Raw genomic sequence first — 55917 nt, 5'->3', positions numbered from 1 at the left:
GCTTGTACGGGACGGCTCAGGGCAGGACTTAACCCAGGCTGGATTCGAGTGCGGCCCTGAAACGGGCCCGGGAGTCCGCCGGCATGGTGCGGTAGGCCGCCCACAGCAGCTCGACCTTGCCGAAATCCCGTTTGTCCCCCGCAACCCAGGAGGAGAGCATCCGGAGCTCCATCGTGCCGAGATGGGAAATCTCCGCAATCGTCTGGGCCACGTCGGTCTCCAACCGCGGGGCTCCTACCCGGCAGCGCCGGCACTCGGTGATGAGCTCGACAGCCGTGGTGCCGTCCACGAGCCGTACTTCGCGGCGGGCGATGTCGAGTTGGGACCTTTCGTAGGACTCGGCGTATTCCTCACCCGGCGAGATGCCACAGCTGCGGCAGATGTGGCCGTCCTTGGCCAGGACGTCGCGGCGCCGGGTGCCGGTAAGCCCGGACGTGTCCTTCCCAGGGCCCTTGCGGTCCTCCCAGACAGCTTCGCCGATGGCCACGAGGCGCAGTTCGTTGGCGCCGAGACGGGTGTCTTCGCGCGCAGTGTCGATCCGCCAGCCCCGGCTCCGGAGATCACGCACCCTGCGGTCGATCTGCGCCACGCCCGGGAACACGTCGCGGAGCTGCGCGTACGTGAAGATCCCACCTTCGCCGGCCGCGGTAGCCAGCCAGAGAGCCACTCGCTTCATCGAGCCGAGGTTGGTGTCCTCCCAGGAGGGGAGCGCCATGGCCGTTCCTTTCAGTCGAGTGCGAGGGGAGTCCACGCGGGCTGCAGTGCGCATGGCCGTGGAAGCGGCCCAGTGCATCGGACCACCCACGTGGACAGGTCCAGTTAAGAACGGGGATCAGTGCTGGCGCCAGCCGCCAGCGATCTTTCGCGGATAGTCTGAAGAGGATCGCCTTCTCCCAGCCGGATTGATCGGACACACTCGGGTGGCCAGTACTGTGTGGACACTGAGGAGGGGCTGTGCCACCGCTTGGCCAAGTCGGCGGGAGCTTTGTTGAAGGGAGCACGCCGGAGCAGCAGGAGCTCGCGAAGGCCATGTGCGCGCTCTACGGTCGGCTCAAGCCGCACCCGCATTCGAAGGACGTGCCTCCAGGCACCCCCAACCCAGGCACCATGGCAGCCAATGCGAAACGTCTGACAGTTTCGGAGAGTGCTCTCAGCGGCTACCTGCATGCCCGGAACGTTCCGGTTCTGGGCGTGCTTTTGCGGCTTCACACAGCGGCGCGCGGGGATGCGGGCGGGGATCTGGCGTGGTCGTGGCCTCAGCTGAAGCAACTGCACGAACGGGCATCCCGTCGGCCGTGCGAGCGTTGCAGGGAGGAACAGCACCGGACGTGCGCCCACTGTGGCCACCACGGCCAAAGCTGTGCCGACGGTCAGATCCCTGTGGCCACAGCTCTCGAAAGGCAGCGCGTTCCTGAAGAAGCGCCAGCCGATCAGGCCGTGCAGAGCCGGCTCGCCGAGACGAAGGGGGGCGGCGGGCCTGTTCTGCCGGTCCCCCTCCCCGTGGGGGACCGGCAGAACGTCGCGGCTTCCACCCCGTTTGAAGCCGGCCTTGATGAGGCGATCCGGCACCTCCGGGCAGGACGTGACCGGGATGCCCATCTGGTTCTTGCCGAAGCCGGCGCCAAGCTCCCGGTGCACCGGATTCCGGATGTCGTGATGGCCTGCCAAGGAAAGGGGCTCGTCGTTGCTGCCGACGCACTTCTGCACAGTGCGGCCAGGCGACCGCCGGAGGAGGTCCTGCACATCGTCCGTCTGTTCAACTCCGCGCAGTACTACCAGGAGGCCGACCTCGTTCTGAGGGTTGCTACCGCAGGCTGACCTCAGAACGGTTGGTTGGTAGCCCAGGCTGGTGGTCACCAGTGAGCCTGGCGGGTCCTATCTGCGGCTACCCGGTCAGGCCGACAGGTTGGTGCGCAGGGCGGTCAGCTCCTCGTCGGTGACGCCGTGGGCGCGGAGGTAGGCGGGGAGGGAGGAGTGCCGGGTGTGGATCCAGCCGAGGGCGGAGGCGAGGAGTTCGGCGGTGACGGGGCGGGAGACGCGTTCGGTGCCGGTCTCGTCGACGTAGGGGGTGGGGCCCCGGTCGAGGCCGAGGCCGACGTTGGAGAGCAGGAAGTCGGCGGTGACGTCGGCCTCCGAGGCACCGAGCAGGGACTGCAGGACGGCGATGGTCAGGCCGGTGCGGTCCTTGCCGACGGCGCAGTGCACGAGGGCGGGCAGCGCGCCGGGGGCGGCGAGGCGGCGGACGACGGCGGCGAGGGACGGGCCGGCGGTCCGGGCCATGAAGGGGTAGAGCGCCGCCTGGTCCTCGGGCCAGGGCTGGTCGACGTCCTCGCGGTTGGCGGGCAGGGTCGGCAGGTTGAGGGCCTCGTGGTCGAGGCCGTGCCGCAGGTCGGGCCAGACCTCCAGCTCGACCGGACTGCGCAGGTCGAGGACGGTGCGCAGGCCGAGGGCCTTGAGGCGCCGGGCGCCCTCGTCGGTGAGGGTGTGGAAGGAGCCGGAGCGGTAGAGCACGCCCCGCCGCAGGGCGCCGATCCCGCCCGCGTCACGGAAGTTGCGCACACCGGGGATGTCGATGAAGGCGTCGGTCATGGCCCCACGGTACGGGCGGCGGGCGGGCCGGCGGAAGGAAACCGGAGGGAACCTTTCAGCGCCCGCCGGAGACGTCCAGGAATGCGTTGGTGGTGTACGAGGCGGCGGGGGAGAGCAGGAAGAGGATCGCCTCGGCGACCTCCTCCGCCCGTCCGCCGCGCCGCATCGGCAGTCCGGGGGCGACCCGGTCGACCCGGCCGGGCTCGCCGCCGAGGGCGTGGATGTCGGTGTGGATCAGGCCGGGGCGGACGGCGTTGACCCGGATCCCCTCGGCGGCGACCTCCAGGGCGAGGCCGCGGGTCATCGAGTCGACGGCGCCCTTGGCGGCCGCGTAGTCGACGTACTCGTTGGGCGAGCCGAGCCGCGAGGCGGCCGAGGACACGTTGACGATGGCGCCGCCGCGGCCGCCGTGCCGGGTGGACATCCGGCGGACGGCCTGGGCCGCGCACAGGAACGGGCCGGTGATGTTGGCGGCCCAGATCCGGTTCAGCCGGTCCTCGTCGATGTCCTCCAGCCGGCACTGCTTCTCCAGCGTGCCGGCGTTGTTCACCAGGCCGGTGAGCAGCCCGAGTTCGGCGTCCACGGTGGTGAACAGCCGCTCCACCTCGGCGGTGCGGGTGACGTCGGCCCGGACGGCGAGCGCGGTGCCGCCCTCGGCCCGGACGGCGTCCACCACGGCGGTGGCCGAGGCCTCGTCGGTGCGGTAGTTGACGCAGACCCGGTAGCCGCGCCGGGCGGCGAGCAGGGCGGTGGCGGCGCCGATGCCGCGGCCGGCGCCGGTGACGATCAGGACGCCGTCGTCGGGGATGGTGGTCGACATGGTCGGTACGCTACCCGGCGGGCCGGCCGGGGCGGGCCCCGGCGCGGAAATCGTTCGCCCGGAGCGGCCCGGACCGGCGAGGATGCGGTAGCGGCGCCGCCACCACCCTCACCGCCACCACCCTCACCGCCGGCACCGTCCTGCCAGCCGGCCGGTCGAGAGGAGACCGACGATGCCCGACGCACCCGCACCCGCACCCGCACCCGCCGTCCCCGGTACCGTCCTGCTCTCCGGCGTGGTCGGCTCCACCGCGTACGGCTTCGCCCACGCCGGCTCCGACGTCGACCGGCTCGGCCTGTACGCCGCCCCCACCGAGGAGCTGCACGGTCTGCACCGCCCGGCCGAGTCGCACGTCACCACCGGGCCCGACGTCACCCTGCACGAGGCCGCCAAGTGGTGCCGTCTGGCGCTGTCCTGCAACCCGACCGCCTCCGAGCTCGTCTGGCTGCCGGACGACCTGTACGAGATCCGCACTCCGCTCGGTGCCGAACTGGTCGAGATCCGCTCGAGTTTCCTCAGCGAATCGGCCGTCCGGAAGGCCTATCTCGGTTACGCAGAGCAGCAGTTCCGCAAACTGCTGACCCGCGACACCACCGACCCGGTCACCCGCGGCCGGGCCGCCAAGCACGCCCGGCACCTGGTCCGGCTGGTCGCGCAGGCCGTCCGGCTGCACGAGACCGGCCACAACCTGGTCCGCCTCGCCGACCCCGGACACGTCCGCGACCTCGGCGAACGCATCGCCGACCGCCCCGCCGTCGCCGAGTCCCTGCTCGCCGACGCCGCCGATCGCCTGGCCCGCCCCGGCGTCCTCCCCGCCGCCCCGGACCCGCGCCCCGCCGAATCCTGGCTCCGCCGCGTCCGCGCCGCCCACTACGCTCCGCCCCCCGCCCCCGGCGCGCCCGCGCAATCCGCTGGCGGAGCCCTGCGCCCCACCGGGTAGGATCACGGTGGCCCTCCCCAACCGGGACGAGGGCCACGGGCCACTAGCTCAATTGGCAGAGCTGCGGACTTTTAATCCGTAGGTTCAGGGTTCGAGCCCCTGGTGGCCCACCGAACCGAGGCCAGGTCAGAAACCCTCTGACCTGGCCTTTTGCATGTCCGCGACCGGTGAACGCACTGCGGCACCCCGGCTGGTCGAGTAGCCGGGGTGCCGCGGTGTGGTGCGGGTCGTGGGGCGGGTCAGGCCGCGGCGCGGATCGGGGCGCCGGTCTGGTGGAGGTGGGTGAGGATCTCGCGGTACGAGCGGAAGAGGCCGGTCTCGTAGTAGGCGATCTCCTTCTCGGCGCAGAAGTCGCGGGTGAGGACGGCGGCGCGGCGCAGGGCCGGGGTGGGCATGCTGGGGAAGAGGTGGTGCTCGACCTGGTAGTTGAGGCCGCCCATCAGGGCGTCGATGAAGTAGCCGCCGCGGACGTTGCGGGAGGTGAGGACCTGGCGGCGGAGGAAGTCGAGTCGCATGCCGGGCGTCACCATCAGCATGCCCTTGTGGTTGGGGGCGAAGACGCAGCCCAAGTAGACGCCGAGCAGCGCCTGGTGGACGGCGAGGAAGGCGAAGGCCTTGCCGACCGGGAGGGCGGCGAAGACCAGTCCGAGGTAGGCGGCGAAGTGGGCGACCAGCAGGAAGCCCTCCAGGTACGGGCGCTTCATGATCGGGCTGCGCAGCGCGCGGAAGCTGTTGTAGCTGAGGTTGAGGCCTTCGAGCAGGAGCAGCGGGAAGAAGAGGAACGCCTGGCGGCGGCCGATGAAGCGGGCGATTCCGCTGGCCCTCCTGGCCTGGTCCTGGGACCAGACGACGAGGTCGGGGGAGACGTCCGGGTCCCGCTCCTCGTGGTTGGGGTTGGCGTGGTGGCGGGTGTGCTTGTTCATCCACCAGCCGTAGCTCATGCCCATCAGGAGGTTGGCGACGATGCGGCCGCCGATCTCGCCGGCGCGGCGCCCGGTGAACACCTGGCGGTGCGCCAGGTCATGGGCCATCAGTCCGAGTTGGGCGAAGACGATGGACATCGCGGCGGCCAGGCCGAGTTGGAGCCAGGTGTCGCCGAGGGCGAACATGGCCCACCAGCCGCCGAGGAACGCGGCGAGGACGAGGCCCGCGCGGACGGTGTAGTAGACCGGGCGTCGGTCGAGCAGGGCCTCGGCGCTGATCCGGCCGAGCAGTTGGGCGAAGTCGCTCCCGCCGGTTCCGGGCGGGGCGGTGTCCGGTGGTCCGGCGGGCGGCTGCGGCCGGGTTTTCGCGGTCGGCGTCCCCGCGGTATCGGTGGTCATGGTGCTGAGTCTGGTCTAGCGAACGGGCCTTGAGAAACGGGGGCATCCCCCTGGGGCGGGGTGAGGATAACCCCCGGACCGTCCCGGGCGGCGGCGGACGTGCGGCGCGTGGTGCCGGATGGTGCCGCTGGGGCGGGGAGAGGTGGCGTAGGTCACGTCGTAATCGGCTGGTTTCGGGCGTTCTGTGGCGAGCTTGCGCCGTGGTGGCCGGGGTTGGTGGTGGACCGGAGGTCGGTGACCGCGTCGGGCCTAAATATGATCGGAAGCCACGTTCATCGGTTTGTACCGATGTTCGTATGTGCAACCTGGGAACGGTCCCGACCGTCTCCCTGTGTGCGGTGCGCCAGATCGTCCGGGGCGTCGCTTCCGTCGGTGAAAGGTACGCGCATGTCAGGTCAGTGGGGCGAGGGCCCGGCTCGGGGGGAGAACGCACCCGGCGCGCTCACGACGGGGAGCGATGGGTCCGTGCCGCCGCCGCGTACCGGCGGCCGGGCAGAGGCCCGACGCGCCGCCCAGGGCAAGGGCGCTGGCCGCGCTGGCAAGGACGGCGGCAAGGACGGCGGCAACGACGCTGGCAAGGACGGCGGTCGGGGCGCTGGCAAGGACGGCGGCAGGCCGGAGGCGGCGGCCGGCGGCGGCCGGGCGGCGGCGCGCAACAGCCGCAAGCCCAAGAAGAACGTGAAGAAGATCGTCGCCTGGTCGGCGGCCGGTGTGCTGGTGCTGATCGCGGGCGCCGGCGGGGCGATCTACTTCAAGCTGAACGCCAACATCAAGTCCTTCGACGGCGACGCGATAGCCACCGACCGCCCGCCGGAGGCGCAGGCCGATGCGGACGGCAACAAGCCGGTCAACGTCCTGCTGATCGGTTCGGACAGCCGCGGCGGCAACAACTCGGACCTCGGCGGCGGCGAGGACGGCGGCGCCCGCTCGGACACCACGATCCTGCTGCACGTCTACGCCGACCACAAGCACGCCGTGGGCATCTCGATCCCGCGCAACGCGAAGGTCCCGATCCCGCCCTGCAAGCTGCCCAACGGCAAGTGGACCAAGGGGGCGTCCAGCGACCTGTTCAACGCGGCCTTCTCGGTCGGCGGCAGCGACGGCGGCAACCCGGCCTGCGCCCAGAACACGGTGGAGAAGCTCACCGGGATCCGGGTCGACCACACCATCGTGGTCGACTTCAACGGCTTCTCCGCGATGACCAAGGCCGTGAACGGCGTCGACGTCTGCCTGCCGAAGGCCATCTACGAGGGCGACGTCAACCCCAACCTGCACAAGAAGGGCGACCTCGTCCTGCCGCAGGGCAAGCAGACCGTGCAGGGCCAGCAGGCGCTGGACTACGTGCGCCTGCGGCACGGCATCGGCGACGGCTCCGACATCGGCCGGATGAAGCGCCAGCAGGCCTTCCTCAGCTCGCTCGCGAGCAAGGTCAAGAAGGACGGGCTGAGCCCCACCAACCTGCTGCCGCTGGCCGACGCCGCGACCAAGTCGCTGGTGGTCGACCCGGGGCTGGCCTCCGCGGACAAGCTGCTCTCCTTCGGGCTGTCGCTCAAGAACATCGACATGCACGACCTCAAGTTCGTGACGGCGCCCTGGCGTTACCGCACCCAGGACAAGGACCTCGACCTGGTCCAGCCGGACGCCAACAAGCTCTGGGAGACCCTCAAGGCCGACCAGACCATCGACGGGCAGAACGCCACCGGCCAGCAGCCGGACGCGGCCGCCAGCCCGAGCGCACCGGCCGCGTCGCAGTCGGCCGCGTCCAGCGCGCCCGCCGCGCCGGTCGCGGACGCCGGCAACTCGTCGATCAAGGTGGCGGTCTACAACGGGACGACCGAGAACGGCCTGGCCGGCAAGGCGACCGCGCAGCTGAAGGCCGCCAAGTTCGTCGCCACCACGGCGGGCCAGGCGGCGAGCACCAAGTACAAGACCACCATGATCGAGTACGGCTCAGGGCAGAAGGCGAACGCCGACAAGGTCGCCGCGCTGTTCCCGGGCGCCAGCGTCGAGGCCGGCAACTCGGCGGGCGTGACCCTGATCGTCGGCAAGGACTTCTCGGCGGCCAACGGCGGCGGCGCCACCGGCCCGGCCGCCGGGACGGGCGGCGCGGCCGCGAACGGCACCCCGGCGCCCCCGGCGCCGCTGCCGACCACCGTCACCAACGACGCCCGCTCGGCGGACGACGACATCTGCGCGAACACCACCTACGGCAGCGGCGGCTGACCGCACCCGAGCCGTGGGGGCTGACCGCACCCGAGCCGTGGGGACGGCCCCCGGGCCGGCGCCGTCCAGGGCGCGCGGGCCCGGGGGTCGTGCCATGGTGGCCGGAGAAACCGGGGAGGCGCCCGGCCCGGGCGACCTGAGGGACGGGCGACCTGAGGGACGGGGGCCCGACGCGCGGGACCCCCGCACACCGGACCCGGCCCACGGACAAGGGGGGCGCGCACCGAAAGGCGGACCCCCATGCCCGAGATCGCCCTCCAGTTCGACATCGCCGCACCCCGGGCCGTCGTCCTCGCCGCGCTCAACACGCACGGCGGGCTGACCAGCTGGTGGACCACCGGCGTGGACCGGGAGGGCGACGTCCTGCTGTTCGACTTCCCCGGCGTCCCCGAGCCGTTCCGGCTGCGCCGCGAGCGGGCCGACCTGGACCGGGTGGTGTGGGCCAACGCCGGGGCCTTCCCGCCGCACTGGGCCGGCACCTGGATCAGCTGGGACCTCGCCGACCAGCCCGGCGAGCCCGGCCGCACCCGGCTGCTGTTCCGGCACGGCGGCTGGCAGCCGGGCAGCGAGGACGGCGTCCCGCTGGTCGCCGGCACCTGGGCCGAACTGCTGGTCCGGCTCAAGGACTACGCGCAGAGCGGCAAGGTGCAGCCGTACTTCGTCACGGCCCAGCGGCACGACGCCGCGTGAACGGCCCACGCGGCGGCGTGAGCGGCACGACGCCGCGCGAACGGCCCGCCGGCGGCCGAACGGGCCCCGGGCCCGTCCGATCGCCCGCCAGGGCGCCGTCCGGTGGCGGGATCGCGGCGCCGGGCCGATGGTGGGCGGTGTACCCGCCGTTCGCGCTGACGGCCGGCACCGGCAGCCCGGCACCGGGCGGCCGGGACCCGCCCGCCCCGACGACCACGCCGGCGACCACTGCCTTCGGGAGGCCCAGCAATGCCCGTAGTCACCGCTCCGTACAAGCCCGGCACCCCGTGCTGGATCGACCTGATGGCGAGCGACCAGCAGGCCGCGCTCGACTTCTACCGCGACCTGTTCGGCTGGCAGGGCGAGGTCGGCCCGGCCGAGTTCGGCGGCTACGCCGTGTGCATGCTCAACGACCGACCGGTCGCCGGGATCATGGCGCGGTCCGCGCCCGAGGGCCAGCCGCTGCCGCCCGTCGCCTGGACCACCTACCTGGCCTCGGACGACGCCGACGTGAGCGGGGCCGCCATCGCCGAGCACGGCGGCACGATCCTCTACCCGGCGATGGACGTCGGCGTGATCGGCCGGATGCTGGTCGCCGCCGACCCGACCGGCGCGGTGTTCGGCGTCTGGCAGGCGATGGACTTCATCGGCGCGGGCGTGGTCAACGAGCCCGGCGCACTGGTCTGGAACGAGCTCAACACCGCCGACACCGACGCGGCCGGCCGCTTCTACCTCCCGGCGCTCGGGCTGCGCCCGGCGACCATCCAGGGCATGGAGGGGTACTTCTCGCTCAACGCCGGCGACCGTACGGTGGGCGGCATGCAGCCGATCCCCAAGTACCTGGGGGCGGGCACGCCCTCGCACTGGATGGCCTACTTCTCGGTGGACGACACCGACTCCACCGTGGACGCCCTGGTCAAGGCGGGCGGCTCGGTGATCCAGCCGCCGTTCGACATGCAGTCCGGCCGGATGGCGGTCGTCCAGGACCCGCAGGGTGCGGTGTTCGCGGTGGCGGAGGCCGCCGAGGCGCAGATGCCCGACTCGCCGTAACAGCAGCCGGGCACCCCCGCCGTACCAGCGCCGGGCACCCACGAGCCCACCCGGCCACCCACGAGCACCCGGGCAACCGGAAGCCGCCCTTCCCGCGACGCGCCGCCGGGAAATGGGCGGCTTCCCCGCGTTCCCGGGTAAGACTGCACCCATGCTGGGGCTACCGGACGACATCCGCGCTTTCCTCTTCGACCTCGACGGGGTCCTCACCCAGACCGCCAAAGTGCACGCCGCGGCCTGGAAGGACACCTTCGACTCCTTCCTGCGCGCCGAAGCCGCCCGCACCGGCGGGCAGTTCGTCCCCTTCGACGCCGTCACCGACTACGACACCTACGTGGACGGCCGCCCGAGACTGGACGGCACCCGGGCGTTCCTGCACAGCCGGGGCGTCGACCTGCCCGAGGGCACCGACGCCGATCCGCCCAACACCCCTACCGTGCACGGGATCAGCCGGGCCAAGAACGACACCGTCCTGCGGCTGATCCGCGAGCAGGGCGTCCAGCCGTACGACGGCTCGGTCGCGTACGTGCACCGGCTGCGCGCGCTCGGGCTGCCCAGCGCCGTGGTGTCCTCCAGCGCCAACTGCCGGGACGTGCTGCGGGCGGCGGGCATCGAGGGGCTGTTCGACGTGATCGTGGACGGCGTCGTCGCCCAGCGCGAGGGCCTGCCCGGCAAGCCCGCCCCCGACACCTACCTGTACGCCGCCCGCACGCTCGGCGTCGAGCCCGCGCACGCCGCCGTCTTCGAGGACGCGCTCGCCGGGGTGGCCTCCGGCCGGGCGGGCGGCTTCGGGGCCGTGGTCGGGGTCAACCGCACCGGGCAGGCCGCCGAACTGCGCCGGGACGGCGCGACCGTGGTCGTCGACGACCTCGCCGAACTGCTGGAGGAGCAGGCATGAATGAGCGGAGCGGGGTAGTCGCATGAGTGAGCGGAGTGAGCTCATCATCGAGAGGCGCGCGTGCCGGTCATCGGCTGCCGAGCGGAGCGAGGTGGGCGCATGAGTGGCTTGGACAACTTCTCCGTCGACCCCTGGCTGATCGCCGAGCAGGGCCTGGACCTGACCGCGATGGCCCGCGCCGAGTCGCTGTTCGCGCTCTCCAACGGCCACATCGGCCTGCGCGCCAACCTGGACGAGGGCGAGCCGCACGGCCTCCCCGGCACCTACCTGAACGGCGTCTTCGAGCTCCGCCCGCTGCCGTACGGCGAGGGCGGCTACGGCTACCCGGAGTCCAGCCAGAGCGTCATCAACGTGACCAACGGCAAGATCATCCGGCTGTTGGTCGACGACGAGCCCTTCGACCTGCGCTACGGCGAACTCATCCGCCACAAGCGCTGGTTGGACTTCCGGGAGGGGATGCTGCACCGTGAGGCCGAGTGGACCTCCCCGGCCGGCCGGACCATCCGGGTGCGCTCCTCCCGGCTGGTCTCGCTCACCCAGCGCGCGGTCGCTGCGGTCGAGTACAGCGTCGAGGCGGTGGACGGGCCGGTGCGGATCGTGCTCCAGTCCGAGCTGGTCGCCAACGAGCAGCTGCCCGGCGGCCCCGAGGGCGATCCGCGGGCCTCCGCCGTGCTGGAGGCGCCGTTGCAGCCCGAGGTGCACCACGCGAGCGGCACCAAGGCCGTCCTGGTGCACCGCACCCGCTACAGCGCGATCCGGGTCGCCGCCGGGATGGACCACGTGATCGAGGGCCCGGAGGAGCTCGAAACCGTCGCCGAGGCCGAGGCCGACCACTGCCGGATCAGCGTCACCACCGTGCTCCGGCCCGGACAGCGGCTGCGGCTGGTCAAGTTCATGGCCTACGGCTGGTCGGGGACGCGCTCGCTGCCCGCCGTCCGGGACCAGGTGGAGGCCGCGCTGACCGCCGCCAGGTACACCGGCTGGGACGGTCTGGCCGCCGAACAGGCCGACTACCTCAAGGAGTTCTGGGAGACCAGCGACGTCGAGATCGAAGGCGACGTCGAACTCCAGCAGGCCGTCCGGTTCGCCGTCTTCCACGTCCTCCAGGCCGGCGCCCGCAGCGAGGAACGGGCCATCCCCGCCAAGGGGTTGACCGGCCCGGGCTACGACGGGCACAGCTTCTGGGACACCGAGACCTTCGTCCTGCCGGTGCTCACCTACTGCCTGCCCGGGGCCGTCAACCAGGCGCTGCGCTGGCGGCACACCACGCTGCCGCTGGCCCGCGAGCGGGCCGCCCAACTCGGCCTGGCCGGAGCGGTGTTCCCCTGGCGGACCATCCGCGGCGAGGAGTGCTCCGGGTACTGGCCGGCCGGTACCGCAGCCTTCCACATCGGCGCCGACATCGCCGCCGCCGTCGCCCGCTACGTCCGGGCCACCGGGGACGCCGAGTTCGAGCGCGCGTACGGGCTCGAACTGCTCGTGGAGACCGCCCGGATGTGGCGCTCGCTCGGCCACCACGACGTCTCGGGGAAGTTCCGCATCGAGGGCGTCACCGGCCCGGACGAGTACAGCGCCGTCGCCGACAACAACGTGTTCACCAACCTGATGGCGCAGACGAACCTGCGCGCCGCCGCCGAGGCCGCCGCCCGCCACTCGCACGAGGCCGCCGAACTCGGCGTCGACACCGAGGAGACCGCCGCCTGGCGGGACGCCGCGGCCGCGATGTACATCCCGTACGACGAGGACCTCGGCGTGCACCCGCAGGCCGACGGCTTCACCCACCACCAGGTCTGGGACTTCGAGCACACCCCGCCCGAGAAGTACCCGCTGCTGCTGCACTACCCGTACTTCGACCTGTACCGCAAGCAGGTGGTCAAGCAGGCCGACCTGGTGCTCGCCATGCAGGTCCGCGGCGACGCGTTCACCGACGAGCAGAAGGCCCGCAACTTCGCCTACTACGAGCGGCTCACCGTCCGCGACTCCTCGCTCTCCGCGTGCACCCAGGCGGTGATCGCCGCCGAGGTCGGCCAGCTCGACCTCGCGTACGACTACACGGCCGAGGCGGCGCTGATGGACCTGCACGACCTCGGCGGCAACACCCGCGACGGCCTGCACATGGCCTCGCTCGCGGGCGCCTGCATCGCCCTGGTGGCGGGCTTCGGGGGGCTGCGCGACCACAGCGACTCGCTGTCCTTCCGGCCCCGGCTGCCGGGCGGGCTGATGAGGCTCGGGTTCTCGCTGATGGTCCGCGGGCAGTTGCTGGGCGTCCAGATCACCCACGAGGGGACGACGTACGCGCTGCGCCGCGGCGAGGTGCTGCACCTGTGGCACGACGGCGAGCCGGTGCAGGTGAAGGCCGGGCAGCCGGTCACCCTGCCGACCACCGCGCCGCCGGCCCAGGAGCGGTGCGGCCAGCCGCCCGGCCGCGAGCCCGCCCGGCGGCAGGCGCAGGCGGGCCTGGTCAGCGGCAAGCTCGGGCAGCAGGACCACCTGGCGGCGGAGTAGCCGCGCCGGCCTGTCGTTCACCTGTTCGGGCCCGCTCCGGGTGCGGGGCGGGCCCGGCCGTCGGAGGGTGCAGGTGTCCTGCGGCAGCGGGCGGCCGGTGATTGGAGAGCACCCGTGGCGAGCGTGGCCGAACAGATGGTGGAGGTGCTCCGGCAGGCCGGGGTCGAGCGGGTCTACGGCGTGGTCGGAGACAGCCTCAACCCGGTCGTGGACGCGATCCGGCGGACCGACGGCATCAGCTGGGTGCACGTGCGCAACGAGGAGGCGGGCGCCTTCGCGGCGGCCGCCGAGGCCGAGCTCAGCGGCCGGCTCGCGGTCTGCGCCGGCTCCTGCGGCCCCGGCAACACCCACCTCGTCCAGGGCCTGTACGACGCCCAGCGCAGCGGCCTGCCGGTGCTGGCGCTCGCCTCGCACATCCCGTCCGGGCAGATCGGCACCGGTTTCTTCCAGGAGACCCACCCCGAGCGGGTGTTCACCGACTGCAGCTCCTGGTGCGAGATGCTCTCCACCCCCGCCCAGCTGCCCCGGTTGATGCGGATCGCCATCCAGCACGCGCTCGGCTCGCACGGCGTCTCGGTGCTGGCCTTCCCCGGGGACGTCGCCGCGCTCCCCGCCGCCGGGCCCACCGGGACCAGCCACTTCCTCACCGAGCAGGCCGTCGCCGCGCCGCCGTGGTCCCAGGTGCAGGAGCTGGCCCGGCTGCTCAACGCGGCCCGCAAGGTCGCCCTGTTCTGCGGCGCGGGGGTGCGCGGGGCGCACGGCGAGGTGATGGAGGCGGCCCGGGCCCTGAACGCGCCGGTCGGGCACTCCCTGCGCGGCAAGGAGTGGATCCAGTACGACAACCCGTACGACGTCGGCATGAGCGGCCTGCTCGGCTACGGCGCCTGCCACGAGGCGCTGCACTCCGCCGACCTGGTGCTGCTGCTCGGCACCGACTTCCCGTACGACTCCTTCCTGCCGCAGGCGCACACCGTCCAGGTCGACCACGACGCCACCCGGCTGGGCCGCCGCACCGCGCTCGAACTGGCCGTCCACGGCGACGTCGCCGCCACCCTGCGGGCCGTCCTGCCGCTGCTGGACGCCAAGCGCGACCGCGCCTTCCTCGACGGGATGCTGCGCAAGCACTGCCGCTCGCTGGAGGACGTGGTCGGCGCCTACACCCGGGACATCGAGAAGCACCTGCCGATCCACCCCGAGTACGTCGCCTCGGTGCTCGACGAGGTGGCCGCCGACGACGCGGTGTTCGCCGTGGACACCGGCATGAACAACGTCTGGGCCGCCCGCTACCTCCAGCCGAACGGCCGCCGCCGGGTGATCGGCTCCTTCCTGCACGGCTCGATGGCCAACGCCCTGCCGCACGCCATCGGCGCCCAACTGGCCTGCCCCGGGCGGCAGGTGATCGCGATGGCCGGCGACGGCGGGATCGGCATGCTGCTCGGCGAACTGCTGACGGTGGCCAAGCACCGGCTGCCGGTGAAGACCGTCGTCTTCAACAACGGGGCGCTCGGCATGATCAAGCTGGAGATGCTGGTCTCGGGCTACCCGGAGTACGAGATCGACAACGGGGACGTCGACTACGCGGGGATCGCGCGGGCGATGGGCATCCCGGCCAAGCGGGTCACCGAGCCGGGGAGGGTCCGGGAGGTGCTGGCGGAGGCGCTGGAACGGCCCGGCCCCGCCCTGGTGGACGTGGTCACCGACCCCAACGCGCTGTCCATCCCGCCGTACATCACGGCGGCCCAGCTGAAGGGCTTCGCGCTGGCGGCCGGGCGGACGGTGCTCTCCGGCGGGGTCGGGCGCATGATCGACCTGGCCCGCAGCAACCTGCGCAACATCCCGCGGCCGTAGCCGAGAAGGGGGACTCCGGGCCCTCTTGCCTCTGAGGCAAAAATCTTGCCCGAGCGGCACGGCGGGTGTCCACTGGTCACATGACCACCAGCCCGACCGGGGACGCCGCCCCGGAAGACCGGCTCGACGACCAGGAAGTGGTCGGCCTCGCCGCCCGCCTCCGGGAACACCGGCTCAGCAGCCGCCTGACCCTCGAAGTGGCCTCCGCCAGGGTCGGGCTCTCCCCAGCCTATCTGTCCCGGCTGGAGACCGGCCGCCGCCAGCCCTCCCTCCCCGTCCTGCTCGGCCTCGCCCGCGCCTACGGCACCTCCGTCTCCGGCCTGCTCGGCGAGACCATGGCCGAACCCGACCCGGTCGTGCGCGGCGGCGCCATCGAACCCGGCCGCGCCGGCGGCTGGGGCTACCGCCGGGCCGGCGCCCCCGGCCGGGCCATGCAGGCGCTGCGCGTCCACGTGCCCCCGGGCGTGCAGGACACGGTGGTCCGGGTCCACCCCGGCGAGGAGTGGCTGTACGTCCTGCAGGGCCGGCTCAAGCTGACCCTCGGCGACCGCGTCCACCGCCTCGACGTCGGCGACTCCGCCCACTTCGACTCGCTCACCCCGCACTGCATCGCCGCCGACGCGCCGGACGGCGTCGAACTGCTCTTCGTCCACACCCTGCTGCAGAGCCCCGGCGGCGAACTCTGCCTCGGCGGCCCCGCAGCAACCCACTGACCCGACGTCAGAACCCTTGGAGGAGATCCCTCATGGCCGATCCCACCAGCCCCGACCAGGCCGCCGCGGCCACCGCCCCGGCCGCTCCGACCCCCGCCCCGCTGACCGTCGACGCCGGCATCTCGGCCAACCGCCGGGTCGGGGTCCGCCTGGTGATCTACACCGCCGGCATCCACGCCGTCGCCGGCTTCATCATGCTGCTGTTCGAACTGGGCAACCGCAACAAGTAGTCCACCGGGGCGGTCGCGGCCCTCACCGCTCGCGCAGCAGCTCGCAGAGGGCGTCCAGCGCCGCCGGGAAGGCGTGCTCGGGCGGGGACGCGTAGCCGATCACCAGAGCGGGGGCGGCGTCCGGGTCGGCGGCCGACCGGTCGGCGAGGTGCCAGGACAGCCCTTCGAGGGCCAGGCCGGCGGCCTCGGCCCGGGCCAGCAGCTCAGCCTCGGACGCGGAACCGGGCGGCAGTTGGAGAACGGCGTGCAGCCCGGCGGCGATCCCGGTGACCCGCACGCGCGGGGCGTGCTCGGCGAGCGCGGCGACCAACTGGTCCCGTCGGCGCCGGTAGTGCAGCCGGCAGCGGCGGACGTGCCGGTCGTACGTCCCGGAGGTGATCAGCTCGGCGAGGGTCAGCTGGTCGAGCACCGGGGACATCGTGTCGGCCAGTCTCTTCAACCGGGCCACCGGCTCGACCAGCGCGTCCGGCAGGGCCAGCCAGGCCAGCCGCAGGCCCGGCGCGAGGCTCTTGGCGGCCGTCCCGGCGTACACCACCCGCTCCGGGTCGAGCGCCTGCATCGCGCCGACCGGCTGCCGGTCGTAGCGGAACTCGCCGTCGTAGTCGTCCTCGACGACGTACCCGTCCCGCTCGCGCGCCCAGCGCACGGCGGCGGCCCGCCGGTCGGCGGCCAGCGGCGCACCGGTGGGGAACTGGTGCGCGGGGGTGAGCAGGACGGCCCCGCACCGGCCGTCGAGCCGCTCGACCCGGGCGCCCGCCTCGTCCAGCGGCACCGGAACGGTGGCCAGCCCCGCCGCCCGGGCGACGGCGTGCTGCGGCGGCAGCCCGTACTCCTCGACCGCGAGGGCGCGGTCCCCGCGCTCCCGCAGGGCGGCGCAGAGCAGGCCCAGGCCCTGGGAGACACCGGTGCAGATCAGCAGGTGGTCGGGGTCGGTGCGGACGCCGCGGACCCGCGCCAGGTAGTCGGTGAGCGCCCGCCGCAGCTCGATCCGGCCGAATGGGCTGCCGTAGCCGAAGGCCTCGTGCGGCGCGGTGGCGAGGGCCCGGCGGGCGGCGGCGAGCCAGGCGGTACGGGGGAAGAGCGAGAGGTCGGGCCGCCCGGCCATCAGGTCGTGCCGGACGGTCCGCCGCCCCGCCGCGGGCCGGGCGGCCCGCCGGCTCCGGCCGGGCGCGGCCCGCCGGGCGACGGTGGTGCCGGAGCCCTGCCGGGAGGTGAGCCAGCCCTCCGCGGTGAGCTGCCCGTACGCCTCGACCACGGTGTTCCGGGCGATCCCGAGGTCCTCGCCGAGGGCCCGCGAGGACGGCAGCCGGGTGCCGGGCACGAGCCGCCCGTCCTGGACGGCCTCGCGCAGCGCGTCCTCCAGGGCGGCCCGCAGCCCGGCCCCGGCGGCGCGCCGCTCGGTGAGGTCCAGGTGCAAGTCGCCGCCGAAGGAAGTCCAGGAGCTGCTCACGGGCCCGATTATCGCGCGGCCCGGCATCCTCGACCCCGGGGTGGGGGCGGATCAGACCGACAGGTAGACCGCGCTGCCGACGCCGGCGAGGAAGCAGTAGAGCGCGAACGGCGTCAGGCTGCGGGTCTCGAAGTACTTGGTGAGGAAGCGCACCGAGACGTAGCCGGCGACGAAGGCGGCGATGCTGCCGGCGACGACCGGGCCGAGGACGGCGGAGTTCTCCGGCTTGAACAGCTCCGGCACCTTCAGCACGGAGGCGGCCAGGATGACCGGGGTCGCGAGCAGGAAGGAGAAGCGGGCGGCGTCCTCGTGGTGCAGGCCGCGCAGGATGCCGGCGCTCATGGTGACACCGGAGCGGCTGATGCCGGGGAAGAGCGCGAGGATCTGGGCGGCGCCGATCCAGGCGCCCTGGACGAAGCTGAGCCGGGCGAGGCGGTGGTCGGAGGCGATCGCCGGGTCGAGGCCCGGTTCCTCGGTCGGCGGGGCGGCGTGCCCGGCCCGCCGACGGCCGGTGCCGCCGCGCTTGAGTCGTTCGGCACCGAGCAGCACCAGCCCGTTGAGGGCGAGGAAGACGGCGGCCGGGACGGGCTTGCCGAGCGCGTTGCGCAGCGCCTTCTCCAGGGCGAGGCCCGCCACCCCGACCGGGATGGTGGAGATGATCAGCAGCCAGGCGAGCTTCTCGTCCCGGCTCTCGACCCGGCGGCGGCGGATCGAGCTGAAGAAGCCGCCGATCACCCGGACCCAGTCCTTGCGGAAGAACACCACCAGCGCGAACGCGGTGGCCAGGTGCAGGCCGACCAGGACGGCGAGGTAGGAGGAGCCCTCGGCGGTCATGTCGAGGTCCCGCTGGATCTTCCCGCCGATCAGGGCGGGGAGCAGGATGCTGTGGCCCAGGCTGGAGACCGGGAAGAGTTCCGTCACACCCTGCAGCAGGCCGACGCCTATCGCTTCCGGGTAGGTCAGGGTGGACATCGCGCACCTTCGCTCGGGGGTCTGGATCCGGGGGAGCCCCGCGAAGCTACTACGGGCATGTAGACGCCCGGCAGCCCCGCCGCCAGAAGTTCATCGAGCGGACGTCTGGGCGCCACCGCTGTCGGCCAGCCGCCGGTTGGCAGCCGATCAGCCGCCGGACCGCGCCGCCGGTCCGCCCCCGCCGAGCGGCACCCGCCGCCACGCCCCGCCGTCGGCGGGCACCGGCGCGGGGGCGAAGTCGTAGCGCGGCCCGTCCGGCCCGAGCGCGAGCAGCGAGATCGAGGAGGACCCCCAGATCCGCCCGTCGCCGAAGTCCCGCCGCTGGATCAGCGCCGCGTCGTCGTCCAGCGGCAGGCCGTCGCCCGCGACGATCGGCAGCCAGTCGCCCCAGGCCCGTTCGGCGGGCCCGTCGCCGGTCGGCTCCGGCCGGGGCGCGGCGGCGAGGCGGGCCCGGAAGCGGTCGGCGCGGGCGGCCATCAGCGCGCGGATCCGCTCGGAGGCGGTCCGGTTGGCGGCCGTGCCCTCCAACCCGTCGTTGAGCACCACGCTGAGGCCGACCGGCAGTTCGCGCTCCTCCAGCCGGCCGCCGCCCCAACTGGCGACCCGGGCGCCGTCGGGCCGGACCAGGACGAGGTGGAACGGGTCGTACGGGGTGAGGTCGAGGTGGCCGATCCCGCCGTCCCGGACGGCGGTGAGCGGCAGTTCGCCACGGGAGAGCCGGGTGTCGGCGGGGGCGAGCGGCCCGAAGCCGTTCAGCAGGCAGGCGGCGGTCCGCCGCCCGGGGTCGACGGCCAGCCAGGTGCCGCCGGCGGCGAGGTCGAGTCCGCCGACCAGGGCCGGCCGGTCCGGCCAGTGGTGGTCCGGCGGCAGCCAGCCGCGCCCGAGGTACTCGTCCCGGACGGAGAGGAGCAGCACCGGCACGGCCGCTCCCGGTTCGATGCTGACGAACGCCGTACACACGATCGCGGCCCCCTGACCTCGCCCGGCGGGGGCACGCGTGGTGGCGCCCCCGCGGTCGATCCTCGCACTCCCGTTCGCGCGCCGGGAGTGCGCGTCCGCGCCCTGAGGCGCCCCAGGGCCCTCCCTTTTCGGCCGCCGCCGTGGCACACTCGCCGGACGGCCGGGCGCAGGCCGAAGTGGCCCAGGATTTCGCGGTTCAAATGCACCAGGGAACAGGTCCACCAGGTCCCTAGGCTGGTGGCCATGACGACGAACGAGCACCAGCCGACCGAGGCCCCGGTCCCGGTCCCGGCCCCCGCCCAGCGCCTCGCGCTGCACAGCCTGGCCCCCGACTTCTACCAGGCCATGATCGCGGTGGACCGCGCCGCCCGGAAGGGCATCGACCACACGCTCGCCGAGCTGGTCAAGGTGCACGCCTCGATGATCAACGGCTGCGCCTTCTGCATCGACATGCACAGCACCGACGCCCTGAAGGGCGGCGAGCAGGACCACCGGCTGCTCTCCCTCCCGGCCTGGCGCGAGACCCCCTGGTTCACCGCCCGGGAGCGGGCCGCGCTGGCCCTCACCGAGTCGGTCACCCTGCTGACCCAGGGCCACGTCCCGGACGCGGTCTACGCCGAGGCCGCCGCCCAGTTCGACGAGACCGAGCTGGCCCAGCTGATCGCGCTGATCGTCACCATCAACGCCTGGAACCGGATCGGGGTGGCCTCCCGGCTCAGCCCGGCCGCCAAGTGAGGCCCGGGGACATGACGAACATGGCGGACATGGCGGTCGTCCAGCAGGAGAAGGCCCGGCTGCTCCGGGAACTGCACCGGCCGGGCGAGCCGCTGGTGCTCGCCAACGTGTGGGACGCGGCGAGCGCTCGCCTGGTCGCCGCCGCCGGAGCGCGGGCGGTGGCGACGGCCAGTGCGAGCGTCTCCTGGTCGCTCGGCAGCCGGGACGGCGGCGGCGCCGACCTCGAACAGGTCCTCGTACGGACGGCGCAGGTGGTCCGCGCGGTGGACCTGCCGGTCACCGCCGACCTGGAGAGCGGCTTCGCGCGGACCGCGGCCGGCGTCGGCGAGTCCGTCGCCGCGCTGCTGGCCACCGGCGCGGTCGGCGTCAACCTGGAGGACGAGGGCCGACCGGTGGCCGAGGCCGCCGAGCGGATCGCGGCGGCCCGGGCGGCGGCGGACGCGGCGGGCGTGCCCGCCTACGTCAACGCGCGCACCGACGTGTTCCTGCACGGGATCGGCGCGCCGGAGGGCCGGCTGGACGACGCGGTGCGCCGGCTGCGGGCCTACGTCGAGGCGGGTGCGGACGGCGTGTTCGTGCCCGGTGTCGCGGACCAGGAGACGATCGCCGCGCTGGCCGCGGCCGTCCCGGTGCCGCTGAACGTGCTGGCGGGGCCGGGCGCGCCGTCCGTCCCGGAGCTGGCGAAGCTGGGCGTGGCCCGGGTGAGCCTCGGCCCCGGGCTGGCCGAGGTGGCGTACGCGGCGGTGCGCCGGGCCGCGGCGGAGGTGTACGCGAGCGGCACCTACACCGCCTTGGAGGGCGGGCTGACCTACCAGGAGCTGAACGGCCTCTTCTGAGCGGGCTTCTCACGGTCCGACCGGCGCCGAGCGGGCCCGGCGGCGCCGGGCAGGGCGGTCCGGCGGCGCCGGGTGGTCCGGGCAGGCCTGCGGCGCGGGCCGGGCGGGCCCGGGAACGGCGAAGCCCCGGTTGCCGCCGACGGGGGTGGCGGCAACCGGGGCGGTGCCCGGTGGGCGTGGTCAGCCGATCCGGGTCAGTCGATCCGGGTCAGCCGATCTGACCGCTGAGCCCCGGGTGGGTCATCTGGTTGGTGCCGACGGCCTCCACCTCCTGGGCGGTGTGGCCGACCACCGGCAACTTGCCGGCGGCGTGGATGGCGAGGTCGGCCGGGGAGAGGTTGAGACCGTCGGTGAGGCCCCCGGTGGCGTCCGGGGAGCTCGCGGTCTGGGTGGTGGCGGACGCCGCCGGGGCGGCGAGCGCGAGGCCCGCCATGGTGAGGGCGGCCAGGGTGGCGAGTTTCTTCATGCACTGCCGAACGACCCGGGCCGCCTTCAGGTAACCGGGCGGCTCAGACCGTCACCCGCAGGGTTCGCACGCTGTTGCTGATGAAGGAGCCGATCGGCTCCGGCGCGTCGCCCTCGGCGAGGGCCAGCCCGGGGAACCGCCCGAACAGGTGCCGCAGCGCGGTCTCGGCCTCCAGCCGGGCCAGCCCGGAGCCGAGGCAGAAGTGCGGGCCGTGGCCGAGCGACAGGTGCCGGTTGGGCCGCCGGGTGACGTCGAAGCGGTCGGCGTCCGGGTGGTGCCCGGAGTCGCGGCCGGCCGCCGCGTAGGAGGCGAGCAGCGCCTCGCCGCGTCGGATCACCACGTCACCGACCTCGATGTCCTCGGTCGCGTAGCGCAGTGGGAACTGGCCGACCGGCGAGTCGTAGCGCAGCGTCTCCTCGATGACCGCCGACCACGGCTGCTCGCCGGAGAGCACCAGCCGCAGCTGGTCGGGGTGGGCGAGCAGGGCCCGGACGGCGTTGGTGATCAGGTTGAGCGTGGTCTCGTGCCCGGCGACCAGCATCAGCAGCAGGGTGCCGACCAGTTCGGCCTCGCTGAGCCGGTCCCCGGCCTCGCGGGCGGCGATCAGGTCGGTGGTGAGGTCGTCGGCGGGCGCGGCCCGCTTGGCCGCCACCACGGAGCCCAGCAGCGCGTACAGGGCCTGCTGCGCGGCGGCGGCCGCCGCCGGGGTGGCCGAGCTGGAGACCAGGGTGTCGGAGAGCTCGTGCAGCCTGTCCTGCTCCTCCAGCGCCAGGCCGAGCAGTTCGCCGATCACCTGCATCGGCAGCGGGTAGGCGAAGTGCTCGCGCAGGTCGAACGCGCCGTCCAGCTCGGCGACCCGGTCGAGCAGCGAGACGGTGCGGGCCTCGATCGCGGGCGCCAGGTCGGCTATTCGGCGCGGGGTGAAGGCCTGGCTGACCAGGCCGCGCAGCCGCCGGTGGTCGTCGCCGTCGGCGGTGACCATGCCGGGCACGGTGACGAAGTTGAGCAGCGGCCAGCCCTGAGGCAGCCGGCCCTCCCGGAAGGTCGTCCACAGCTGGGCGTTCTTGCCCACCCGGTGGTCGGCGAGCAGCGCCTGGAGGGTGTCGTGGTGGGTTATCGCCCAGACCACCACCCCGCCAGGGAGCTCCACCAGGACCGCGGGGCCGGCCGCCCGGAGGCGGGCGTTCTCCTGGTGCTGGTCGCGTCCGAAGGGGTCGAGTCTGACGGGCTCGGGTCGGGGGTCGACGGCGGTGTCCATGCGGGCCTCTCGGGGGCTGGCGGGCGGGGCGGGGTGAAGGCGCTGTACAGCACCGGCAGGCCGAGCAGGGCCCGTGACCACGGGGACGGGCGCCATCCCAGGTCGCCGGCGGGGACGGCGAGTTGGAGATCGGGCAGGCGGTGCAGCAGGGTCTCGACGGCGGTCTCGACGATGATCCGGGCCGGGTGCTGGGCCGGGCAGACGTGCCGTCCGGCGCCCCAGGCGAGGTGGGCCCGGTTGCCGCCGAGCGAGCCCTGGGCGGCGGAGGCGAGGCCCTGGGCGGCCGGGTCGGCGTTGGCCGCGGCCAGGCCGAGGACGAGCATGTCGCCGGCGCTGATGTACTGGCCGCCGAGGACGGTGTCGCCGGTGGCCCAGCGGCCGGGGAAGTTCTGCGTCGGCGGGTCGCGCCAGAGCACCTCCTCCAGCGCGTCGGAGACGGTGAGCCGCCCGCCGGTGAGGGTGGCCCGGAACCGGCGGTCGGTGAGCAGCAGCCGCAGCGTGTTGCCGGTCCAGTTGATGCTGGTCTCGTTGCCCGCGACCAGCATCACCACCAGGTGGTGCACGGCCTCCTCGTCGGTGAGCCCGGCCGGGTGGGCGAGCAGCCAGGAGGTGAGGTCGGCGCTGGGGGCGGTCCGGCGGCGCCGGACCAGGTCGACCAGGATCGCCTGGAACTCGGCGTTGGCGCGCACCGACTTGGGGCCGCTGTCCACGAAGTGGCTGATCAGCTCGACCAGGTGGGGCCCGGCCTCGCGGGGCAGGCCGACCAGCTGGGTGAAGACCAGCAGCGGCAGCGGGCGGGCGTACTGGGCGATCAGGTCGGCGGTGCCGTCCGGGCCCCAGCTGTCGATGAGGTCGTTGGCGCAGGCCTCGGTGGTCTCGCGCAGCTGGCGGTGGTCGATCTGGGAGAGGGTGTCCGAGACGGCGGAGCGCAGCCGCTGGTGCTCGGCGCCGTCCAGGTTGAGCAGGGTGGGCCGCCAGGAGGTCATCGGCAGCAGCCGGGAGTCGGGGGCCAGCCGGCCCTCGGCGGGCACCCGCCAGCGGCGCGAGTCCTTGGAGAACAGCGCCTCGTTGCGGGTGAGTTCGAGCAGTTCGGCGTAGCCGAGGACGAGCCAGGCCTCGACCCCGGGCTCCAGCTCGATCGGCGCGACCGGGCCGTAGCGCTGGCGCAGCCGGGCGTACAGGCCGTGCGGGTCCTCGGCGACGGCGGGGCCGTACAGCGGGGTCAGCGGGAGGCCGGCGGGCAGGCTGCCGCCGTGCGGGAACGGGCAGCCGGGGGAGGCGGTGCCGGGTTCGGGCGCGGTCATCCCTGGAGCTCCAGGATCGAGCTGCGGTGCAGGTGGTCGACGAAGTCGATCAGCAGGTCGTAGGACTGCCGCCGGTCGCGGGCGTCGCAGTGCAGGATCGGTACCTCCGGCAGCAGGTCGAGGGCGGAGCGCAGCTCCTCCTCGGGGTAACTCGGCGTGTCCGAGAAGGTGTTGACCGCCACGGCGAACGGGATGCGCTGCTCCTCCAGGCGGCCGAGCACGTCGAAGCTCTCGTCCGGGCGGCGCAGGTCGACCATGGCGATGGCGCCGAGCGCGCCGCGCGACAGGTCGTCCCAGAGCGGCCAGAACCGCCGCTGGCCGGGCGTGCCGAACAGGTACAGCGCGAGCCGCGGGTTGAGCGTGATCCGGCCGAAGTCGAGCGCGACCGTGGTGGTGGTCTTGCCGGTGCGCCCGGTGAGGTCGTCGATGCCGCTGCTGGCGGCGGTCATCGTCTCCTCGGTGCGCAGCGGAGTGATCTCGCTGAGCGAGCCGACCAGCGTGGTCTTGCCGACCCCGAACGGGCCGGTGACCAGGATCTTCACCGCGCCCTGGACCGAGGACGGCAGGTACCGCGGCTCGGCGGGCAGGTCGGCGGTGGCCCCGGGGGCTTCAGCGGAGTTGGCGGAGGCCAACGAGCACCTCTTCCAGAAGGGTTGCGGGCAGGCGTTCGGCCTGCGGGACGGGCGGGAGGACCTGGACGGCGCCGAGGTCCCAGAGGTCGCCGACCAGCACCTTGACGACGCCGAGCGGCAGCCCCAGGTGGGCCGCCACCTCGGCGATCGACAGCAGGCTGTGGCAGAGCGCGAGGATGCGCCGGTGCTCGCGGTTGAGCAGGGCGTGGTCGGGGAGCTCCGGCGGCTCGGGTAACGCGCTGACCAGGCTCTCGATGGCCAGCTCGGCCCGGGTGGACCGGCTGCGGCCACCGGTGATGACGTAGGGCCGGACCGGCCCGCTCACCGGTGCCCCCCCGCCGCGTGGTCGACCCGCGGCGGGCTGGTGAGGTGGCTGCCGATCCGTTCGACCAGGACCTGCATCTGGTAGGCGACCAGGCCGGCGTCCACGGCGTCGCTGGTCACCACGGCCAGGTGCGCGCCGGCCCCGGCGGCGACGATGAACAGGTAGCCGCCGCCGTACTCGATGATGATCTGGCGGGTGGCGCTGCCCGGTCCGCCGAACCCGGTCGCGACGCCGCGGGCCAGCGACTGGAGTCCGGAGCAGGCGGCGGCGAGCCGTTCGGCGTCCTCGCGCGCGATGTTCGCGCTGCGGCCGATCTCCAGGCCGTCGTTGGAGACGACGACGGCGTGCTGGACCTGCGGGACGTTGACGATGTCGGCGAGCATCCAGCCGAGATCAGGGGTGGTGGTCATGGAACTCTCCGGAGCGCTGGGGAAGTCGGGGGGAAGCGGGCAGGGAAGGGTCGTGCTGGGCCTGGACCCGGGCGGCCGATCGGCCGCTGGCGGTGCCGGCCTGGAACATCGCCATGAACGCCTGCGCGTCCCGGGCCGAGCGGTACGGCGGGGCGGGCGGCGGCGCGGGAGAGGCGTGCTGGGCGGGGCGGGCGGCGCGGTCGCGTCGGTGGCTCCGGCGGGGCAGCGGCGGCGGGGTGTCGGCGGCCGCGGGGGGTCGGCCGGCCGGCGGGGTCTCCACCAGGGGGTGTCCGGCGGGGTGTCCGGTCGGCCGGAAATCGGTGCTGAACGCCCGGTCGTCCGGTCCGAGGCCGGGGACGGTGGGCGGCAGCGGTTCGGTGAGCAGGGCGTTCGGCAGCATCACGACGACGCGGACGCCGCCGTACGGCGAGGGCGCCGAGCTGAGGGTGACCCGGAAGCCGTACTGCTCGGCCAGCCGGCCGACCGCGGCGAGGCCCAGCTGCGGCACCTCGCCGAGCCGGGAGACCTCCAGGCTGGTGCCGCCGGCGAGGGCGGCGGCGGCCTTGGCGACGGCCTGTTCCGGCATGCCGACGCCACCGTCGTCGATCTCGATGACGGCTCCGTTGTGCACCGGCATCAGGGTGACGAACACCTGGGTGCTGGGCGGGGAGTAGCGGGTGGCGTTGTCCAGCAGCTCGGCGACGGCGTGGATCAGCGCCTCGGCGGCGGCGCCGACCACGGCGGTCTCGATCCGGCTGCGGACCACCACCCGCTGGAACGGCAGGATGCGGGACTGGGCGCCGCGCACGACGTCCTCCAGCGAGACCGGCTCGGGCCAGTGCCGGCCGGCCCGCGCGCCGCACAGCACGGCCAGGGTCTGGGCCAGCCGGGCCTGTTGGGCGGCGGCGTGGTCGGCCTTGAGCAGGCCCTCCAGCAGCGCCGGGTCGTCGTGGGTGCGTTCCATCTCGTCGAGCAGGGCCTGCTGGTCGTGGGCCATGACGAGGATGCGGCGGGCGACGCTGAGGAAGGCCCGCTGGGTGGAGGCGGTGAGTTCCTGCTCCTGCTGGACGGCGGCCAGGTCGGCGCCGCGGCGGGAGAGTTCGGCGCCCAGCTGCTCCTGGAGCCGGGCGAGGTCGCGTCGCAGCCGGTCGGCGCGGCGGCGCTGGGTGACGGACACGGCGCGGTACCGGGCGGTGGCCACGAGGGCGAGGGCGGCGAGTACGCCGGTTGCCGTTGTGCACCACTGAGTCATCGTCACGCCGCGAATTCTAGGGTGATGATCCTACGAAGGTGTGAACGGATCTCGCCAAGTGACCGGATCTCGTCAATATCCAGTCAATACGGCGTCAAACCGGCGCCGTTCGACCGCGATCCGGACGGCCCGAGGACGTTCGTCCCCGGTGGGGCGCCTGCGGCGCGTCGGCCGGGCCGGGCGGGAGATGGCCGAGTCACGTCCTGGGATGTGTGGGGAACGTGTGCACGGTGTTACGGAAGGGGCGACGTCCGGTGCAGGAGCAACAGCGCCACGTCGTCCGGCCGGGACCGCCGCTCGGTCACGTTCAGCGTGAGCAGGTCGGCCAGCCGCTCCAGCGCGGGCGCCGCGCCGACCCGGGTCGGGCCGGTCTGCCGGGCCCACAGCTCCAGCCCGCCGAGCATCCGCTGCACCGACTCGTCGTAGTCCTCCTCGCGGTCCTCGACCAGCCCGTCGGTGTACACCAGCAGCGTCTCGCCGACCGCCAGCCGGCCGACCGTCAGCGGGTACGGCTGCCCCGGGTCCACGCCCAGCGGCGGCCCGCCCGGCAGATCGAGCTCGACGGCCCTGCCGTCCGCGATCCGCACCGGCGCGGGATGCCCGGCCCGGGCCGCGGTCAGCGCGCCGTCGGCCGGGTCCAGGGCCAGGAAGAGGCAGGTCGCGAACAGGTCGGTGTCCAGCTCGGTCAGCAGCCGGCTGGTCCGGGCCAGCGTGGCGGCCGGATCGTGCCCGTCCGTCGCGTACGCCCGCAGGCCGCTGCGCAGCTGGCCCATCACCGCCGTCGCCTCCGCGTTGTGGCCCTGGACGTCGCCGATCACCAGCCCGATCCGGCCGTCCGGCAGCCTCAGCAGGTCGTACCAGTCGCCGCCGATCTGCATGCCCTCGGTGCTCGGCAGGTAGCGGGCGGCACTGGCGATCCCGGGCAGCCGGGGCAGGGTGCGCGGCAGCATCGCGCGCTGCAGCTCGGTGGCGCGGTGGTGGTGGGTGTCGTACAGCCGGGCCCGCTCCAGGGACTGCGCCAGGATCCCGGCGAACGCCGAGTACAGGGTGCGGTCCTCCCGGCCGAACGCCCGCTCGGCGGAGAAGGTGATCAGGCAGGAGCCCACCTGCCGCCCGGAGGCGACCAGCGGCAGCACCGCCCAGGAGGCCGGGGTGAGCGGGCCGTGCCGGCCCCGGTCCGGGCCGGGCTCGCTGAACAGCGGGGCCGAGCGGGTCAGCGCGTGCTGCATCACGTTCTCGGAGAGGTCCGCCAGCCGGGTCAGCTCGGTGCGTCTGGGCCCGCCGTACACGGTGTGCGAGACGGGCAGCAGCCGGCCCTCGTCCACCAGGTCCAGGACGATGCTGGCGGCGCCGAACGCCGGGCGGGCGACGTCCGTGACGGCGGTGGTGACGTCCCGGACGGTCACCGCCCGCGACAGCGACCGGGTGAGCGCGAGCAGCAGCGCCGTCCGTGCCCCGGCCGGGGTGGACTGCTCCTCGGGCTGCTGCCCTGGGTGTTCCCGGCCCTGGTCCCGGCCGCGGCCCTGGCCCCGGTCGGAGAGCAGCCCGGCGACCCGGACCGGCCGACCGTGGACGTCCAGCATCACCTCGCCGGTCTCCTCGATCCGCGCCACCCTGCCGCCCCCGCGCAGCACCCGGTACCCGATCCGGTACCACCCGCCGGTGGTGAGCGATTCGGCGAGCGCCGCCTGCACGTCCGGCAGGTCCTCCGGGTGGACGATCCGGTCCAGCTCCGGGGCGGAGCCGTCGGCGGTGGCGGGCTGGCCGGTGACCCGGAACGCCGCGGCGTCCCAGTAGCTCTCGCCGGTGACCAGATCGCGTTCGAAGGCGCCGTGCCCGGCCGCCCGGACGGCGAGCGACAGCATCGGGTGGGCCAGCCCGGCGGGGAGGCTGCCGGCCCCGTCCGGCGGCGCCCCGGCCGGGTCCTGGGGTATCCGGGCGTCCGCGTGGTCGAGCAGGTGGGACAGCCGGTGGGCGCAGGCCTCGCCGATGGTCTCCAGGACGTCCAGGTCGCGGCGGGGGACGGTGCCCCGGTGGGCCAGCGCGAGGGCGAGGACGCCGACCGGCCGCTCGTCGACGACCATCGGCAGGGCGATCACGGCGACCATGCCGGTGCCCATGCCGGCGTTCTTGTTCGGGTAGTCGACGCTGGTGTGCTCGGGACTGAGCAGGTAGGGGCGGCGTAACCGCAGGGCCATCGCGGCGGGGAGGTCACCGGCCGGATCGACGATGCTGTAGCGCTCGTGGGCCCAGTCCGGCAGCCCGTGCGAGGCGGTCAGCCGGAGCATTCCGGCGGAATCCAGCAGGTAGAGCGCGGAACCCTCGCCGGTGATCCAGCCCGGCCCCTCGGCGAGGACGGTGCCGAGCAGTTCGGCGGCGCTGGTGCAGCCGAGAAGTAAGCGCACGCACCGCATGGGGCTGCGGGTGGTGGGACTGCTGCGCGGCGTCCGGCTCTCGTCCTCGGAGGGGGGAACCCACGGCGAGGTCAGGTCCATCGGATACCCGGCCTTTCCGCTCTCGGGGGGTGGGTGCCCTCTGGGTGCCCGAACGGGCACTTAATTCTTCATACCTTATTTCTCAAGCGGGTGCTGAAGCGGGTGAATGGTGACCCAGACGGCGCACCAGCACCAGCGTCCGGTCGTCCGCCGCGTCCCGCGCCACCGTCCGGACCAGCCGCTCCGCCGCACCCCGGGTGAGCTGCTGCTGCGTCCGCCACGGCCGCACCACCGGCTCGGCCGCCGCCAGCAGCCGACCCACCCCCTCGTCCAGGTCCCGACCCGGCACCTCCACCAGGCCGTCACTGAACAGCAGCAGCGAATCGCCCCGCCGCAGCCGCCCCGACACCGCCGGGTACAGCGCGCCCGACACCAGCCCCAGCGCCGGACCGCCGTGCCCCGACCGCGCCCAGCCGCCGCCGTCCGCCCGGCGGAACTGCGCGGGCGCCGGATGGCCGGCGTTGAACAGCAGGTAGTCGCCCGTCGCCGGGCGCAGCGCGAGGTGCACCGCCGTCGCGAAGTCGTCCTCCCAGCCCATCCGCACCAGATGGTCGTTGGCCGCCGGCAGGAACGCCTCCGGCGGCACCCGCCCCAGCAGCATCGCGAACGCGCCCGACAGGTGCGTCGAGCGGGCCGCCGCCCGGCTGCCCTTGCCCGACACGTCCACCAGCAGCAGTTCCAGCAGATCCTCCTCGGGGCGGTGCGCGCACAGCAGGAAGTCACCCGAGAACGAGGTGTCGCCGGCCGGCGCCAGCGCACTGTCGAAGTGCCAGTCGAGCAGCCGCTCCGGAAGCCGGGCCAGTGCCCGGGTGTGCTCGGCCAGCTCCAGCAGCATCGAATCGCCCTGCGTCCCGCGCAGACCCAGCCGGTGCCGGAACCGGTTCGCGGCCAGCACCGTCACCGCGGTCGCGGCCAGTACCAGCGTCACCCCGATCCGCACCCCGAGCGGATCCCGCACCACCGCCCCCAGCACCCCGCCGGCCAGCGCCGCGCACACCAGCACCAGCAGCTGCCCGCGCCGCAACAGCAGCCCGCCGACCACCAGCGGCAGCACCAGCGCCGACGGCGGCCAGCTGTACGGCAGCACGATCGGCAGGACGCTCAGCACCGCCGTCACTCCGAGCAGCACCCCCAGCGCGTACCGCGCCGCCCGGGCGTTCCCGTCCAGCAGCCGCAGATACCACCGCCGTGCCCTCGCTATCGGTGCGGGCACGTGGACCTCCGCCAAGGGGTCGGCGGTCCCCTGTCATGACCACCAGTCAGCCCGGCCACACTAACCCGTCCACCCCCACCACCCCCAGGCCGCTGCCTGCCCGCCGCACGGGAAGTCGGCGGGGCCGACTTCTCGCGCATGTGTCACCCGGGGCGCTGGCCGTTCCGCCGTCGCGGGAGGCCGGGCGGGTCGTGCCGCGGTCGGTGCGGTGGCCGGCGTCTCAGGGGGTGGGCCAGGTGCGGAGGCCGGTGGTGAGGAGGGTGATGAGGCGGCTCTGGGTGGTGGCCAGGTCCTCGGCGAGCTGGAAGCCGCCGCCGATGGAGAGGGAGGCGAAGCCGTGGGCGACGGAGCGGACGGTGCGGGCGGCGTGGATCGCCTCCGCGCCGTCGAGGCCGTACTCCCGCAGGACGGCGATGATCACCCCGACGAGCCGACCGGCCGCGCGGGTGAGGTCGTCGTCCGGCTGCGGGGCCTGGGGGAGGGCGTTGTAGCGGTGCGGGTGCTCGGTGGCGTACGCGTGGTAGGCACGCAGCACGGTGGCGACGGCGTCGTCCCCGCTGCGGCCGACGGCGGCCTCGGCGAGCCGGTCGGCGAGTTCCTCGGTGACCCGGACGGCGATGAGCCGCCGCAGTTCGGTGAGGCCGCCGCTGACGTGCTTGTACAGCGACGGGGTGGCGACCCCGGCCCGGGCGGCGACGGCGGCCAGGGTGAGGGCGTCGGCGCCCTGCTCGTCGATGAGGGCGAGGGCGTGGTCGACGACCTGCTCGGGGGTGAGTCCTACTCGGGGCATGGTGTGGGCTCTCCGTCGGTGGAAGGCGTACGTGGCGGGGCGGGGCGGCGCGTGGGGGCGGGGCTGACGTGGGCGGACGGGGTGGGCGGGGCTCAGGCGAGTTCGGCGAGGAAGGGCAGCAGGGCGCCGGCGGTGGCCTGCGGGTTGTCGGCCATCGGGTAGTGCCCGGATCCGTCGATCATGACCTTCCGCGCGTTGAGCGCGGCGGCCTGCCGGTCGGCGACGGCTTCCGGCTTGGGGAAGTCGGGGTCCTTGCTGCCCATGATGACGAGCGAGGGGCAGCGGACGGCCGCGGTCCAGCCGACGGGCGCGGAGTCCCCGCCGACGTGTCCGCGGGTGGCGGTCTTGCGGCCGGGGGTGCGCATGGCGGCGACGAGTCCGGCCACGTACGTGTCGAAGTCGGCGGGCTTGGCGCCCGGGTAGGCCAGCTTGCGGTGGTAGAGGCCCCAGAAGGCGGGCGAGTGGACGGTCAGGGCGCCCATGGCGCGGAGGGCGCCGCGCATGAGGGCGCCGGGCGGGGGGTTCTCGATGAAGGCGTCGATCAGGGCGATGCCGGCGACCCGCTCCGGGGCGTCGCCGGCGGCCTTGACGACCGTCGCGCCGGTGTAGGAGTTGCCGACCAGGACGGCGCGGTCGATGCCGAGGTGGTCGAGCAGGGCGAGGACGTCGGTGGCGATGGCGGCGGGGGAGTAGTCGTCCCAGATGATCGAGGATTCGCCGAAGCCGCGCAGGTCCATGGTGATGACCCGGCGGCCGGCGGCGGCCAGCAGCGGGTGGAGGTGCCGGTAGGCGGCGCGGGTGTCGAGCATTCCGGGGAGCAGCACGACGGGGGTGCCGTCGCCCTGCCGGGTGTCGTCGTAGGCGAGGCGGCCGCCGGTGACGTCGAGGTACTGGGTGGTGGGGGCGCTGGTGGCGTTCATGGTGGGCCTCCGGGGGTTGCCGGTGCGGGGCTTCAACGTGCTGCTGATAGCCATAAAGCTAAGGCTAATAGCCTTAGCCGTCAAGCCTTCGCACCCTGTGGAGCGGGGGAGGTCGGCGGTGAGTGCCTGAATGAAGGGCCGTCCGTTGACGTCCGATCACGTGAGGTGGCGTCAATGGTGTTCAAGCATGCCCAAAGGGGCTCAAGGGGGACAAAACGCCCTTCGCGTCCCAGAGTGCCCCGCCTGTCTCCGGTCGTCCCGGGCGAACGGCTTGGAATCAGGGCCTCCTAGGATTAACGTTTGATAACGCAGCGCGGTCCTCAACGCCGTACCCAGACGGCACCGTGCGCCGTCGCCTAATCCCGCCGACCGGCCTCCGGGCAGGTCAGGGAGCCGGGGAACCACGTTCCTTGGGGTGAATCGGCGGGGCTCCGGCCCAGCCGTAGGAGACCTTCCTGCTCCGAACCCGTCAGCTAACCCGGTAGGCGCGAAGGAAGGAAAGGAGCGCGCCTCCGTGGCGTCGACGCACACCCCGGCACACCCGGCCGGCCTCGCAGCAGGTACCCGGCTCCTCGACCACCCCGGCCCGGACGGCCCCGAGTACGCGGGCCCGGACGCCGAGACCAACCGGCACCGGATGCCGCGTCAGGTCCGTGGGACCTCCCCGCTGCTCGGCGTCACCGCCGTCGCCGCCACCCTGGGCGCCACCGGCTTCGCCTCCGCCACCCCGGCCGCCGCCCCCGCCATCGAGACCCCGGACGAGACCCCGGTCGCCCTCTCCGCCGACCCCGGCCTCGCGCTCGCCGCCCGCATCCAGCTGCAGGCCGACAGCCAGCGCACCGCCGCCGAGGAGGACGCCCGCGTCCAGGCCGCGAAGGAGGCGGAGGCCAAGGCCGCCGCCAAGGAGGCCGAGGCCAAGCGGGCCGCCGAGGAGGCCGAGCGGGCCAAGGCCGCCGCCCTCACCCTGCCGGTGCGCGACTACCACCTCACCGCCCACTACGGCCAGAGCGCCCGCTACTGGGCCCACCTGCACACCGGCCTGGACTTCGCCGCCGACACCGGCACCCCCGTCTACGCGGTCGGCCAGGGCACCATCACCTCGGCCGGCTGGTCCGGCTCGTACGGCTACCGGATCGTCGAGACCCTGCCCGACGGCACCGAGATCTGGTACTGCCACCTCTCCTCGATCATCAAGGGCTCCGGCAAGGTCGGCTCCGGCCAGCAGATCGGCAAGGTCGGCGCCACCGGCAACGTCACCGGCGCGCACCTGCACGTGGAGGTCCGCCCCGGTGGCGGCGCCCCCGTCGACCCGGAGACCTGGTTCCAGCAGCGCGGCCTCAACCCCTGACGCACCCGCGAAGCCCCGGCCGCCGGAACCGAAAGGCACCGGCGGCCGGGGCTTCGCCGCGTCACTCCTGCGTCGGGTCCGCCGGGTCCGTCGGGTCCGTCGGGTCCGTCGGGTCTGCCTGGTCCGCCGGGACTGCCGATCCCGCCAGCTCCTCCAGGCGGGCGTCGAACTCCTCCTGCGCCGGCCCCGCCAGGTACGCGTCGATCTCCTCCTGCCCCGGCTCCGGCGCGAGGTCCGGGAACTCCTCCACCAGCAGTCGCGGCAGCCCGGGCACCGTCCACTCCCCGTACAGGTCGAGCGCGGCCTCCACCGCCGCCTCCTCGAACGCCCCGAAGTCCCCGGCCAGTTCGTCCGGCATCGGCCGCCCCAGCGCGGTCAGCTCGGTCAGGTTGCGGTAGCTGCGCCGCATCAGGCCCTGCTCCAGCAGCCGGCGCGCGCCGTCGGTGGCCATGCCGACCGAGATCACCCGGGTCGGGCTCCAGCCCTGCTCGTCCACCTCGTCCAGCCAGCCGGTCTGCGCCAGTGCGGCGAACCTGGCCAGCCGCTCCTCCTGCGCCAGCTCCCGGAAGCCGGTCAGCCACTCCCGCACCGCCTCCGGATCCGTGACGTCCGCCCCGTACGCGTGCAGCAGCAGCGCGTACAGCCGGGGCCAGGTCACCAGGTCGGCGCGGCGCAGCAGCCCGGCCGCGACCTCGCCCTGCCACTCGGCCTCGGCGTGCAGCCGCTCCTGGCGCTTGGCGTTGAGCCGCTTGGCGGCCCGCTGGTGGTCGGTCAGCAGCCGGACGGCGGCGCCGTACGCGAACGGGTCCGCCTCCGGTTCGGGTTGGACGTACAGGTAGAGCCGCTCGTACAGCAGGTGCTCCACCGCGTTCGAGGTCAGTTCGGGCCAGCCGTCGTGCATCCTGCCCTCGCCCAGCTCCAGCAGGGCCAGCACCGCGCGCAGCGGCGCTTCGGCCACCGGGGTGCGGTCCTCTTCCGCCGCCCAGGCGAGCAGGTCGGCGGCCCTGGTGCGCGGGGCGAGCCGCAGGTCTTCGTCGTTCATAGCTCGAACGGTAACCGCTGGCCGGGAGTAGGGTCGGCTGCCATGGTCCCCGTACGACTCACCGGCCCCCGGCTGGCCATCCGCGAGTATCACCACACCCCCGGCGACGTGGACGCGCTGCACGGGCTGTTCGGCGACCCGGAGGTCACCCGCTACCTCCCCTTCGAGCCGCGCGACCGCGAAACCTGCGCCGACCAGATCGAGCTCTACCTGGAGGAGGCGATGGCGCCGGAGCGGGACACCTACCGGCTGGCCGTCACCCGGCGCGACGACGCCGAGGACCCGGTGGACGCCGTGCCGATCGCCCACGCCTCCCTCACCCTCGGCAAGCACCGCTCCGCCCACCTCGGCTACGTGCTGGGCCGCGACGTCTGGGGCCGCGGCTACGCGGGCGAGATCGCCGGCCTGCTCTGCGAGCTCTCCTTCGAGGCCCTCGGCGTGCACCGGCTGGCGGCCCGGGTCGACGTGGACAACGCCGCCTCCGCCAAGGTGCTCCTCCGGCTCGGGTTCCAGCTGGAGGGGCGGGTCCGGCACGACCTGTACAAGGGCGGCGTCTGGTCCGACTCGTACCTGTACTCGCTGCTCGCCGACGAGTGGACCGGCGCGACCGGCTGACGGCCCGGCGTGGACGTCCGGCGTGGACGTCCGGCGTGGACGTCCGACGCGGACCTGGGGGCAGGCCGGGGGGTTAACCCCACCCCCGATCCGCCAGGCCTCCGGATCCTCCCCGGCCCGCCGTTCGACCAGACTGATGCCATCAGCAGCCGAGAACGAGGGACCGGGGCCGGGACATGAGCAGCAGCCGAAGCACGCAGGACCGCGAGTGGGACGTCCTCGGTGGTTACGGCGACGACCCGCGTCCCGCTCGGGCCCACCGGACCGAGGAGCCGCCGGCCGTCTGGCGGGCGCCGTTCTCCAAGCACTACTACCGCGAGATCGGCTACACGCTCACCGGTCTGCCGCTGTCGGTCATCGGCTTCTCCGTCTCGATCGTGCTGTTCTGCATGGGGGTCGGCACCTTCGTCACCGTCCTCGGCCTGCCCGTGCTCGCCCTCCTGACCACCGTCGCCCGCGGCATGGGCCGGATGGAGCGGGCCCGGGTGCGCGGCATGCTGGCCCTGGACGTGCCCGCCCCGGCGCCGGTGCGCCAGACCCGCCCGGGCACCTGGGGGGCGATCACCGCGCGGCTGGCGGACCCGGCCGGGTGGAAGGCCGCGTTCTACCAGGTGGTGATGTTCCCGTGGGCGGTCCTCAGCTTCGCCCTGTCGCTGGTGTTCCTGCTGCTCGGCTGGGCGATGGCGCTGTACCCGCTCTACCAGTGGATCTTCCCGGCCTTCACCCCGTGGCGCGGGTACCGGCTCTTCGACTTCTACGACAGCGACAACGTCCAGCACGTCTACTACGTCGAGGGGGCCTGGCAGATCGCCGGCTTCTCGCTGGTCGGGGTGCTGCTCATCATCCTCACCGCCCAGCTGGTCCGCGGCCTGACCAACGTGAACCGGGCCGCCGCCCAGGGCCTGCTCGGCCGCTGAACCCCGCAGCCCTCCCGGCCAGGCGGCCCTCCCCGGTCCCGTCTGCCTCCTCGGCCCCACCCGCATCCGGACGTGCTCCGGATGCGGGCGGGGCCGGCCCGTGTTCGGATGGCCGGGTGTCCGCCGCACGCACTCCCGCCGACCCGGGCGCCCTGGGTCGGGACATCCTGGTCACCTCCCGCCCGCTGGACGAGTACTGCGACCTGTTCGACCTCACCCGGGCCCAACTCGCCGCGCTGCCGGGCCCGGTGCTGGACTGCCCGGGCGGTGCGGCCGGCCTGGCCGCCGAGGCGCGCCGGCTCGGCTGCCGGGTGATCGCCGCCGACCCGGCGTACGCGCTCCCCGCACCCGAGGTCGCGGCCCACGCGCTGGCGGCCCGGGCGTCGATGGCCACCGCGATGGCCGCCCGCCCGCACCTGTACCCGTCGCCGCGCTCCTGCCGGCCGGACCGCTACCTGCGCAGCTGGGACCGCGCCCGCCGCCTGTTCGCCGCCGACTCGGCCGCGCACCCGCAGCAGTACGTGGCCGCCGCGCTGCCCCGACTGCCGTTCGCGGACGGCGCCTTCGCGCTCACCCTGAGCGGCTACCTGCTCTTTGCCTACCCCGAACTGTTCGGCCCCGAGCGGCAGTTGGCCGCCCTGGTGGAACTCGTCCGGGTGACCTCCCCGGACGGCGAGGTCCGCGTCCAGCCGCTGCACGACGGCCACGGCCTCCGCTGCGCCCACCTCGACCCGCTGCGGTACGCGCTCGGCGAGCGCCGCGTCGCCAGCGAGATCCGCCGCTTCCCCCGCGCCGCGGACGGCCGCACCCGCCGCGTCCTGGTCCTGCGGTCCGCCGACCACCGCCGCCGGTCCGCCGCCGAAAAGTAATGGTCTCTCCTGGTCAGCACCCCTATACTCGCCCGCATGAGCGAGACGACCATCAGGCGCGCCGGGGCGGCCGACGCCGACCGGCTCACCGAGCTGATCCAGGCCTCCACCGCCTACCGCGGCGACTACGCGGCGATGATCGACGGCTACCGGGTCACCCCCGAGTACGTCGCCCGGCACGAGGTGTTCCTGGCCTCGGACCCGACCACCGACCGACTGCTCGGCTTCTACGGCCTGATCCGCGAACCGGCCGAACTGGACCTCATGTTCGTCGCCGACGAGGCCCAGGGGCTCGGCATCGGGCGGAAGCTGGTCGCGGACATGCTGGAGCGCGCCCGGGCGGCCGGGATCGCCTCGGTCAAGGTGGTGTCTCACCCGCCCGCCGAGGGCTTCTACCTCCAGATGGGCGCCGAGCGCACGGGCACCCGCCCGCCGCAGGTCAAGACGCCCTGGGAGCAGCCCGAACTGCGCTTCACCGTCAAGGAGTTCAGCAGCTAGCTGTGGTCGCCCGCCGACGGAGCCGACTGGACGGGCTGGACGGGCTGGACGGGCTGAGCGGGCTCAGCAGGCTGAGCGGGCGGGGCCGGCTGCGTCGGGACGAAGGCCGTCGCCTCCAGCCGGGACAGGATCTTCTCCGCCAGCCAGCTGCGGTCCGACCCGTACGGGATCCCCTCCGGCAGCACCAACTGCCCGGCCACCGCGTCCCGCAGCCGCTGCGCCTCGGCGCCGGGCAGCCGGGAGAGCAGCCCCCGGGCGGCCAGCAGCGCGTGGTACTGCTCGAAGCCGGAGCGCGGGCGCTCGATCGCGTCCAGCAGGCTCGGCAGGTCGGCCAGCGACGGGTCGCCCTGCATCAGCGCGAGCGCCTGGATCCGGCGGCCCTCGGAGCCGTCCGCGTACAGCGCCCGCACCTGGTCGGCGGTCAGCGCCGAGCGGCGCGCAGTCGAGCGGACCTCGGCCACCACGCCCTCCGGCCCGGACGAGGGCGAGGAGGCGGGCGGCAACTGCGCGGCCAGCGCGGCCGACTGCTCCGCGCTGCCCCCCAGCAGCCCGAGCTGCTGCATCGCCCGGACCCGCAGGTCGTCGGCGCCCACCTTGTCGCCTCGCCGGTCGCGGTCCTGCCCGGCGAGGAAGAGGTCCAGGGCCTGGTCGGCGTCGGTCAGTACCTGCGGCAGCGCGAGCCTGGTCACCAGCCAGCCGGCCAGGAAGCCGAAGACCACGAAGTACAGCACCAGTGCCGCCGCGAACGGCACCGCGGCGTCCTCCCCGCCCAGCGCGGGGGCCAGCGCGGTGCCGAGCTGGTGCAGCCGCTCGCCGAGCGAGCCGAGCTGGGTCAGCCCGACGCCCAGCAGCACCTTGGTCAGCCAGTCGGACACCTGCTCCAGGTTGGTGTTCGGGGCGTACGAGCCCTGCGGTTCGCCGCTGCCGCTGCGCACCCGGGGCACTCCGAACAGGAAGCCCAGCGCGCCGCCGAGCACCGTCGAGGCCCCGGCCACCACCAGCCCGCCGCCGAAAGCCTGCCAGGCCTGCTCCCGGCCGAGCGAGAAGAGCAGCAGCCCGAGCAGGCCCGTCCCGGCCAGTGCCCCGGGCGCGGCCCACCGTGCCGTCCGCAGGGCCGTCGTGCCGCTCCGCCGCCGCGCCTTCGCCATCGCCTACCCCCTGTGCCCGCGCCGCTCCGCTCCGGAACCCGCGCCGACTCTAGCGCCGCGGCCCCACCGCGGGAACGACCCGGTGGCGCCCCGGACAGGGCGCGGGTGACGACCAAGAGCGGCGGAAGACGCCGGAGGGCGGCGGAGAACGCAGACAGCCCGCAGGCTGCTCCTCCGCGCCGGCCCGTGCACTGGCCTGGCGCCGAGGCACCGGGGATGTTCCGGTGGGCCTGCGGGCCGGGTGACTGCTATGGATTTCGCCTGCCGGAGGCCTCAGGCCTCACCCCGCGCAGGCAGGGGCGGCTCTAGCGAGCAGCCACCTCACACATCCTGATGGAACTCAATTCAGGATCACCTCCCTTCAGTGTGCCGCCACGATAGGCAGCCCACCGGCCGGAGGGCAACGGATTTATCGGTGGCCCGCCCGGCGGCCGTCGGCCGGGCCGCCGTCGTTCGGGAGGTCTCCGCTGACGGGGGCCCAGGTCCTGTTGCGGCTTCGCGGCAGAACGTTCCTTCGCCGTGCCGGGGAACGCGAAAGGCCCGGAGGACGAATCCTCCGGGCCTTTCGTTGCTACTGAGTAGCGGGGACAGGATTTGAACCTGCGACCTCTGGGTTATGAGCCCAGCGAGCTACCGAGCTGCTCCACCCCGCGTCGGTGAACACAACAATACGGGGAAGTCGCCGAGATGGGAAATCGGTTCTTCAGACCGCCCCGGCGGAGCGCCTGTCGCGCCGGGCGGCGTGCCGGGCCGCCCGGGACCTGGCCCAGGCCGCGAAGCAGACCAGCGCGGCGAAGCAGGGCACCATCAGCGCCCCGTACACCACCAGAAAGCCGTCCGTGCCGAGGTCGGCGGCGGCGTTCCAGGTGCCGTGCAGCGCCATCGCGAGCAGCAGCCCGGTCGGCGCGGCCAGCCGGGCCAGCCAGCGCCGACCGGTGGTCAGGGCGACGGCCAGGCCGATCCCGGTGAGCGCGGTGAACAGCGGGTGCGCGAAGGGGGAGAGCAGGGCGCGCAGCACGAAGGTCTGCACGGTGCCGTCGAAGTCGCGCAGGCTGGGCGGATCGCCGAGGCCGATGCTGTCCAGCCGCTGCCGCTGGTCGGTGGTGAACGCCCGGCCCAGGTAGAGGGCGTTCTCGGTGAAGGCGAAGCCGCAGGCGGTCATCCCGCCGAGCACCACCCCGGCCGCCAGGGTGCGGGGCCGGGAGCGGCGGTGCGGGCCGCCGCCGGAGGGCGGGGCCGGGCGCAGATACGGCAGCGGGCGCAGGTACGGGCGCAGCCGCAGCCGGCCCCGGGCGTGCGGACCGGCCGGGCGGCGGGCGTACGTCCGGGGGAGCCGGGGGGCCGGCAGCCGGTGCAGCAGCGGAGCGCAGGGGCGGCCGGTGCGGCGGCCATGGCAGCGCAGCCGCTGGCCGAGCGGCAGCAGCAGCACCAGCAGGGCGGTGGCCTTGGCGGTCTCCTCGATCAGCGGGGTGGCGATGCCGGCGCCCAGCAGTTCGCCGAGCGGGCCCTGGTGCGAGGTCAGGTAGCTGGCGGTCCAGTTGTTGGCCACGATGGCGACGGTGGTGGCCGCGCAGGCGCCCCAGCCGAGGCAGAACACGGTGTGCCGCAGCGGCACCCGGGCGGTCAGGTTGAGCCAGGCCAGGGCGCCGAGCACGAACGGCAGCGGCACCATCGCCAGGCCGACGCCGACCAGCAGTCCGACGGTGCCGGTCTGCCGCTGGACCAGGTGCAGGATCAGCACCCCGCAGCCGGCCAGGGTCAGTACGGCGGTGGCGGTGACGGAGGAGACCGCCACCGAGCGGCCGCGCCGGGGCGGTGCGGCGGCTCCGGCCGGTGGCGGTGGCGGTGAAGCGGCGCCGGCCCAGGGCGCGAGGCGGTGGGCCCGGCGCCTCCGGGGCCCCGGGATGGTCCGGGTGTCGCCGGTGCGCGGGACCGTCTCCGGTGCGTCGGCGGCGGCCTGGACGGTGGCCCGGGACCCGCCGCCGGCCGGGCTGCCCATGCGGCACAGGGTAGGCCACCGCACCCGCCCGTCGGGAGGACTCGGGACGAACCGTCCGTCCGGGCAACGGCCCCCCGGTCATCGCGCGGTGGCCTGTTCGAACGGCCGACGGCGGCTCAGCGGCGGCGGAACAGCAGGTCGTGGACGACGTGCCCCTTGGCCAGTCCGGCCCGTTCGAACTTGGTGACCGGGCGCCAGTCCGGCCGCGGCGCGTAGCCGGGGATGCTGCCGTCCGGGTGGTCCGCGGGCTCCAGCCAGCCGCTGCCGTCACCCTCGGGGTGCAGGTTCTCCAGCTCCGGCGAGGCGGACAGCACGGCCAGCATCTGCTCCGCGTACGGCTCCCAGTCGGTCGCGCAGTGCACCAGGGCGCCGGGGGCGAGCCGGGGCAGCACGAGATCCAGGAAGGACGGCTGGACCAGCCGGCGCTTGTGGTGCTTGGGCTTGGGCCACGGGTCGGCGAAGTAGACCCGCAGGCCGGCCAGCGAGGCGTCCGGCAGCATGTCGCGCAGCAGGATCACGGCGTCGCCGGCGGCCGGCCGCACGTTCCGCGAGCCGTCGCGCTCCAGCAGGCCGAGCAGGTTGCCGTGGCCGGGGGTGTGGACGTCGGCGGCGAGGATGCCCATGGCCGGGTCGGCGGCGGCCATGGTGGCCGTGGTCTCGCCCATGCCGAAGCCGATCTCCAGGGTGACCGGCAGCTCGCCGAACAGCTCCCGCAGGTCGAGCGGGCTGCCGTCGATCGGTATGCCGTAGGCCTCCCAGCCCCGGTCCAGGGCGCCCGCCTGGGCGTTGGTCATCCGGCCCCGGCGCGGCTGGAAGCTGCGGATGCGCCGCTCGCGGTGCTGGGCGTCGGTGGCCTTGTGCGGGTACATCGGCGCGGGGTAGCCGGCCGGTGCGGCGGACAACCGGGCGGACGGCGAGGGCTGGGGGATGGGGGCGGTGGCAGTCACAATTCCCCGAGTCTACGGGGCCCCCGGGCCCCTCCCGAAGGTGCTGTGACCGGGCTCATCCGCCGGCCTCCAGCGCCGCCAGCGCCCGGCGGGCCACCTCGCGGCCGATCGGCAGCGAGGCCGTGGCGGCGGGGGAGGGGGCGTTCAGCACGTGCACCGCGCGGCGCGGGGAGCGCGGGTCGGCCGGGTCGAAACCGGCGAAGGCGAAGTCGTCCAGCAGCGAGCCGTCCCGGGCCACGGCCTGGGCCCGGACCCCGGCGCCGGCCGGCACCAGGTCCTCGGGGGCGACGGCGGGCAGCAGCCGCCGCACGGCGGCGGTGAACGCCCGCTTCGACAGCGAGCGGTGCAACTCGCCCACCTCGTACCGCCAGTGCCGCCGGGCGATCCGCCAGGTGCCGGGGAAGGCCAGCGTCCCGGCCAGGTCGCGCGGGCGCACGGTGCGCCAGTCGTAGCCCTCGCGGGCCAGCGCGGGCACCGCGTTCGGGCCGACGTGCACGTCCCCGTGGACGCCCCGGGTGAGGTGCACGCCGAGGAACGGGAAGGCCGGGTCGGGCACCGGGTAGACCAGGCCGCGCACCAAGTCCCGTCGCCCTTCGGCCAGTTCGTAGTACTCGCCGCGGAACGGCACGATCCGCACCCCGGGCTCGTCCCCGGCCAGCCGGGCGATCCGGTCGCTGTGCAGCCCGGCGCAGTTCACCAGCACCTGGCAGCGCAGTTCCCCGGTGGAGGTCTGCACCGTCACGCCGTCCGCCCGCCGGGCCGCCGCCCGCAGCTCGCAGCCGAGCCGGAGCTCCGCACCCGCCTCCCGGGCCAGCCGGGCGTAGGCGGTGGCGACGGCCGGGAAGTCGCAGACGCCGGTCGTGCCGACGTGCAGCCCCGCCACCCCGGTGACCTGCGGCTCGTACCGGGCGATCCCGGCCCGGTCCACCTCGGTGACCGGGATGCCGTTCGCCCGCCCGCGCTCGGCCAGCGCCGCCAGCCGGGGCAGCTCCTCCGGGCCGGTGGCCACGATCAGCTTGCCGGTGACCTCGTACGGGACACCCTGCTCGCGGCAGAACGCCACCAGCTCGGCGGCGCCCGCCACCGCGTACCGGGCCTTGTACGAGCCCGGCCGGTAGTAGACGCCGCTGTGGATCACCCCGCTGTTGCGGCCGGTCTGGTGGGCGGCGAAGCCGGGCTCCTTCTCCAGCACCGCGAGCCGCAGCCCCGGCCGGGCCCGGGTCAGCGCGTACGCGGTGGCGAGGCCGACGATCCCGCCGCCCACCACCAGCACGTCGAAGTCGTACGCCACCGCCAGCTCCTCGCAGTCCGCCCGGCTCCCCCCGCCGCCGATGCTGCCACGCCGGGCGGGGCCGGTCGAGGGCGCCGAGGGGCGGGCGCCGAGGGGCGGCCGGCGGTGTCGGGCCTGGGTGCCCGGGGCCCCTCTCGCCGGTGCACCTCAACGACCGCCGGGCTCGCCCCCGGTCACGCCGGGGCGACCAGGACCGCGCGGGCCCGTTCGGTCAGCTCCCGGACGCGGCGCTCGCCCTGGAAGGGCTCCAGGCGGCGCAGCATCTCCACCACGTACTCCCGGCTGCGCTGGGAGGAGATCCGGCCGGCCACCTCGACGGCGCGCTCGCCGGCGGCGACTGCGGCGTCCAGGTTGCCGGCCTCGGCCTCGGCCATCGCCGAGACCACCAGGCGCAGGCCGTGCGAGCGGACGAAGCCCTCGGTGGGCTTGGCCAGTGCCTCGCGGGTGAACTGGCGGACCTTGGAGGGCACTCCGAGGTCGCGGAAGCACTCGGCGGCGTCGGCGGCGAGCCGGTCGTAGGCGTAGAAGTCGATCCACGCCGGATCGGGATCCCCGGCGCGGGCCCGTTCGAGTGCGCTCTCCGCCGCGCCGAGCGCCGTCGCGCACGCCGCCGCGTTGCGGGCCTTGGCCTGGGCCCGGGCCTCCACCAGGTGGAAGAAGCTCATCGTCCGGGCGGTGGCCAGGCCCCGGTTGCGCTCCAGGGCGGCCTGGGCGAGGTCCACCGCCTCCTCGGCGAAGCCCCGGTAGCCGGCCTGGAGGCTCATCGAGGCGAGCACGTAGCCGCCGAGCGGCACGTCGGCGGCGGCCCGGGCGAGCCGCAGGGCCTGGATGTAGTAGCGCTGGGCGGCCTCGTGCTGCCCGGTGTCGAAGGCCATCCACCCGGCCAGCCTGGTCAGTTCGGCGGTCGCGCCGAACAGCGCCCGGCCGACGGTGTCGCTGTACGAGGCCAGCAGCAGCGGGGCCGCCTCCACCCGCAGGCACTCCGGCACCATCGACGAACGCCAGTCCCCGCCGCCGTACTTGGAGTCCCAGCGGCGGGCCTCCTGGGCGGCCTCGCGGAGCTTGGCGGCGTCCGAGTGGCCGACCCGGTAGGAGGACGCCTCGCTGGGCGCGCGCGGCGCCTCCCGGGCGACCGAACCGTCCGCGGGGGTGATCAGCCAGCGGGACACCGGCGTCGCGTAGGCGGCGACCGAGAAGGTGCCGGCCAGGCTGTCGCTCCAGCGGCCGCCGCCGGGGCCGCGGCGCAGGTCGAGGTCGACCCGCCACAGGTCGGTGGCGGAGCGGACCGCCTCGGCGACGTCGCGCGGGAAGGCCAGGCCGAGTTCGGGGGCCGGGTCGGTGTCGCCGAGGCCGATCTCCTCCAGCGGCACCGGGCGGCCGAGCTTGCCGCCGATCGCGGTGGCGATCAGGTGCGGGACGGGCCCCTGCGGGACCATGCCCTTGCTGACCCAGCGGGCCACCGAGGTCTTGTCGTACCGCAGGGTCAGCCCGCGCTGGGCGCCCAGGTCGTTGACCCGGCGGGCCAGTCCGGCGTTGCTGATCTGGGCGAGGGTCAGGAGCGTGCCGAGCCGTTCGTTCGGTCCTCGTGGGCTGACGGTCATGGTGGCGGCGGCACCTCCTGCGGCCTTGTGCGCGGGGCCCGGGCGGCACCGGGCCGTAGCTGCTGCACCTAGAGTAGTCGGACGCGTTCCGACGGTTAAGAGGCCGCATTCCGGATGGCGGGATCGTGCACCCGGCGGTGCGGCGCCGGCTCCTCGCCGGGGTTGGTCCGGACCACTCGGATCGGGCCGGGGGTGCCGCGCGCCGGAGCGTCGTGCTCCGGTCCTGTGTTCACGTGCGCCCGGCCGTGCCCCCTGGCTCGACCGGCTGGTCGGCGATTCGCTGGTGGTCGTGGGTCGGCCCGCCGTCGAGGACCCGGCGGGCCGGGGGACGCCGCCGCCTCAATCCCCGCGGGTGGTGGCTGAGTCCGGGAGGGCATGCGGATGCCCTCCCGGGCTGGGCGACGCCTTTCGGCCATCTCGCGATGCCCATGTCAAAGGCGGCGCGGCGGGCGGTCCGGGCCGGGGAGGGGAAGGCCCGGCCCGCCCTGCGGACCACGCGAACACGTCAACACCCGCTGCCCGCACCGGGATCGCCGCCGGGGCCGGAACCACCCCGCACCGAGGCCACCGGCGGAACCGGAACCGGCAACACGGGCCACGGGAGCGCCAACCGGTGGCACGATGTCTCCTGACGGCGCGCCGGTACCCGGGACCGCCGTCACGGCACACCGCGGACCGGCGAGGAGCCGCCCGGCGGCGGACGCGCCGTACGGGTGCAGGTCCTCGTCCGGTGGAGGCGCGATGCGGTGGCTGACGGGCTGGAGCACGGGCGCGCCCCGGGCGGGCGCACCGGCGCACGAGGCACTCGGCACGGTCGCACCGATCGCCGCGCGCCCCCTGTGGACCGGACCCAACCCGCTCTGGGCCGTCGGGGACTGGCGCCCCGAGGAGATCCGCCTCGCCACCCTCCGCCCCGGCGCCCCCGCCACGGTCACCACCGGCCCCACCGCCCCCGACCCCGTCGAGGACACCCCCGCCACCCTGCGGCTCGCCGTCCTCGGCCACTGCGGCGCCACCGACGCGGAACTCGCCGCCGGCCTCGCCGCCGCCCGCGGCGGCGCCGTCCGCCACCTCACCGCCTGGCCCGGCAGCTACACCGCCGTCCTGCGCACCGGCACCCGCTCCACCCTGCTGCTCACCGACCTGGCCGGCGCCCAGCCGGTCTTCCACACCCCCTGGGCCGGCGGCACCGCGTACGCCACCGCCGCCCTCCCGCTCGCCGACCTGGTCGGCGCCCCGCTGGACACCGGCCACCTCGCCGCCCGGCTCGCCTGCCCCGAATCGCCCGAGGCGCTCGGCACCGGCACCCCGTACCTGGGCGTCCAGCGGGTGCCGCCCGGCCACGTGCTCGCCATCCGCGGCGGCCACCCCTACCTCTCCGCCTACGACGACCCCGCCGCCCGGGAGCAGCCGCGCGACGAGGCGCCGGCCATCCGCGAACTCACCCGCGCGCTGCTGGAGTCCGTCCGCTCCCGGGTCCGCACCACCGCGCCCGCCACCGTGCCGGGTTCGGCCGGCCGCGCCCGGCTCGGTGTCGACCTCTCCTACGGCACCGCCTCCGCCACCGTCGCCCTGCTCGCCGCCGCCGTACCGCTGCCGCCGGTGCCCGCGAGCACGGGCCCGGAGCGCCTGCCGGCCGTCCGCGCCGGGGCCAGGAACGGCGCGGTCAAGGGCTCCTGGACCCGCGTCGCCGCCCAAGAGCCCTCCGCCCCGGAACAGTTGGCCGCCGTCACGCTCGGCGAGACCGAACCCCCGACCACCCTCGCGCTCGCCCCCGACACCCCCCGGCTGCGGCACACCGTGCTCCACCCCGGCCCCGACACCCTCCCGTACGCCGGACTGCACGCCGACGCACCGCCCGGCCGGCTCACCGACGAGCCCGGGCCCGAACTCGTCGCCGCCGCCCGCGCCGAGGCCCGCTTCGACGCCGGCGGCACCGACCACCTCACCGGCTACGGCGCCCGCCAGGTCCTCGACGGCCACCCGGCCCGGCTCGCCGACCTCATCCGGGCCGGCCGCCCGCGCGAACTGCTGCCCCCGGTCGCCGCGCTGGCCGGTGCCGACCGGGCCGTCGTCGGCGTCCTGGCCGGCGCGCTGCGCACCCCGCTCACCGTGGTCCGGGCCGCCCACCGGCTCTCCCGGGTCCGGTACGCCGAGGCGCTGGACGACGCCGCTGCCAAGCTGACGGCCCGCCACCTCCCGGGCAACGGCCGCACGGCGGGCGACCGTTCGGCCGGCGACCTCGCCTGGTGCGTCCCCGGCCCGGCCGCCCGCTGGCTGTCCGACGAGGCGCTCTCCTCCGTCGCCCTCCGGCTGCGGCTGGCGGCGCGCAGACCGGCGCCCGACGAACGCCCGGGCGCACACCGCGCCCGGCACGCCCTCTACCGGCACGCGCGCTCCTACCGCACCCTCGTCCACGCCGCCGAACAGCCCGGCCAGCGGCTGCACGCGCCGTTCCTCGACAACCAGGTGGTCCGCGCCGCCCGCCTGCTCCCGGACGACGTCCGCCTCCAGCCCGGCGCCCGGCACGCCCTCCTGCACGCCGTCCTCACCGGCGCCGGCCGCACCGACCTGCCCCCCGACTGGGGCCGCGGCCCCCGCCCCGACCGCACCGCCCCCGCCCGGGCCGGCCTGCGCCTCGCCGCCGACGGCCTCGCCGAACTCTTCGACGCACCCCTCCTCGCCGAAGCCGGCCTCATCGACCTCCCCGCCGTCCGCGCCGGCCTCGCCGACCCCGCCACCCCCCTCTCCCCGGCCGCCCTGGCGGGCCTCGCCGACCTGGTCTCCACCGAACTCTGGCTCCGCCGCATCCGCGCCCGCCGCCACGGCGCCTGCTGGACCGGCCTTCCCCTGGCCCAACCCCCGGCCCTCAGCCCCGTCCGTCCCTCCTGACCCCGCCGGGCGCCGCGCCCGGCCGGGCGGCGGGGTCCGGGAGCCGGGGCAGGTGATGATGGCGGGCAACGAGTCCGTCGGTGAGGAGAGCCGTGGTGGCCAGCGTGAGCCCGGAGCAGTCCGTTCCCGTCGTGCTGTCGGTGCTGGGGCGGCCGCCGACGGGGCGCCCGCCGGGGGTGCTGGCCGCGTGCGACGGGTCGGACGGGTCGCTGTGGGCGTTGGACCGGGCGATGACCGAGGCGGAGCTGTTCGGGCTGCCGCTGTACGTGCTGGCCGTGGTGAACCCGGCGCCGGCCGGCTATCCGCCGGGGATGGCGGAGCTGGTGCAGGAGAGCGTCGAGACGCTGGTGGAGAGCATGGCGGACGGGCTGCGCCGGGCGGTGGTGGCCGTGCAGGGGCAGCGTTCCCGGCCGTACGCGGGGGAGATGTCGCTGCACGTGGTGCTGGGCAACGTGATCGAGGTGCTGCTGGAGGCCTCGACCCGGCAGCACACGCTGGTGCTCGGCACGCGGGGGAACGGGGGGTTCGCGCGGCTGCTGCTGGGTTCGGTGAGTTCGGCGGCGGTGCACCACGCGGCCTGCCCGGTGCTGGTGGTTCCGGCGCCTGCGGAGGGCTGACCCGGGGCGGGGCCGGTGCGCTGACCAGCCCGGCTCGGGGCGCTGACCAGGGAGGCTGACCGGGGTGCCGGGAATGTACCGAGATGGTTCATCGTTCACCTATCCCGACACCCGTCCCCGCCCCACCCCTGGAGTCCCCTCATGAAGGTCGAGATCTGGTCCGACATCGCCTGCCCGTGGTGCTACATCGGTAAGCGCCGCTTCGAGCAGGCCCTGGAGGGCTTCGCCGGCAAGGAGGGCGTCGAGGTGGTCTACCGGCCGTACCAGCTGGTCCCGGACGCGCCGGCGACGGCGAGCCCGCACCGCGCGTGGCTGGCCGAGCGCTACGGCCCGCAGTCGGTGGCGATGGACGCGCGGGTGGCCGAGCTGGGCCGCGCCGAGGGCATCACGTACGACTTCGACGCCGCGCTGCACGTCAACACCTTCCTGGGCCACCGCCTCCTGCACCTCGCCGAGACCGAGTACGGCGCGGCCGTCCAGGGGCGGCTGAAGGAGGAGCTGCTGAAGGCGCACTTCACCGACGGCGTCGACGTCGGCGACCGCGCCGCGCTGACCGACGTCGCGGTGGCGGCCGGCCTGGACCGGGCGCGGGTCACCGCCTACCTGGCGGGCGACGAGGGCGCCACCGAGGTGAGCGCGCAGCTGGCCGAGGCCCGGGAGCTGGGCATCACCGCCGTGCCGACCTTCGTGTTCGAGGGCAAGTGGGCGGTGCAGGGCGGCCAGGACGAAGAGACCTTCCGCAAGGTGCTGGAGCAGGTCGCCGCCGAGATCGGCGAGACCCGCCCGGCGCCGGTGCAGGTCGCCCCGGCGGGGGAGGCCTGCGCGGACGGCTCCTGCGCGATCTGACCCCGCACAGCTTTACCCCGCACAGCTTTACCCCGCACAGCTTTACCCCGCACAGCTTTACCCCGCACAGCTTTACCCCGGGTGGGCCCCACCCCGCACAGCCCCCGCCGAGGCCCGTTTCAGGAACACCTGAAGCGGGCCTCGGCCCAGTCCGCCACGTTGAGCGCCGACCAGATGCCGTGCACCGGGGTGACCACCAACCGGATCGACTTCTGCCCGGCCAGCGGCACGTGCACCGGTGCCGCGTCGTCCCCAGCGGCGAGCGGGGAGGAGCGCCACAGGGTGCTGCCGTCGCCGCCCTGGACGGAGAAGACCACGCCGCCCGGCGAGAGCGTGGCGTCGTCGACCCCGGCGACCGCGTCGAAGGACGTGCAGCTGCGGTTGAGGTCGATCAGGGTGGTCGCCGGGGCGTGCACGGTGATGGCGTGCCCGTGGCGCTCGCCGCCGATCCAGGCGCTGTCGTGCTGCCAGAACCAGTCGCTGCCCTTCTGCCGGATGCTGGGGCCGGGCGGCGGCACCCGGTTGTTGCCGGGCTTGACCACGGGCAGTGAGTCGGCCCAGAAGTCGGCGGGCGCGGGCGGCGAGGGCGGGGTGACCGTCGGGGTGGGCAGCGGCGGCACGGTGGGCGTGGGGACGACGGGGACGACCGGCGGCTCGGGCGTGGGCAGCGGCGGCACGCTGGGCGTCGGCACGACGGGGACGGCCGGGGCCGGCGGCGTGGGGGTCCGCTTGGGCGTCGTCGAGCTCGTCGTGACCGGCGACGCGGCCTTCGTCGTGGTCTGGGCGGCTGCCGGGGCGGCTGTCGGGGCAGGCGTCGACCGGGTGACCGGCGTCGCGCTCGCGCTCGGGCTCGGGCTCGGCGCAGGCGGTACCGGGGCGGCCGCGGCGCTGCTGGGCGCCGGGTCGGCGGGCGCGGGCGGTGCGGGTGCGGGGGCCTGCGGCCGGGGGGTGGCGGGGGCGCCGGCGGCGGGGGGCGCGGCCGTGGGGGGTTTGGGTTCGGGTGAGCCGGTGAGCGCGTACGCGGCGACGGCGGCCGCGGCCACCGCGACGGCGGCGGCGATCCCGGCCTTGGCGGCGGTGCCCAGGCCCTCGCCGGCTGCGGCGCCGGCGCCGGCCCCGGCCCCGCCTCCGCCGGAGGCCGCACCGGCGCCCGCACCCGCTCCACCAGCTGCACCCGCACCCGCGGTTCCGGAGGTGGCCGCCGCGGTGCCCGCAGCCGCACCGCCGACCGCGGCGACCCCGCCGACGGCCGCCGCGGCGGCGCTGAACCCGCCGACCCCGATCCAGACGAGCACGCCGCCGGGCAGCAGCGCGCGCAGGCCGGTGTTGATCTCGGTGAGTTCGAGGCAGGCGGCCGTGCAGCGGTCGCACTCCTGGAGGTGCCGTCCGACCTCCGCCGAGGCGCGCTTGCGCAGCGATCCGCGCGCGTACGCGCCGAGCCGGTTGGCGTACGCCTCGCAGGTGCGGTCCTGGCTGCCGGAGACGTGCGCCTGGAGGAAGGCGGCGGCGAGCCGGTCGCGGGCCCGGTGGGCCTGGACGGCGGTGGCGTTGGCGGTCTTGCCGAGCATCACGGCGACGGTCTTCGGGGACTCCCGTTCGACCTCGGTGTGCCAGAGCACCATCCGGTCGTCCTCGGGCAGTTCGGCGTAGGCCTGCATGACCATGCGCTGGTCGGCCATGGCCATCGCCCAGGCATCGGCACCGGGGTCGGCCAGGTCGAGGTCGACGACGGCGGCCGAGGTCTGGGCGAACACGCTGAAGTCGTCGACGAGTTGCTCGCGCCGCTCGCTGCGGGTCCAGGCGGCGGCGACGTTGCGGACGGCGGTCAGCAGGTAGGCGCGGACGGCGAACTCCGGGCCCTTGCCCGCCCTCAGGGCTTGCAGGGTGCGGGCGAAGACCTCGCCGGCGAGGTCCTCGGCGGTGAAGCTGTCCCGGCAGCAGGTGCGGGCGTAGCGGCGCACCGAGTCGGCGTGCCGGCGGTAGATCTCCTCGTACGCGGTGTCGTCGCCGGCCCGGACCCGGGCGGTCAACTCGGCGTCGGAGGCCGGGCGCTCGCCGTCGACCGGGTCGGCGGGGGCGGGCACGGTGGGGCGGGCGGGGCGGCCGGCGCCGACGAACGCCTCGGGGGCGACGCCGCCGCGGCCGGCCGGGGCCTGGCCGGGCACCCGCCCGGGGGGCAGCGCGGCGGCGGAGGCGGAGAGGGACTCGCGGCTGGGCATGCCCGCCTGGTCGGGCACGTGTCCGGCGGTCGGGCCGGTGGCCGAACCCGGTGCGGCGCCGGGTACTTGGGCCGGGCCGCCGGAGGCCGTGGCGGGGCCTTCGGACGTACTGGACGTACTGCCGGACGAGCCGTCGGCCAGTCCCCCGGTCAAGCCTCCGGACGGGCCGAAGTCGAGGCCGTACCCGTAGTCGTTCTGTTCCTCGGCGCTCACAACGGACCCCAGATTCCACGACAGCCCCCGCAGTGTGGCAGGGCGCGCGGGAGCGCGTGGGCGCACGGTTCCGCGCTGTACGGCGCCGAGGGCGCGCGAAGGGCGCGCATCGGGACATTGGCTCCAACCACGGGCAAAGGATGGCATAGCGCAGAGATGGGCGGTAGCCGGACCGGCCGGGACCCACTCTTCCGAGGAGCCGTCGCGGATGTGTTCGGCCAGCACAGGGCGGGTGGTTGTGCACCGCCCGCACCCGGCGCGCGTGACTGGTCCGCGCGCCGGTCTCCTGTCCAACTCCCGTCCCCGCCAGCTGCGGCGGCCGCGCCCGCGGTGGCGCGTCAGCGTGCCCGCAGGCCGTCCAGCAGGATCTCCAGCAGCCGCTCCGAGGGGCCGGCCGTCGGCTGCCCCTCCGCCTGCTGGACCCCGGCCGAGAAACCCGCCGTGGTCGGCGCGGTGCGGGCCGCGTGCACCGGCACCGAGGCGGTCAGCACCAGCACGACGTCCGACACCGTGACGCCCGGCCGCAGTTCGCCGGCCGCGCCGGCCCTGGCGACCAGGGCGGCCAGCAGTTGCAGCAGCAGCCGGGGATCGGCGTCGGCCGCCGACGGCTCGACGGCCGCACCGTTCTGCGCGTCCTCGCCGCGCAGGTCGAACCGGACGGCGGCCGGCTCGGGCACCCGCTGCTCCGGCACCCGGCCCAGTTCCTCCGCGTACCGGAACGCCTCCGGCGGCAGCAGCCGCCCGGCGCCGGTGCCGACCGCCCGCGCCAGGTAGCCGGCCAGCGACTCCCAGGCTCCGCCGCCGCCGTACAGCGACTCCCGTGCCTGCGCGGTCAGCCAGGCCACCTCCTCGGCGGCGATCCGCTGGACCAGCACCTCCTTGCTCGGGAAGCGCCGGTAGACCGTCCCGACGCCGACCCCGGCCCGGCGCGCGACCTCCTCCATCGGCGCGCCGTAGCCGAACTCGCCGAACACCTCGCGGGCGGCCCGCAGCACGCTCTCCAGGTTCCGCCGGGCGTCCACCCGTAGTCGGGTCCCGGGGACGTGCACGACGACCGGTGGCGGCTCCACCCGGTAGGGGACGCCCGGATAGGCGGCCCCGACCTCCGGCGGCAGGTCCACCGGGCCGCGCTGTTCCGGCACCATGCCCTGGCCGGCGTGCGGTGCTCCCGTTCGCCCCAACACCTGCTCCTGCTCCATCATCCCAACTCTCCCCCGCAGGCGCCCGAACCCGGACCCTGTCGTCGCCCGCCCCTGCACCCCCCGGTGCAGCTCAGCCCGTCAGAAATGACCTGATGACCCATCGCTCGTTGCCGCCCGTCCCGTTTCGTGACCACGGTTCGTGCCTCCGGGCCGGCTCGCGTCCGGCTCGGCGCGTCGGCACCGTCCGGGGCCTTGTCCGGGAACTACCCTTCCCCGGATGACTGTCCCGCAGTCGGGTTCTCGAGCCAACGCTGGAACTGGCCGTAGTGGCCGCTCCACGGTGCGTCGCCGCCGATTGTCATGGCGGTAACCGCTCCGGCACACAATCCGACCATAGTTCACGCCCGTTCGCGGCCGAAAGTCCGTCAGAAAGTCGCCCGGACAGCACAACTGGCCCCACCCGTCGACTCCCGTCACATCCGGCGCGGTACGGACTGTGGACAAGACCGCCCCTGCCGGTCCTTCATAGGGGGGCGCGAGGGGGGACACCCCCGGCCGCGGGGCCGGGAGGAAGCGCCAATCGGCAGGAGGTGCACCATCAGAATCCTGATCGCCGGCGGAGGCTGTGCCGGGATGGCCACCGCGCTGCACCTCCAGCGCGGCCTGCGGGAACGCCTGCGACGCGGCGAGGTCGAGATCACCGTCGTCGAGCCCCAGGCCTACTTCACCTACCACCCGCTGCTGGCCGAGGTCGCGGCTGGCTCGATCGACCCCCGGCACGTGGTCGTCCCGCTCCGCCGGGCCCTGCCGGACTGCCGGGTGCTGACCGCCCGGATCACCCGGATCGAACACGCCGCCCGCCGCGCCTTCGCCGACGCCGCGGGCCCCGGAGAGGCCGCCGCACCGATCGAACTCCCCTACGACGTCCTGGTGGTGGCGCCCGGCTCGATCTCCCGGACGGCGCCGGTGCCCGGTCTGGCCGAACACGGCCGCGGCTTCTCCACCGTCGGCGAGGCCGTGGGTCTGCGCAACCACGTCCTGGAACAGCTCGACCTCGCCTCCGCCACCCGCGACCCGGCCCTGCGCCAGGCCGCGCTCACCTTCGTCTTCGTCGGCGCCGGGTACGCGGGCGTCGGCGCGCTCGCCGAACTGGAGGACATGGCCCGGACCGCGGTGCGCGGCTACCACAACGTCCGCCCCGAGGACCTGCGCTGGGTCCTGGTCGAGGCCACCGACCGGATCCTCGCCGAGGAGTCGCCGGAGCTGGCCGAGCACACTCTCGGCCAGCTCCGCGAACGCGGCGTCGACATCCGGTTGCGCACCACCCTGGCGTCCGCCGCGGACCGGGTCGTCGCCCTGTCCGACGGCAGCCGCTTCGGTGCCCGCACCCTGGTCTGGACGGCCGGGGTGAGGCCGGCCCCGCTGCTGCGCGACACCGACCTGCCGCTGGACACCCTCGGCCGGGTCCACTGCCTCGCCACCCTGCAAGCCGTCGGCCCGGACGGGCGCGCGCTGCCCGGCGTCTGGGCGGCCGGGGACTGCGCCGCCGTGCCGGACCCCGACGCGGACGGGGCGCCCTGCGCGCCCAACGCCCAGCACGCCTTCGCCCAGGCCGAGCTGCTCGCCCGGAACATCGCGGTCGCCCTGGACGCCGGACCGCACGCCCCCGGCCTCGCCGAGTACCGGCCGGGCCACGCCGCCTGCTCGACCTCGCTGGGCCTGCGCCGGGCCGTCGCCCACACCCGGCGCGGCCGCCGGATCACCGGGCGGCGGGCCTGGTGGCTGCACCGGGCCCGGCACCTGCGGCGCCTGCCGAGCGCGGAGCGCCGGGTGCGGGTGCTGATGGACTGGGTGCTGGGCGGGCTGTTCTCCCGCGAGGTGGTCTCGCTGGGGGCGGCGGAGCATCCGCGTCCGGAGTTCGAGGCCGGGTCCGGGCCGCGGCCCGACGGCGGTCCGGACGCCCCGCGGTGAGCGCCCCGGCGCCCCGTGCCGGGGCGGAACGGGCGGCCACGCCGGGCGGGCGACTTCCGGAATCGGGCCCTTGCCTGACAGGATCAGCCCAACCTAGTCATTACCCCGTGTGCTGATGTGCACACAAAAAGTGATGATATGCCTGGAAATCGAGGAAGCGGCCGTCGTTTGAACCTCATGCGCTGGAGCGCCCGGCTCACCGGAGTCCCTTGGCGTGCCGCCCCGCCAACCGGGGCCGGCACCGACGAGGGCGCGCCCTCCGCCGACGGCGTCGTCGTCCCCGGCCCCCGCGACCCCACCAACCTGGCCACCGCCGCCGAACTCCTCGACCTGCACAAACCCCAGAACCTGCGCGAGGTCCTCAACCGGATCCCCGCCCCGGTGGCCGTCACCTACGGCCCGCTCCACCAGCTCGGCTACGCCAACCGCGCCTACCGCGAACTCTTCGGCGACCGCACCACCGGCCTGCCCGCCGGAGAAGCCCTCCCCGAACTCGGCACCATGGGCGTCCTGGCCCTGATGGACCAGGTCATCCGCGGCGGCCGCCCGCGCAGCGTCAAGGCCCGCTGCATCCTCGGCCTCACCGGCAACCGCTACTACAACGTCTCCTGCGTCCCGCTCGGCCCCGGCGGCCCCGGCGGCCCCGGCGACACGGGGGACACGGGGGACACCCCCGCCGAGGGACCGCCCGCCGGCGTCCTGATCTTCGCCGCCGAGGTCACCGACCAGGTCCTCGCCGCCGCCCGGCTCCGCGAAGCCGAACGCCGCCAGCGCGAGGCCGCCGTCACCCTCCAGCGCAGCCTCCTCCCGCAGAAGCTCGACCAGCCGGCCGACCTGAGGGTCGCCGCCACCTACCAGCCGGGCGGCGCCGAGGCCGCCGTCGGCGGCGACTGGTACGACGTCATCGCCATCGACGGCGGCCGGACCGCCCTGGTCATCGGCGACGTGATGGGGCGCGGCCTGCGCGCCGCCGCCGTCATGGGCCAGCTGCGCACCGCCGTCCGCGCCTACGCCCGGCTCGACCTGCCCCCGCACGAGGTGATGCGCCTGCTCGACGGCCTCGCCATGGAGATCGACGCCAACCAGATCGCCACCTGCACGTACGCCGTCTGGGACCCGCAGCGCCGCACCCTCTCCTACGCCTCCGCCGGACACCTCCCCATGCTGCTGCGCTGCCCCGACGGGACGGTCCTGCGCAGCGAGGAGCAGAACGGCCCTCCGCTCGGCACCGGCGACGGCCTCCACGTCTCGCACACCCTGCGCCTGCTGCCCGGGACCACCGGCGTCCTCTATACGGACGGCCTGGTCGAACGCCGCGACGAGGACATCGACCAGGGCCTCGACCTCCTCGCCCGCACCCTCACCGGCGCGGTCGGGGCCCCCGAGGTGATCTGCGCCCGCCTCCTGCGGGCGATGGGCGTGACCTCCGAGCACGACGACGACGTCGCCGTCCTGGCCTTCCACCTGCCGGCGGAGGAGGCGGAGGAAGAGAGCGTCGCCGGGGCGGAACCGGAGCTTGACTCGGCCTTCCCCGAGGTCTAGTGTTCTTCGAGCTGCCTGGCAGGGAGCACCGGACACGCATTTTGCGCGGACGGTCCCGCGGTAGCCAATCCTTTCGAAACACCACTTCCCGGTTCGGGCTGGGTCGCGTCTTGTCGCGGCTTGGTTCTTATTCGGCGTGCTCGTTTTATTGGATTGCGGCCGATTCGCTTTTCGGAGCAGGGATCGGCTAGAGTTTGAAACGTCGGACGGGGCGTCAAGCCGCAGAAGACACCAGCGAGTTGGATGAACGAAGCGCCGGAAACGGAGCGGAAAACATCTGGTAAGCTGGAAACACGAAAGAACGAAGCGCCCGGAGGGCCCGCTGGAAGGCGGTCCGAAGGAAGTGTCCGTTCC

At 74.6% G+C, this 55917-nt stretch carries 47 protein-coding genes, 2 tRNA genes, 1 pseudogene and 1 riboswitch; of the genes and pseudogenes, 23 read left to right on the top strand and 27 right to left on the bottom strand.

All coding sequences use genetic code 11. The annotated features are described in order from the left end of the window. Positions 1-28 precede the first annotated feature (28 nt). Positions 29-715, bottom strand: coding sequence for a hypothetical protein (locus tag ACFWPT_RS16560; protein ID WP_380482357.1), 687 nt, complete (start codon positions 713-715; stop codon positions 29-31). Positions 716-954: 239 nt separating this feature from the next. Here ACFWPT_RS16560 and ACFWPT_RS16555 point away from each other — a divergent pair, with 239 nt between their 5' ends. Further along, positions 955-1818 (top strand): hypothetical protein, encoded by an 864-nt coding sequence (locus ACFWPT_RS16555; protein WP_380482356.1) that lies wholly within the window; start codon positions 955-957, stop codon positions 1816-1818. A gap of 75 nt (positions 1819-1893) precedes the next feature. Here ACFWPT_RS16555 and ACFWPT_RS16550 read toward each other — a convergent pair whose 3' ends face one another. Then, positions 1894-2589, bottom strand: coding sequence for a tyrosine-protein phosphatase (locus tag ACFWPT_RS16550; protein WP_380374895.1), 696 nt, complete (start codon positions 2587-2589; stop codon positions 1894-1896). Between the two features lie 55 nt (positions 2590-2644). Continuing rightward, a complete protein-coding gene (locus ACFWPT_RS16545) occupies positions 2645-3409 on the bottom strand; it encodes an SDR family oxidoreductase (protein WP_380335468.1) in 765 nt (254 codons plus the stop codon). Positions 3410-3581: 172 nt separating this feature from the next. Between ACFWPT_RS16545 and ACFWPT_RS16540 the strand changes: the two genes are divergently transcribed. Beyond that, a complete protein-coding gene (locus tag ACFWPT_RS16540; RefSeq protein ID WP_380374893.1) occupies positions 3582-4349 on the top strand; it encodes a DNA polymerase beta superfamily protein in 768 nt (255 codons plus the stop codon). Between the two features lie 37 nt (positions 4350-4386). Next, positions 4387-4459: transfer RNA gene (locus tag ACFWPT_RS16535), tRNA-Lys, on the top strand. 129 nt (positions 4460-4588) lie between these two features. Here the strand turns inward: ACFWPT_RS16535 and ACFWPT_RS16530 are convergent. Then, on the bottom strand, positions 4589-5671 hold the full coding sequence (locus tag ACFWPT_RS16530) for a fatty acid desaturase family protein (protein WP_380374892.1): 1083 nt from the start codon (positions 5669-5671) through the stop codon (positions 4589-4591). Positions 5672-6136: 465 nt separating this feature from the next. Between ACFWPT_RS16530 and ACFWPT_RS16525 the strand changes: the two genes are divergently transcribed. From ACFWPT_RS16525 to ACFWPT_RS16490, 8 genes are all read left to right on the top strand, one after another. Next, positions 6137-7894 carry an LCP family protein gene (locus ACFWPT_RS16525; protein ID WP_380482354.1) on the top strand — a complete coding sequence of 586 codons (1758 nt, stop codon included), beginning with the start codon at positions 6137-6139 and terminating at the stop codon, positions 7892-7894. A 240-nt stretch (positions 7895-8134) separates the two neighbouring features. Continuing rightward, the gene (locus ACFWPT_RS16520; protein ID WP_380374888.1) at positions 8135-8584 is read left to right on the top strand and encodes an SRPBCC domain-containing protein; all 450 of its coding nucleotides are present in this window, start codon (positions 8135-8137) and stop codon (positions 8582-8584) included. A 249-nt stretch (positions 8585-8833) separates the two neighbouring features. Continuing rightward, positions 8834-9634, top strand: coding sequence for a VOC family protein (locus ACFWPT_RS16515; protein ID WP_350880560.1), 801 nt, complete (start codon positions 8834-8836; stop codon positions 9632-9634). 151 nt (positions 9635-9785) lie between these two features. Next, positions 9786-10532 carry an HAD family phosphatase gene (locus ACFWPT_RS16510; RefSeq protein WP_063348318.1) on the top strand — a complete coding sequence of 249 codons (747 nt, stop codon included), beginning with the start codon at positions 9786-9788 and terminating at the stop codon, positions 10530-10532. A 99-nt stretch (positions 10533-10631) separates the two neighbouring features. After that, complete coding sequence (locus ACFWPT_RS16505) at positions 10632-13037, top strand: glycoside hydrolase family 65 protein (RefSeq protein WP_380374884.1); 2406 nt, start codon at positions 10632-10634, stop codon at positions 13035-13037. 114 nt (positions 13038-13151) lie between these two features. After that, the gene (locus ACFWPT_RS16500; RefSeq protein WP_380482351.1) at positions 13152-14885 is read left to right on the top strand and encodes a pyruvate dehydrogenase; all 1734 of its coding nucleotides are present in this window, start codon (positions 13152-13154) and stop codon (positions 14883-14885) included. A gap of 80 nt (positions 14886-14965) precedes the next feature. Continuing rightward, positions 14966-15598, top strand: coding sequence for a helix-turn-helix domain-containing protein (locus ACFWPT_RS16495; protein ID WP_063348316.1), 633 nt, complete (start codon positions 14966-14968; stop codon positions 15596-15598). Positions 15599-15630: 32 nt separating this feature from the next. After that, on the top strand, positions 15631-15828 hold the full coding sequence (locus ACFWPT_RS16490; protein WP_063348315.1) for a DUF6126 family protein: 198 nt from the start codon (positions 15631-15633) through the stop codon (positions 15826-15828). 22 nt (positions 15829-15850) lie between these two features. Here the strand turns inward: ACFWPT_RS16490 and ACFWPT_RS16485 are convergent, their stop codons facing one another. From ACFWPT_RS16485 to ACFWPT_RS16475, 3 genes are all read right to left on the bottom strand, one after another. Further along, complete coding sequence (locus ACFWPT_RS16485; protein WP_380374879.1) at positions 15851-17278, bottom strand: PLP-dependent aminotransferase family protein; 1428 nt, start codon at positions 17276-17278, stop codon at positions 15851-15853. Between the two features lie 51 nt (positions 17279-17329). After that, complete coding sequence (locus tag ACFWPT_RS16480; protein WP_380374877.1) at positions 17330-18250, bottom strand: undecaprenyl-diphosphate phosphatase; 921 nt, start codon at positions 18248-18250, stop codon at positions 17330-17332. A 147-nt stretch (positions 18251-18397) separates the two neighbouring features. Further along, positions 18398-19210, bottom strand: coding sequence for an NRDE family protein (locus ACFWPT_RS16475; RefSeq protein WP_380482349.1), 813 nt, complete (start codon positions 19208-19210; stop codon positions 18398-18400). Between the two features lie 243 nt (positions 19211-19453). Between ACFWPT_RS16475 and ACFWPT_RS16470 the strand changes: the two genes are divergently transcribed. Continuing rightward, positions 19454-19945, top strand: coding sequence for a carboxymuconolactone decarboxylase family protein (locus ACFWPT_RS16470; RefSeq protein WP_380482347.1), 492 nt, complete (start codon positions 19454-19456; stop codon positions 19943-19945). 11 nt (positions 19946-19956) lie between these two features. Continuing rightward, a complete protein-coding gene (locus tag ACFWPT_RS16465) occupies positions 19957-20781 on the top strand; it encodes an isocitrate lyase/phosphoenolpyruvate mutase family protein (RefSeq protein ID WP_380482343.1) in 825 nt (274 codons plus the stop codon). A gap of 208 nt (positions 20782-20989) precedes the next feature. Here the strand turns inward: ACFWPT_RS16465 and ACFWPT_RS16460 are convergent, their stop codons facing one another. The 11 genes from ACFWPT_RS16460 to ACFWPT_RS16410 form a co-directional block, all read right to left on the bottom strand. Beyond that, entirely contained in the window at positions 20990-21247 is a 258-nt protein-coding gene (locus ACFWPT_RS16460; RefSeq protein ID WP_063348310.1) for a hypothetical protein, read from the bottom strand. A 43-nt stretch (positions 21248-21290) separates the two neighbouring features. Beyond that, entirely contained in the window at positions 21291-22397 is a 1107-nt protein-coding gene (locus ACFWPT_RS16455; RefSeq protein WP_380482341.1) for a cytochrome P450, read from the bottom strand. Beyond that, on the bottom strand, positions 22361-23809 hold the full coding sequence (locus ACFWPT_RS16450) for a cytochrome P450 (RefSeq protein ID WP_380482339.1): 1449 nt from the start codon (positions 23807-23809) through the stop codon (positions 22361-22363). The genes ACFWPT_RS16455 and ACFWPT_RS16450 overlap by 37 nt, the downstream gene beginning before the upstream one ends. Next, a complete protein-coding gene (locus ACFWPT_RS16445; RefSeq protein WP_380482402.1) occupies positions 23806-24396 on the bottom strand; it encodes an ATP/GTP-binding protein in 591 nt (196 codons plus the stop codon). The genes ACFWPT_RS16450 and ACFWPT_RS16445 overlap by 4 nt, the downstream gene beginning before the upstream one ends. Before the next feature lie 22 nt (positions 24397-24418). After that, positions 24419-24766 (bottom strand): DUF742 domain-containing protein, encoded by a 348-nt coding sequence (locus ACFWPT_RS16440; protein WP_350880532.1) that lies wholly within the window; start codon positions 24764-24766, stop codon positions 24419-24421. Continuing rightward, complete coding sequence (locus ACFWPT_RS16435; RefSeq protein WP_063348307.1) at positions 24763-25176, bottom strand: roadblock/LC7 domain-containing protein; 414 nt, start codon at positions 25174-25176, stop codon at positions 24763-24765. The genes ACFWPT_RS16440 and ACFWPT_RS16435 overlap by 4 nt, the downstream gene beginning before the upstream one ends. Continuing rightward, positions 25160-26428, bottom strand: coding sequence for a sensor histidine kinase (locus tag ACFWPT_RS16430; RefSeq protein WP_380374917.1), 1269 nt, complete (start codon positions 26426-26428; stop codon positions 25160-25162). The genes ACFWPT_RS16435 and ACFWPT_RS16430 overlap by 17 nt, the downstream gene beginning before the upstream one ends. 233 nt (positions 26429-26661) lie before the next feature. Beyond that, complete coding sequence (locus tag ACFWPT_RS16425; protein ID WP_380482337.1) at positions 26662-28923, bottom strand: SpoIIE family protein phosphatase; 2262 nt, start codon at positions 28921-28923, stop codon at positions 26662-26664. A gap of 82 nt (positions 28924-29005) precedes the next feature. Continuing rightward, positions 29006-30136, bottom strand: a complete 1131-nt coding sequence (locus ACFWPT_RS16420) for a PP2C family protein-serine/threonine phosphatase (protein WP_371517601.1) — start codon at positions 30134-30136, stop codon at positions 29006-29008. Positions 30137-30356: 220 nt separating this feature from the next. Beyond that, positions 30357-30926 carry a TetR/AcrR family transcriptional regulator gene (locus tag ACFWPT_RS16415; RefSeq protein WP_063348304.1) on the bottom strand — a complete coding sequence of 190 codons (570 nt, stop codon included), beginning with the start codon at positions 30924-30926 and terminating at the stop codon, positions 30357-30359. 92 nt (positions 30927-31018) lie between these two features. Then, complete coding sequence (locus ACFWPT_RS16410) at positions 31019-31900, bottom strand: alpha/beta fold hydrolase (protein ID WP_380482335.1); 882 nt, start codon at positions 31898-31900, stop codon at positions 31019-31021. A 289-nt stretch (positions 31901-32189) separates the two neighbouring features. Further along, positions 32190-32348, top strand: a riboswitch (cyclic di-AMP (ydaO/yuaA leader). A 12-nt stretch (positions 32349-32360) separates the two neighbouring features. Between ACFWPT_RS16410 and ACFWPT_RS16405 the strand changes: the two genes are divergently transcribed. Continuing rightward, positions 32361-33194, top strand: coding sequence for a M23 family metallopeptidase (locus tag ACFWPT_RS16405; protein WP_063348302.1), 834 nt, complete (start codon positions 32361-32363; stop codon positions 33192-33194). Between the two features lie 61 nt (positions 33195-33255). On the opposite strand, the gene ACFWPT_RS16400 is transcribed toward ACFWPT_RS16405, so the two are convergent. Then, entirely contained in the window at positions 33256-34236 is a 981-nt protein-coding gene (locus ACFWPT_RS16400) for a hypothetical protein (RefSeq protein WP_380482333.1), read from the bottom strand. Between the two features lie 42 nt (positions 34237-34278). On the opposite strand from ACFWPT_RS16400, the gene ACFWPT_RS16395 reads away from it, so the two are divergent. The 4 genes from ACFWPT_RS16395 (at position 34279) to ACFWPT_RS16380 (ending at position 37135) form a co-directional block, all read left to right on the top strand. Beyond that, the gene (locus tag ACFWPT_RS16395) at positions 34279-34851 is read left to right on the top strand and encodes a GNAT family N-acetyltransferase (protein WP_380482331.1); all 573 of its coding nucleotides are present in this window, start codon (positions 34279-34281) and stop codon (positions 34849-34851) included. Between the two features lie 176 nt (positions 34852-35027). Continuing rightward, positions 35028-35768, top strand: a complete 741-nt coding sequence (locus tag ACFWPT_RS16390; protein WP_380482329.1) for a sensor domain-containing protein — start codon at positions 35028-35030, stop codon at positions 35766-35768. 116 nt (positions 35769-35884) lie between these two features. Continuing rightward, positions 35885-36637 (top strand): hypothetical protein, encoded by a 753-nt coding sequence (locus ACFWPT_RS16385; RefSeq protein WP_380482327.1) that lies wholly within the window; start codon positions 35885-35887, stop codon positions 36635-36637. Between the two features lie 36 nt (positions 36638-36673). Further along, positions 36674-37135, top strand: coding sequence for a GNAT family N-acetyltransferase (locus ACFWPT_RS16380; RefSeq protein ID WP_380482325.1), 462 nt, complete (start codon positions 36674-36676; stop codon positions 37133-37135). Here the strand turns inward: ACFWPT_RS16380 and ACFWPT_RS16375 are convergent. From ACFWPT_RS16375 to ACFWPT_RS16350, 6 genes are all read right to left on the bottom strand, one after another. Next, a complete protein-coding gene (locus tag ACFWPT_RS16375; RefSeq protein ID WP_380482323.1) occupies positions 37132-38283 on the bottom strand; it encodes a hypothetical protein in 1152 nt (383 codons plus the stop codon). The two genes, ACFWPT_RS16380 and ACFWPT_RS16375, sit on opposite strands and share 4 nt — an antisense overlap. A 579-nt stretch (positions 38284-38862) precedes the next feature. Further along, a tRNA-Met gene (locus tag ACFWPT_RS16370) sits at positions 38863-38936 on the bottom strand. A 50-nt stretch (positions 38937-38986) separates the two neighbouring features. Next, the gene (locus tag ACFWPT_RS16365) at positions 38987-40282 is read right to left on the bottom strand and encodes a PrsW family intramembrane metalloprotease (protein WP_380482321.1); all 1296 of its coding nucleotides are present in this window, start codon (positions 40280-40282) and stop codon (positions 38987-38989) included. Positions 40283-40398: 116 nt separating this feature from the next. Then, positions 40399-41229 (bottom strand): tRNA (guanosine(46)-N7)-methyltransferase TrmB, encoded by an 831-nt coding sequence (trmB, locus tag ACFWPT_RS16360; RefSeq protein WP_380374855.1) that lies wholly within the window; start codon positions 41227-41229, stop codon positions 40399-40401. Between the two features lie 55 nt (positions 41230-41284). Beyond that, entirely contained in the window at positions 41285-42520 is a 1236-nt protein-coding gene (lhgO, locus tag ACFWPT_RS16355; RefSeq protein ID WP_063348295.1) for an L-2-hydroxyglutarate oxidase, read from the bottom strand. A 173-nt stretch (positions 42521-42693) separates the two neighbouring features. Continuing rightward, positions 42694-44121, bottom strand: a complete 1428-nt coding sequence (locus tag ACFWPT_RS16350; RefSeq protein ID WP_063348294.1) for a hypothetical protein — start codon at positions 44119-44121, stop codon at positions 42694-42696. 741 nt (positions 44122-44862) lie between these two features. On the opposite strand from ACFWPT_RS16350, the gene ACFWPT_RS16345 reads away from it, so the two are divergent. From ACFWPT_RS16345 to ACFWPT_RS16335, 3 genes are all read left to right on the top strand, one after another. Further along, on the top strand, positions 44863-47013 hold the full coding sequence (locus tag ACFWPT_RS16345; protein ID WP_380482318.1) for an asparagine synthase-related protein: 2151 nt from the start codon (positions 44863-44865) through the stop codon (positions 47011-47013). A gap of 95 nt (positions 47014-47108) precedes the next feature. Next, a complete protein-coding gene (locus ACFWPT_RS16340; RefSeq protein WP_159398461.1) occupies positions 47109-47630 on the top strand; it encodes a universal stress protein in 522 nt (173 codons plus the stop codon). A gap of 141 nt (positions 47631-47771) precedes the next feature. Beyond that, positions 47772-48476 (top strand): DsbA family oxidoreductase, encoded by a 705-nt coding sequence (locus ACFWPT_RS16335; protein WP_380482316.1) that lies wholly within the window; start codon positions 47772-47774, stop codon positions 48474-48476. 119 nt (positions 48477-48595) lie between these two features. Here ACFWPT_RS16335 and ACFWPT_RS16330 read toward each other — a convergent pair whose 3' ends face one another. Both ACFWPT_RS16330 and ACFWPT_RS16325 read right to left on the bottom strand, forming a co-directional pair. Further along, positions 48596-50908, bottom strand: a complete 2313-nt coding sequence (locus ACFWPT_RS16330; protein ID WP_380482314.1) for a sigma-70 family RNA polymerase sigma factor — start codon at positions 50906-50908, stop codon at positions 48596-48598. 338 nt (positions 50909-51246) lie between these two features. Further along, a complete protein-coding gene (locus ACFWPT_RS16325) occupies positions 51247-52110 on the bottom strand; it encodes a helix-turn-helix domain-containing protein (RefSeq protein ID WP_363376793.1) in 864 nt (287 codons plus the stop codon). Between the two features lie 543 nt (positions 52111-52653). On the opposite strand from ACFWPT_RS16325, the gene ACFWPT_RS16320 reads away from it, so the two are divergent. Both ACFWPT_RS16320 and ACFWPT_RS16315 read left to right on the top strand, forming a co-directional pair. Then, on the top strand, positions 52654-54021 hold the full coding sequence (locus tag ACFWPT_RS16320) for an NAD(P)/FAD-dependent oxidoreductase (RefSeq protein ID WP_380482400.1): 1368 nt from the start codon (positions 52654-52656) through the stop codon (positions 54019-54021). A gap of 168 nt (positions 54022-54189) precedes the next feature. After that, a pseudogene (locus ACFWPT_RS16315) lies at positions 54190-55539 on the top strand (PP2C family protein-serine/threonine phosphatase); the annotation flags it as partial. Between the last annotated feature and the right edge of the window lie 378 nt (positions 55540-55917).

The organism is Kitasatospora sp. NPDC058478 (genome assembly GCF_042720345.1).
GTDB lineage: Bacteria > Actinomycetota > Actinomycetes > Streptomycetales > Streptomycetaceae > Kitasatospora.
This window is presented reverse-complemented; position numbering and strand designations above follow the sequence as displayed.

What these genes read in the sequence shown, in the direction of transcription:
- ACFWPT_RS16530 (WP_380374892.1), bottom strand. Translation starts at nt 5,671, where the DNA reads ATGACCACCGATACCGCGGGGACGCCGACCGCGAAAACCCGGCCGCAG.
- ACFWPT_RS16495 (WP_063348316.1), top strand. Translation starts at nt 14,966, where the DNA reads ATGACCACCAGCCCGACCGGGGACGCCGCCCCGGAAGACCGGCTCGAC.
- ACFWPT_RS16480 (WP_380374877.1), bottom strand. Translation starts at nt 18,250, where the DNA reads ATGTCCACCCTGACCTACCCGGAAGCGATAGGCGTCGGCCTGCTGCAG.
- ACFWPT_RS16345 (WP_380482318.1), top strand. Translation starts at nt 44,863, where the DNA reads ATGCGGTGGCTGACGGGCTGGAGCACGGGCGCGCCCCGGGCGGGCGCA.
- ACFWPT_RS16410 (WP_380482335.1), bottom strand. Translation starts at nt 31,900, where the DNA reads ATGGCTATCAGCAGCACGTTGAAGCCCCGCACCGGCAACCCCCGGAGG.
- ACFWPT_RS16490 (WP_063348315.1), top strand. Translation starts at nt 15,631, where the DNA reads ATGGCCGATCCCACCAGCCCCGACCAGGCCGCCGCGGCCACCGCCCCG.
- ACFWPT_RS16380 (WP_380482325.1), top strand. Translation starts at nt 36,674, where the DNA reads ATGAGCGAGACGACCATCAGGCGCGCCGGGGCGGCCGACGCCGACCGG.
- ACFWPT_RS16450 (WP_380482339.1), bottom strand. Translation starts at nt 23,809, where the DNA reads ATGACCGCGCCCGAACCCGGCACCGCCTCCCCCGGCTGCCCGTTCCCG.
- ACFWPT_RS16335 (WP_380482316.1), top strand. Translation starts at nt 47,772, where the DNA reads ATGAAGGTCGAGATCTGGTCCGACATCGCCTGCCCGTGGTGCTACATC.
- ACFWPT_RS16390 (WP_380482329.1), top strand. Translation starts at nt 35,028, where the DNA reads ATGAGCAGCAGCCGAAGCACGCAGGACCGCGAGTGGGACGTCCTCGGT.
- ACFWPT_RS16325 (WP_363376793.1), bottom strand. Translation starts at nt 52,110, where the DNA reads ATGATGGAGCAGGAGCAGGTGTTGGGGCGAACGGGAGCACCGCACGCC.
- ACFWPT_RS16415 (WP_063348304.1), bottom strand. Translation starts at nt 30,926, where the DNA reads ATGCCCCGAGTAGGACTCACCCCCGAGCAGGTCGTCGACCACGCCCTC.
- ACFWPT_RS16350 (WP_063348294.1), bottom strand. Translation starts at nt 44,121, where the DNA reads ATGACCGTCAGCCCACGAGGACCGAACGAACGGCTCGGCACGCTCCTG.
- ACFWPT_RS16425 (WP_380482337.1), bottom strand. Translation starts at nt 28,923, where the DNA reads ATGGACCTGACCTCGCCGTGGGTTCCCCCCTCCGAGGACGAGAGCCGG.
- ACFWPT_RS16470 (WP_380482347.1), top strand. Translation starts at nt 19,454, where the DNA reads ATGACGACGAACGAGCACCAGCCGACCGAGGCCCCGGTCCCGGTCCCG.
- ACFWPT_RS16400 (WP_380482333.1), bottom strand. Translation starts at nt 34,236, where the DNA reads ATGAACGACGAAGACCTGCGGCTCGCCCCGCGCACCAGGGCCGCCGAC.
- ACFWPT_RS16560 (WP_380482357.1), bottom strand. Translation starts at nt 715, where the DNA reads ATGGCGCTCCCCTCCTGGGAGGACACCAACCTCGGCTCGATGAAGCGA.
- ACFWPT_RS16520 (WP_380374888.1), top strand. Translation starts at nt 8,135, where the DNA reads ATGCCCGAGATCGCCCTCCAGTTCGACATCGCCGCACCCCGGGCCGTC.
- ACFWPT_RS16365 (WP_380482321.1), bottom strand. Translation starts at nt 40,282, where the DNA reads ATGGGCAGCCCGGCCGGCGGCGGGTCCCGGGCCACCGTCCAGGCCGCC.
- ACFWPT_RS16540 (WP_380374893.1), top strand. Translation starts at nt 3,582, where the DNA reads ATGCCCGACGCACCCGCACCCGCACCCGCACCCGCCGTCCCCGGTACC.
- ACFWPT_RS16375 (WP_380482323.1), bottom strand. Translation starts at nt 38,283, where the DNA reads ATGGCGAAGGCGCGGCGGCGGAGCGGCACGACGGCCCTGCGGACGGCA.
- ACFWPT_RS16435 (WP_063348307.1), bottom strand. Translation starts at nt 25,176, where the DNA reads ATGACCACCACCCCTGATCTCGGCTGGATGCTCGCCGACATCGTCAAC.
- ACFWPT_RS16505 (WP_380374884.1), top strand. Translation starts at nt 10,632, where the DNA reads ATGAGTGGCTTGGACAACTTCTCCGTCGACCCCTGGCTGATCGCCGAG.
- ACFWPT_RS16545 (WP_380335468.1), bottom strand. Translation starts at nt 3,409, where the DNA reads ATGTCGACCACCATCCCCGACGACGGCGTCCTGATCGTCACCGGCGCC.
- ACFWPT_RS16460 (WP_063348310.1), bottom strand. Translation starts at nt 21,247, where the DNA reads ATGAAGAAACTCGCCACCCTGGCCGCCCTCACCATGGCGGGCCTCGCG.
- ACFWPT_RS16515 (WP_350880560.1), top strand. Translation starts at nt 8,834, where the DNA reads ATGCCCGTAGTCACCGCTCCGTACAAGCCCGGCACCCCGTGCTGGATC.
- ACFWPT_RS16550 (WP_380374895.1), bottom strand. Translation starts at nt 2,589, where the DNA reads ATGACCGACGCCTTCATCGACATCCCCGGTGTGCGCAACTTCCGTGAC.
- ACFWPT_RS16430 (WP_380374917.1), bottom strand. Translation starts at nt 26,428, where the DNA reads ATGACTCAGTGGTGCACAACGGCAACCGGCGTACTCGCCGCCCTCGCC.
- ACFWPT_RS16510 (WP_063348318.1), top strand. Translation starts at nt 9,786, where the DNA reads ATGCTGGGGCTACCGGACGACATCCGCGCTTTCCTCTTCGACCTCGAC.
- ACFWPT_RS16465 (WP_380482343.1), top strand. Translation starts at nt 19,957, where the DNA reads ATGACGAACATGGCGGACATGGCGGTCGTCCAGCAGGAGAAGGCCCGG.
- ACFWPT_RS16395 (WP_380482331.1), top strand. Translation starts at nt 34,279, where the DNA reads ATGGTCCCCGTACGACTCACCGGCCCCCGGCTGGCCATCCGCGAGTAT.